Below are 56,612 nucleotides of genomic sequence, written 5' to 3' on the forward strand. Positions count from 1 at the left end.
CACTGGCCGAGGGGAAAGTCCGCTGATCCTCACTGCCGTATAGCTGTTTATTTATGAAAAACGGGCGCGGGAGCTTTATACTCCCGCGCCCGTTTTGCTCTTGAGGACTTAATCTCGTGTCCAATGTCGTTGCCGATCATCTTGTGTTGCTCGACCACCTGCGCAGTATCCTGGTCGCCGTAGGTGAGGCGGAACAAGTGCCCGAAGAAAGTCATGCCCTGTTCCTCGAGCGCTTCGACGAACTGCTGGCGTCCTTGCCGATCGATCCGATCGAAAGCCAATATCTGGGCCAGGACATCCTGACCCAAGTAATCAGCCGTTACCCGCAAATTGCCCACTTGATCCCGCGGGATCTGCTGTGGTTCTTCGCCGGCGACTGCCTGCATTACCTGTCCGATGAAGAAATCGACTTGTATCAGGCACTGGAAGAACGTCGTTACGAAGCTGAACAGAATGACGAACCGTTCGACTGGAATCAGGAAAAGCAGTTGCTGGCGATGTCTGCTCAGGACAGCAAGCACTGATTTAACATCAAAAGATCGCAGCCTTCGGCAGCTCCTACAGTGGAATTACCCAATCCCCTCCAGGAGCTGCCGCAGGCTGCGATCTTTTGCTTTGCGCTACAACAACCCCTCGCTATCAGGCAACTCATACGCCATCGCGGTGTTACTCGCATCACCCACCTTCCCCGGCTTGCTCAGGGTCGGCTCTTTCTCCAGGCACTCCACCAGAAAGTCGATAAGCACCCGCAACTTTGGAGGCAGATACCGCGTGGGCGAATGCAGCAACCACAGTCCACCGTGGTAAGACGCCAAGAACGTCCAGTCGGGCAACACCTGCACCACCAACTTCTGCTCCAACGCATAACGTGCAGTGAAGTACGGCAGGCTGCCAATGCCGATGTGCTGCAACACCGCGCCCAGTCGCACGCCGGTGTGATTGGCGGCATAGCGACCACGCACCCCAACCGTCACCGCTTTGCTGCCCTTCTTGAATTTCCAGCGCGCATCGCTCGGGTTTTCGCCCAGGTAAATACAGCTGTGATTGAGCAGGTCATGCGGATGTGTGGGTGTGCCGTGCTCGGCGAGGTATTGCGGCGTGGCGCAGAGCATATGGTCGATGGTCAGTAATTGACGTCCGACCAAACCGGCAGGAGGCCGATCGGTGATACGAATGGCCAGATCAACATGATCATCGATCAAGTCGACCTGCCGATCCTCCAGCAATAACTCGACATCGACCTTGGGATAGCGCCGCAGAAATTTCGGCATGTGCGGATGAATCACAAAGCGCCCCACCGCTTTCGGAACGCTGATGCGCACCAGCCCTTCCGCTTCGTGAGTGAACTGGCCGCTGATTTCCATCACTGACTTGGCCGCGCTGACCATCTCCTGACAGCGCTTGAACACTTCTTCGCCGCCATCGCTCAGGCGCAGTTTGCGCGTGGTGCGCTGCAACAACCGCGTGGCCAACGCTTTCTCCAGCCGCGAGATGCTGCGACTGACCGCCGAGGGCGAAGAGCCCAGTTGGCGAGCCGCTTCAGAGAAGCTGCCGGTCTCCACGACCTTGACGAAGATCGCCATTTCACCGAGCAGCGGGAGCGGCAGATTGATGCTCACAGCGCACAAGTCCTTTGATGTCTGGATGGATTATCACGTTATTGCACGATTCATATAATAAAAACAGAACTTTAAATAAGGTCTGAAACATGACGCTTCGCCTGTTTTTCCACAGTGATGACCTCAAGGCCAACGTGGAAGTCCTCGACTGCACACCCCACGAAAACGAATTTGCCGTGGTACTTCGCGCCACTCTGTTTCACCCGCAGGGTGGTGGTCAGCCTTGCGATACCGGCTGGATCGGCGAAAGCCAAGTGCAGCGCGTGGTGCAGGAGCCAGAGCGCATCGTGCATTTTGTCGACCGACTCGTACCGCTTGGCATGGCTTGTATCCGCGTCGACGAAGATCGCCGCCGCTTCAACACACGCATGCATTCGGCCGGGCACCTGATCGGGCATTTCGTTCAAGCCATGGGCTGGACACCGATCAAGGCGCATCACTGGCCGGACGAAGGCCGAGTGCAATTCAAGCCGAGCGATGTCGCGCAGGAGGTCGATGCCGAGACCGTTCAATACGGCGTCGGCCAGTGGATCGAACACGATCTGCCACGTCTCACCTCGCTGAGCGAAGGCGCGCGGGAAATCAGTTTCGGCGAGCTGCCAGCCTACGGCTGCGGCGGCACCCATGTACGTAGCCTGAAGGATCTGGGCACAGTCACGATCGCGCCCCTCTCGCAGAAGAAGGGCACGCTGTCCGTCCACTACAGCGTGGATTGAGCATTTCGGGCGCTGCCGCCACGCAGCGCCCGACGCCGTGGAACCGCACTCGCCGGTTCCGTTGACTATCGATAGATGGACCTAAAATAAAATGATGCTAGACGTCGAGCGTCTCGATGAGACGTGCTTAAAAAAACTGGCCAACGAAGAAGTCCTCGCCATCCGCGTCAAAGGCTTTTTGCCCGCGCCGTTGGCGATCGAAATTGGCGACAAGATCCTCGCCCCGGGCTATGAGGGCTACATCAACGCGCCGAGTATCGGCCGAATCGGCATGGCGTTTTACGAGGCGGAAAATCAGCCGATGTTGATCGAAGACTACTTCGAACTCGCCACCCGCAATATCGCCGAACTACGCCATCGCTGCGCGCCCTACTCGTCGCCGGTCGACACCCTGCGCTGCATGCTTGATGAATCCTGGCCGGCCGGCGCGCATCTGGAAAATCTCTACGGGCGCAAAATGTACGTCGGCCTGTCACGGGTGGTGAAGCCAGGTGTGTGCTTTCTTGCCCACCACGACATTTTCGCCAAGGACGCCCCGGACAGTTTTCAGGCGCGCAGCCTCGATGCGCAGTTCGCCTGCAACGTATACCTGAACATGCCCACCGAGGGCGGTGCATTACAGATGTGGGACGACGACATTACCCCGGATCAGTTCGACGAGATGCGCGGCGACAGTTACGGCATCGACCCGGCGCTGTTAGGCCACCCAGCCCTTGAAGTGCGTCCCGAACCCGGCGACTTCATCATGTTCAATTCGCGCTGCATGCACTCGGTGACTCCGGGCGTGGCCGATCCGCGTTTGAGTCTTTCGTTCTTTGTCGGCTATCGCGGCAATGCTTCACCCCTGACCTTCTGGAGCTGAGATGTATTCCACTTACCTGGGCGAGTTTCTCGCATTGGCGACCATTCACTTTCTCGCCGTGGTTGCACCCGGCCCGGACTTCGCTGTGACCATCCGGCAAAGCGTGCGCTTCGGTCGTCTCGTTGGCATCTGTACCGCGCTGGGCATCGGCGCGGGAATCTCCGTGCACGTTTTTTACACCCTGCTCGGCGTCGGCGCGCTGATGCACACCACGCCATGGCTGCTCACCTTGGCCAAGGTCATCGGCGGTGCTTACATTCTGTATCTGGGTATGAGCCTGATCCGCAGCAAACCGAAATCAACCCTCGAAGGCGAAAAACCGGCGGATGACGCGCCAGCGCAACAGTCGCCATTCAAGGCGTTCAGTACCGGTTTCCTGACCAATGCCACCAACCCCAAGGCAACGCTGTTCTTCCTGGCGATTTTCACCACGATCATCAGCGCCAGCACGCCCCTGCAGATTCAGGCGTTTTACGGTTTGTGGATGTGCATGGTCAACGCCTTGTGGTTCGTGATCGTCGCGCTGTTTTTCTCCAGCCATAAAGTGCGCGTGCTGTTTATGCGTCTGGGCCATTGGTTCGAACGCAGCATGGGGGTGATCCTGATCCTGTTTGCCGGGCGTTTGATGCTGTCGATGTAACTATCCTCGAAATCAAAGCCCGCCGACCCTCGGCGGGCTTGTGATTCCCGCAATGCGTCACGCGATGCGAAATTGGTCGAACTGCCACTGATCAACTGCTTCAGGCTCGCCACGCAGCAAATGCGTTGGATGGTCGGTGGGACGCCAATCGGTCTGGATGCCTGTAAGCGTCCCAAGATAGGGTCTGGCCAGTTGCAGGACCTCTTCGTGATCCATTTGCTCGGCCTCGACAATGCCTTCGTCAGGATGCCGAATCGCCCAGATGATGCCGGCCAGAACACCGGCAACGACTTGCAGGCTCGTCGCTGTATTGAAAGGTGCCACGGCCCGTGCTTCATCCACGCTCAATAGCGATCCGTACCAGTACGCATTTTGCGCATGCCCCATCAGCAACACACCCAGTGCATCGACGCCGCCCCGAGCGACCTCTTCACACATGATTCGTTGTTTGTTCTGCGGTTGCCAACCTTGCCCGATCAACTCATTGATCGACAGCAAAGCATCGTCGCAAGGGTGGTAGGCATAGTGCACCGTCGGGCGATAAATGAGCTTGCCCGCCTTTTTCACCGTCAGGAAGTCTGCTGTTGAAACGGTTTCGTGATGGGTGATCAGCAAGCCCAGACAGGCCCCGCCTTCGGGCGTCCAGGTTTTGACTTGTACGCTTGCACCTGGACGATCGAGATAAATGGCGTTACCTGATCCAAACAGATGCCGCTTGGCATCAACCGGCCATGTTTTTCTCGTGAGTGCCAAGTGAAAGCTCGGCAGCCTGGCGCCCCTCACTCAAAAAACCATCGACTGACCAGGTATTGACGAACTCATCCGGCTTTTTGATGCGTTGCGAGCACTGAGTATCCCTTTCAGCGACATGGATGACCTTCACATCCATCTGCATGGCAAGGGCTGCCCAATCCACACCTGCCCGCGTTTTGGGCACGGGCGTTTTCAGCTGTTTCGCCAAAGAGATCAATGCTTCCTTCAAAAGATGGGAGATCAAACCTGGATTGGCGCCATGAGCAATCACCGCCGTGGGGGGTTCGTCCAGCAACTCACGCAAGCGCAGCATTTGGTGACGCATTGCATAGTTTGTACGCTGGGACAAAGACAGTGCCGGGTCGTCATATCCGCCTTCCCAAGGCTCTACACAAGTGTCGAGATACAAGACTCCTGAAGCAGCGCAGTGCTTTACCAGATCGATCGAGCTGACATTCACCGACAGATTGACCAGAAAATCCCCGGCTTCCAACAGCTCATCAAGGATCTGCTTATAGTTTTGCTGCGTCAGGCCGCGCTGCACCCAAGTGATTCCCTGCGCTTCGAACCACTGTCTGCCCTCAAGCACCGGCGCTATTACGACAATCCTGTTGACGCTGATCTCGTGCTGTTTAATGAGTAATGGCAGTACCGCTTTCGTTATAGAGCCAAATCCGACGAACACGAACTTTCCAGTAAAGCGAAATTGACGGTCCATTGCCTGTCTCCCACGCATGCTTGCATTCGGCGATAGATCGCCCCGCTCCGGGGCTCAAAATCTGTATGCGCCCTCCATAAACAGCTGTCTACTGTCAACATTGACAGGTAGCGCCCGGGAGCTTTCTCACTTCATTGGAGACAGTCCCACGATTAGTTTTCATTTCTGCGCCTCTTTTAAGTTTCTGTGCGACAGATCCCGTTTGGCGTCTCCCACGGCAGACGCTTGCGGTGTTAGTTTGCAAAATGTTTCTGACGCATCCGACAGGAACGCTCTCATCAATTGTCTGCAAGGAATGCCTGCGTAATGGACTTTTCCCTCAAGCAACTGGCCGCCGCTACCCTGATGCTGGCCAGCCTCGCCTCTTTCACCACCGCCGCTCAAGCCAACCTCACCCCGGAGCAGAGCGCGGTTATTCTGAAATCCTTCGACGCCAAAACCGTCACTGATTTTCGCGAGTTTCTCGGTAGCCTGGCCCAAAGCGACATCGCCAAAAGCGAGAACCTCGGCCCGGCCATCAGTGCTTTCCTCGACAACAAAACCCTGAGCGCTGAACAGCAAAACGAGATCCATCGTCTGCTGGGCATTTACAGCCGTGTGAAGTACGGCAAAGCCGCGCTGGAAACTTTGCGTGAACTGGTCGAGATTCCGACCTTCCAGAAGGAAGGTGTGGCACAGCACGACAACCCGGAATTCATCAAGATCGCCGCCAAGATCAAAAGCCTGGCTGAGTCTTTCAACCTGAATTTCCGCAACATTGATAACCGCGTCTACGAAATTTCCCTCGAAGGCCAAGGCGAGGAAGTCGTCGGTATTCACGCCCACGCTGACGTGGTGCCGGTCACGCCGGAAAACTGGGTGCTCAAGGACGGCACCAAGCTGGATCCCTTCAAGGTCACTCTGATCGGCGACCGCATGTATGGCCGCGGCACCGAGGATGACAAGAACGGCATCGTCGTCGCGATGTACGCCATGAAGGTGATCAAGGAAGAGAAGCTGCCGCTGGCGCGCAACTTCAAATTGCTGGTCGACACCACCGAAGAAACCACCGGTGACGCGATTCCTTACTACTTTGAAAACAACCCGACGCCGGCCTACAACATGGCGCTGGATGGCGGTTACCCGGTGGTGATTGCCGAGAAAGGTTACGGCACCGTGATGGCCAATTTCCCCAAGCGCAAAGCTGAAGGCAAAGGCGCGGAAATCACTTCGATGACCGGCGGCCTGGCGACCAACCAGATTCCATCGGCGTCCGTCGTGACCCTGGTGACCGACAAACCTGCAGAACTGGCGGCAAGCCTGCAAAAGGCCGGCAGCGAGTTCGCCAAAAACAATGGCGGCAACTTCGAAGTGGCGGCCAAGGTTGACGGCAACGACGTCAAACTGACGGTGACCGGCGTCTCTGCGCACTCCTCCGAGCCGGAGTCCGGTGTGAACCCGGTGGCGCGCATGCTGGTGTTCATCAATAGCCTGAACGGCAAAGTCGCCCTCAAGCACAACCAGTTTACCGACGCGGCCCGCTACGCCGCCGACAACTGGGGCCTGGATTACTTGGGCAACACTTTGAAGGTCGGTTTCGCCGACAGCTTCATGGGCCCGCTGACCACTTCTTTGACCTACGTTGGTGAAAACGACAAAGCCTTCAAACTGGCAGTCAATCTGCGCGTGCCAAAGGGCAAATCGCCAGAAAAGCTCAAGGCTGAAATCGCCGACAAGCTGAGCGCGTGGACGAAGAAGACTCACGTCGCCGTAGCCTTCGATTACTCGATCGCCGATCCAATGTATCGCAACCCGGAAGGTGAATGGGTCAAGGCGCTGCTGGCGGTGTCCACGGAAAACCTCGGCATGAAACACGAGTTCGGCACTTCTGCCGGCGCGACGTCGGTGCATGAGTTGCCGAATGGCGTGCAATTTGGTCTGGCGCGTCCTGAGGTGAAATATACCGGACACACCGATGGCGAGTTCAAGACCGTTGACCAGTTCTTGCTGGATCTGCAGATCGTCACCGAAATGATGGGGCGCATCGGGCAACTGCCGAAGCTGTAACGGAAACGAAAAAAGGACCGTAATGGTCCTTTTTTATGGGCCGTAAAAAATCGCGCACAAACAAAAACGCCGATCATCACTGATCGGCGTTTTTGTTGAAAATGGAGCGGGAAACGAGACTCGAACTCGCGACCCCGACCTTGGCAAGGTCGTGCTCTACCAACTGAGCTATTCCCGCAATGGCGTCCCCTAGGGGACTCGAACCCCTGTTACCGCCGTGAAAGGGCGGTGTCCTAGGCCACTAGACGAAGGGGACACAGGCTACAACTTTCACTCAAATAAAAACGCCGCTCTCACTGAGCGGCGTTTTCATGAATTTGGAGCGGGAAACGAGACTCGAACTCGCGACCCCGACCTTGGCAAGGTCGTGCTCTACCAACTGAGCTATTCCCGCAAATGGCGTCCCCTAGGGGACTCGAACCCCTGTTACCGCCGTGAAAGGGCGGTGTCCTAGGCCACTAGACGAAGGGGACACGCTACCCGGAACACATGGTGTGTGTTTCGGTGTCCAGATCCGCATCCGAAGACTTGGTTCTGGTTTCACTCAGCACCGCCCGAAAGCACTGCTGTTTAAAATTGGAGCGGGAAACGAGACTCGAACTCGCGACCCCGACCTTGGCAAGGTCGTGCTCTACCAACTGAGCTATTCCCGCATTGGCGTCCCCTAGGGGACTCGAACCCCTGTTACCGCCGTGAAAGGGCGGTGTCCTAGGCCACTAGACGAAGGGGACACACTACAACATTCACTCCCTGCCGCGCTTCGCTGTGTGCTTTACGCTGCAAGTGGCGCGCATTCTATGGACGGATTGAAGGGTCGTCAACCCCCAGATATAAATTTATTTAAATCAATGACTTCGACCCGCTTTTCAGGAGCAATCGGACTTTTCCCACGCCCAGACCTTGACGCCTATATTCCGCCACTCGCCAAGACGCTATAGTCCACCCCACAGTGATGGCAATCTGCACATCAAGCGCCAGCATTCATATAAGCAGCACGCGGCCGATACAGATTGAACCAGCCGATCCAACGCGTCGAACGGCGCTAGGCGCACTAAAGCCCAGCCACTACACTCGCGTGCGAACCCTATCAAGAGGTCTTACCGGTGACACCACTCATGATCACCCTGCTCGTCGTAGCCGGGATCGCAATTCTGATCGCCATCGGCTACATGAACCATGTGGTGGAAAACAACAAACTGGAGAAGGCCCGCACCAAGGTCGAACTCAACGATCGCTTGCGGCGCTGCGGCGAACTGACCGAAACCTTTCCCGGCCAGTTCATGACACCTGCGCTCAAACTGCTGCTGACCCGTCTTGAGCTGAATGTCTGCCAGCGCCTGTTGAATCTCGAGAAAACCAGCGCCACCACCAAAGCCCGCATCACCGAACTGAGCGCGCTGGTGGCCCAAGGCGAATCGATCCCGGTCAACAACCCGCCGGCACCGATCCTGACCGAAGCCAAGGCCAAGGATGTGCGCTTCCTGCTGGAAGCCCTGCACGGTCAGATCACCCGCGCCGCGCACGATGGCTTCCTGGCGCCGAATGAAGCCAAACACTGGATTCGCGAAGTGCGCCACATCCTCGTGCTGCTGCACATCGAATTCTTCAACAACCTTGGCCAACAGTCCCTGCAACAAAACCAACCCGGCCAGGCCCGCCTCGCCTTCGAGCGCGGCGTGCAATACCTGCGCAAACAGCAAGACCCGCAGATCTACGCCGAACAACTGCAATACCTGGAAAAACTGCTGGCCCGCGCCAACGCCCAGGTTATGGACAAAATTGCCCCGGTTGAAGGCGAAGAAAACCAACTCACCGCCGGCCTCAAAGACGTCGAAGCGGATGCGGACTGGAAGAAAAAAGTCATCTACGACTGATCGCCGCCGTTGAAAGAAAAGCCACCCCAGAGGTGGCTTTTTTGTCGGTGACTGCTGGAGATTGAGTGAATGGAAGACCGCAATCGCGAGCAAGCTCCCCCCTACAATTGCGCGGGGTACATCTGATAGAGATCGTCGGTTGCGAGGCCGCAATCGCTAGCAGGGCTAGCTCCCACAGTGGGAATGCATGCAGCCTGCGAGCGATTGGTCGGCCCGCAGGGAAGCCACAAGGAAAGCAAACCACAGCAAACCGCATCCGCTTCTCACCACTCAACACAATGAGCGCAAGCTCGAGTGCAGCCCTTGATCTTGATCTCGGAGCCCGTCGGCAGGCTGAGTGCAGGGATTGATCAGGGCGTGGGAGCGCAGCGACCGTTCGACGAAGTCGAACACAGCGAGAGGAGGTGCAGCGCAGCAAACCGGAGGCGATGCGCCCGGATCGAACCCGGAGCGAAGGAACCCCGAGCCCCAGCGAGCGGGCCGAACGTCAGGGCAAAGCCTTTTGGTTCCTTTTTGGCGTCTGAAAAAGGGACTCGCCGTAAGGGCGAAACCGCCAGTCGCAACCCCCAAAAAAACGGATATAACCCCAACCCCCAAACAGCCTGGTCGGCCCAAAGGCCGCCAAAGCAACAAAAAAACCTCAAAGCCGAAAATGCCCAACCATCCCCCGCAACTCTCCCCCCAACTGCGCCAACTCAACACTCGAAGCCGCATTGCCACGCATGGCCAACGACGAATGATCCGCACTCGCGCGAATACTCGTCACACTGCGATTAATCTCCTCGGCCACCGAACTCTGCTCCTCAGCCGCCGCCGCAATCTGCTGATTCATCTGCTGAATCAACGAAACCGCCGCCGCAATACTGCCCAACGCACTCTCCGTCTGCAGCGCATCACTGACGGCGAGCTTCACCAAATCACCACTGCCCTGAATCTGCTGCACCGACGAATGCGCCGCCGCCCGCAACGCACTGACCAGCCGCTCGATTTCTTCGGTTGACTGCTGCGTGCGTCGCGCCAAAGCCCGCACCTCATCGGCAACAACGGCAAAACCACGCCCCTGCTCACCGGCCCGCGCCGCCTCGATCGCAGCGTTCAACGCCAACAGATTGGTCTGCTCCGCCACGCTTTTGATCACATCCAGCACCGCACCAATATTCTGGATCTGCGCACTGAGGCTTTCGATGCTTGAACTCGCCGATGTCGCCGAATCCGCCAGTTGTTCGATTCGCGCCATGCTCTGGCGCACCACCTGCTGGCCACTTTCGACCTTTTCGTCCGCGGTCTGCGCCGCCAGCGCCGCCTCTTCGGCATTACGCGCAACATCATGCACCGTGGCCGTCATCTGATTCATGGCCGTGGCGACCTGCTCGGTTTCTTCTTTTTGGCTGCTGACCTCAAGATTGGTCTGCTCGGTGACCGCCGACAGCGTCTGTGCCGAATTAGCCAGTTGCTCGATGCCGGCCTGCAACCCGCTGACAATTTTGCTAAGTCCTGCGCCCATCTGCTGCATCGCCAGCATCAACTGGCCAATCTCGTCACGCCGCGTCACCTCGACCGTCGCACTCAAATCACCGGCGGCAATCTGCTGCGCCACATGAATCACACTGCGCAATGGCGCGACGATCAGTCGAGTGATCACCCACGCAGCCATCAACCCGACCAATAGCGCCAGCGCCGAAGAGCCGAGAATCAACAACGAATTTTTCTTCAGTTCGGCCTGCATCGCTGCGTCTTCGGCAACATAGGCCTGGTCCACCCGCTCCACGACCTGACTCGCACGCTGATGCAATTGCTCGTAAACGGTTTTCTCCTGGGCCAGCAAACCGGTGTACTCGGCCAGCTTGTCGTTGAACCCGGCAATGTGTCCGGACACTTCATTGAGCACGGTCAGATAACCCTCGTCCTTGACCGTGGACTTCAGTTCCTCGGCTTGCGCCTGCGCCTGGGCGGCCTGCTCGATATTGCCCTTGTCGCCGCTGTCGGCATCGCCTTTGCGGCTCTGATCGAGACGAACCCGCGCCTCGTTCATGGCTTGCAGCATCAACCGCGAAACCTGACTGACCTGACTGGCCTGCTCGATGAACTGCGCGCCGTCCTTGCCCTCGCTGTCTTTCAAGGTATAGGCGCCATCGTCGGCAAGCCCGGCCTGCAACACATCAAGGTTGTTGGCCACACTCGAAACCGACCAACTGGCCATTTCCAGCGCCAGATCCTTGGCCTGCGTCAGCGAAACGAATTCATCGAAGGCTTTGCGGTAGGCTGCCAGCGATGACTGCACATCGCTCATCACCGCCACGTTCGCTGGGGTCTGCGCTTTGAGCTGATCGGCCAGGGCAATCAGGCCATCGACACCCTCACGCAAGGCATCGGCGGTTTTCGGATTGCCGTGCAGGGCGTAGTCCTGTTCCAGCAAGCGCACCCTGAGCAGGTCACTATTGAGCGAGGACATCTGTTTAAGCCCCTCGAACCGGTGACTGATGGTCTGCAGGGACCAGACGCCAATGGCCGCGACCAGCGCGGTCAGCAGCAGCACGAGCACGAAGCCGATACCCAGTTTTTTCGCCATACCGAGGTTGGCAAAACGTCCTTGCATGGCCGAAATCATTGCGCGTAGTCCCCTGCCATAGTCTGTAAGCGAAGATTCGCAACGGCCATCCAACTGCACAAGTCTCTGGCGTCGGAATAATGGCAAAAAGCTACGCCCCCGTCGTTTTCAGAACGCTTGAGGTCGATCCGCACGTGTGTTGCGAAAAAATTGCCGGGCCCGTGGATCGCAAGCGTAGGCGACGTTGATGCGCTGCCATTCGACGAGCTGACCGCCGGGACTGAAGGCGCTCGCCGGCGCCAGTTCCACACCGCTGCTTTGCGCGATCTTGTGCAGTCGCCCCGGATCGACCACTGGCGGTCGCGCCCAAATGAACAGACCGCCAACCGGTTTGCCGAACACTTCCCAGTCGGCATCTTCCAGCGCCTGCAAGGCAGCAGCACGATCGGTGTTCAAACGCTGGCGCTGGCGTTGCACCAGTTTGCGATAGGCACCGCTGGCCAACAGACTGGCCAGCACCGCTTCGGCAAACCGGCAAATACCCAGGCTGGTGACCGTTTTGACCTGGGCCAGACGCTCAATCAGCTCGTCATCAGCCAGCACGAAGCCGACCCGCAACGAACTGCTGAGCGTCTTGGAAAAACTGCCTACGTAGATCACTCGCGGATCCAGCGCGGCCAGTCGGGTGCCGTTGCCCTGGTGCATATCGGCGTAGACATCGTCTTCGATCAACCGTACGTCATGATCTGCACACAACTGCAGGATTCGATGCGCTACGGACTGCGTTAAACAGGTGCCGGTCGGGTTGTGATGATGGCTGTTGATGAACATCGCAACAGGCTGAAACTGATCCAGCAACGCCGCCAGCATGTCCGTGTCCGGCCCGCCGGGCGTTCGGCGCACCTCCAGCAGGTGGACGCCATGCATTCGCAACAGATCGAACAGCGGCGCGTAGCCCGGTGTTTCAACGACCACATGGTCCCCAGCCTTGAGCAGAACCCTGACCAGCAAATCCAGCGCATGGCTGGCGCCGTGGGTGGTCAGTACCTGATTCTCACACGCTGGGATTCCCACGAGCGCGAGGCGTTTGACTATCTGCTCACGCAAGGCCGGCAACCCCAACGGCGTGCTGTAATTGAACAGGCTGGCCATGTCGGCGCGAGCGACCTGGCCAATCGCATAATTGAGGTCATCAGACTCACGCCAGTTCTCGGGCAGGCCGCCGTCACCGAGTTTCAGCCATGCGCCAAACCCGCGATGGCCTTGATTGCCACCCCTCCCCGGCCAATGCGTATTGCCAGGCGCCAATGAGGGTGACGCAGCGACGATGAAACCGGCGCCGTGACACGAAGTCAGAACGCCTTGCGCCACCAGACGTTCGCACGCCTGCGCCACGCACGCCTGACTTAGCAGATTGGCGCGCGCGATCTGCCGCACGGGGGGTAGACGCGTCGTCGGCGCTACCGCATCGCGCGCGATCCACTCAATGACGCCGTCAACAATCTGCTGCACGACCGGCACCATTGCCTGTCGGTCAATTCTCAATTCCATGAGCACACAAACTCCTGTCCGTTTTGCTGGCGGCAGTAAATCACAGCCGCGCTCGACAGGCTGTGCGACAACGCCGTCAAAAGTGCTCGATCTAACTCTTTGATACACATTGTTTAGCCGAACACCCGAACTAAACGCCAGACACGAAAAAACCCGCACGAGAGCGGGTTCTTTCATTGCAGATTTTTCTCAGAACGCGGTCACGCCACCGTCCACCGTCAGCGAGTGGCCCGTGGTAAAAGCAGCGCCATCGCTGCACAGATACAGCACCGCACTGGCGATCTCCTCGACCTTGCCGATGCGCCCGACCGGATGCATGGCGTTGGCGAAGTCGGCTTTCTTGGGGTCCGCCTCATAGGCACGACGGAACATATCGGTGTCGATCACCGCCGGACACACGGCGTTGACGCGGATTTTCTTCTTCGCATATTCGATGGCCGCTGATTTGGTCAGGCCGATCACCGCATGTTTGGATGCCGCGTATATGCTCATCTTCGGCGCCGCGCCCAATCCCGCCACCGAAGCCGTGTTGACGATCGCCCCACCGCCCTGAGCCAGCAACAGCGGCAGCTGATACTTCATGCACAGCCACACGCCTTTGACGTTGACGCCGATGATCGCGTCGAACTCCTCCATCGAGCCCTCCGCCAGTTTGCCCTTCTCGATTTCAATGCCGGCATTGTTGAAGGCATAGTCGAGTCGGCCGTAGGTATTTATTACCTCGTCCATCAGATTTTTCACTTCGCTTTCGACGGTAACGTTGCAACGCACGAAGGTCGCTTCGCCGCCGGCTGTACGAATCAGCGCCACCGTCCCTTCGCCCCCTGCGGTATCGAGATCGGCCACCACCACTCTCAAACCCTCTGCAGCGAAAGCCTGGGCCGTCGCTCGGCCGATGCCATTGGCCGCTCCGGTGACCACTGCAACCTGACCGGAAAACGTCATGCTCATGCTTATGTCCTCGAACGCAAAGAAGCTGGGGATGTGAAGTTGCAGCATAGTCATGGGCAGGCATCGCGCGTCAGCACTATCCAGTGGCTGTCTGTTGGCCCATGCGCGGCAGTGATAAAACCCACCTGACGAACATCACCGGACTGGATCGAACTGCATTCGCCGCATCAGCCAACCTTGCAGCATTGCCATCGAAGGTCTATCAACAAGGCTTCATTCCGTTCGAGTGCCTGTCATGACCAACCAGACCAATCGCCAGTTCCTGCTCGCCAAACGCCCGGTGGGCGCTGCCAGCCGCGACACCTTTACCTATCAGGAAGTACCGGTCGGCGAACCTCAGGCAGGACAGATCCTGGTGAAAAACGAATACCTGTCCCTCGACCCGGCCATGCGCGGCTGGATGAACGAGGGCAAGTCCTACATTCCGCCAGTCGGTCTTGGTGAAGTCATGCGCGCTTTGGGCGTGGGAAAAGTCGTCGCTTCGAACAATCCAGGTTTTGCCGTCGGCGACTACGTCAACGGCGCCCTCGGTGTGCAGGATTACTTCCTCGGCGAGCCGCGAGGTTTCTACAAGGTCGATCCGAAGTTGGCGCCACTGCCGCGCTATTTGTCTGCGCTGGGCATGACCGGCATGACCGCCTACTTCGCCCTGCTCGATGTCGGCGCCCCGAAGGCCGGCGACACTGTTGTGTTGTCCGGTGCGGCGGGTGCCGTGGGCAGTGTTGCCGGGCAAATCGCCAAGATCAAAGGCTGCCGCGTCGTCGGCATTGCGGGCGGAGCCGACAAGTGCAAATTCCTCATCGACGAATTGGGCTTTGACGGCGCCATCAACTACAAGGCCGAAGACGTGGTGGCCGGACTCAAACGCGAATGTCCAAAGGGTGTGGACGTGTATTTCGATAACGTCGGCGGCGATATTCTCGACGCCGTGTTGAGCCGTTTGAACATGAAAGCGCGGGTGGTGATCTGCGGTGCGATCAGCCAGTACAACAATAAAGAGGCGGTCAAAGGCCCGGCCAATTATCTGTCGCTGCTGGTCAACCGGGCGCGGATGGAAGGTTTCGTAGTGATGGATTACGCCACGCAGTTTGCCAGCGCCGCGCAGGAGATGGCGGGCTGGATGGCCAACGGTCAGCTCAAGAGCAAGGAAGATGTGGTTGTAGGTTTGGAGACGTTTCCGGAAACGTTGATGAAACTGTTCAACGGCGAGAACTTTGGCAAGTTGGTGTTGAAGGTCTAAACCGCAAAATCAAAAAATCGCAGCGTGCCGCAGCTCCTACACGGTTATGCAGGAGCTGCCGAAGGCTGCGATCTTTCAGGCGATTTCGGCTACGACCGAAGCCAACGCCTGCGCAGGATCGGTCGCCTGGCTGATCGGGCGACCAATCACCAGATAATCGGAACCGGCATCCAGCGCCTGGCGCGGGGTCAGAATCCGCCGTTGATCGTCTTGTGCGCTGCCCGCCGGGCGAATACCCGGCGTCACCAATTGCAGGGACGGGTGCGCGGTTTTCAGTGCCGTCGCTTCCAGCGCCGAACAGACCAGACCGTCCATGCCGGCCTTTTCAGCCAGCGCTGCCAGACGCAACACTTGTTCTTGCGGTTCGATGTCCAGACCGATGCCCGCCAGATCCTCGCGCTCCATCGACGTCAGCACGGTCACGCCAATCAGCAAAGGCTGCGGGCCACTGCGCTTGTCCAGTTCTTCACGGCAAGCGGCCATCATGCGCAGACCGCCGGAGCAGTGCACGTTGACCATCCATACGCCCATCTCGGCAGCGGCTTTCACAGCCATCGCGGTGGTGTTGGGGATGTCGTGGAATTTCAGGTCGAGGAACACTTCAAAACCCTTGTCACGCAGGGTGCCGACGATTTCCGCGGCGCAACTGGTGAACAGTTCCTTGCCCACTTTGACCCGGCACAGCTTCGGGTCCAACTGGTCGGCCAGCTTCAGCGCGGCGTCACGGGTAGGGAAATCCAGGGCGACGATGATAGGAGTCTGGCAGGCGGACATGAATGGGCTCTCAGGCAGGTCGAAATCGGCGCGCATTGTAGCGGAACCGGCGGCAGCGCGGCACCCGATGATCGGTAAATCGTCACGCCAGCCGTGATCAGCATAGCGCCCGCTGCTATTGTGTCGACTCCGATACACAGCCGACACGCCGCCAACACGCGCCAGCGCTAGCCTCGCCAGCCGCAACACGTCCTTACATCAGCACTTCCCGCCTCCCGGTCGGACGCCTATGCTGAAACCACAACTTCGCAGCCCATCTTGGTGGTTGGCGGCCTACTGGCAGATGAACAGCCTCATGCAAAACATCCAAACGACCGCGAAAGATGAACCGAAAGACGACAAGCGCTGGAGCATCCGCGCGCTGATCGTCGATGACGACGTGCCGATCCGCGAGCTGATGATCGATTACCTCGCGCGCTTCAACATCCACGCCAGCGGCGTCACCGACGGCGCAGCGATGCGTCAGGCGATGCAGGCCGAACACTTCGACGTGGTCGTGCTTGATCTGATGCTGCCCGGTGAAGACGGGCTGTCGCTGTGCCGCTGGCTGCGCGCCGAATCGGACATTCCAATCCTGATGCTCACCGCCCGTTGTGAGCCGACCGACCGCATCATCGGCCTCGAACTGGGCGCCGATGACTACATGTCCAAACCGTTCGAACCTCGCGAACTGGTTGCCCGCATCCAGACCATCCTGCGTCGCGTGCGCGATGATCGTAGCGAGCAGCGAGCCAACATCCGTTTCGACAACTGGCGCCTGAACAGTGTCCTGCGGCAGCTGATCGCCGACGATGGTCTGGTGGTGCCGCTGTCCAACGCCGAATTCCGTTTGCTCTGGGTGTTCATCGAACGTCCACGCCGGGTGCTCAGCCGCGAACAGCTGCTCGACGCCGCCCGTGGACGCTCGATCGAAGCGTTCGACCGCAGCATCGATTTGCTGGTGTCACGCCTGCGGCAAAAACTCGGTGACGACCCGAAAGCCCCACACTTGATCAAAACCGTACGCGGTGAGGGTTACCTGTTCGACGCGCGGGACATCAGCTGATGCGAGCGCGCTTCGACACGCTGTTCGGTCGCCTGTTTGGCGTACTGTTTCTGGCGATCGTGCTTGCGCACCTGTTGGCGTTCAGCTGGTTCAAACTCTACGGGCCGCCCCCGCCACCTCCGGAGTTTGCCCAACGCGGCGCCGTGCAGCAGACGCCCGAAAACCCTCATTACCCGCCCCCGCGCCCCTGGTTCGGTGGCCCGGTGGTGCCGCTGACCTTTCAGTTCATCACCCTGATGATCGCCGCGTGGTACGGCGCCAAACTGCTCAGTCGGCCGATACAACGGCTCAGCGACGCCGCCGAGCGACTCAGCGAAGACCTCGACAGCGACCCGCTCGACGAATCCGGCCCGCGCGAAGCACGGCAGGCGGCCTATACCTTCAACCTGATGCAGCGGCGCATTCGCGAACAGGTTCAGCAACGCGCACGCATGCTCGGCGCCGTCTCCCACGATCTGCGAACGCCACTGTCACGGCTGAAACTGCGCCTGGAAAACATCAGCGATGAAAAGCTCCAAGGCCAGATGCGTCAGGACCTCGACGATATGATCGGCATGCTCGACGCGACCCTCACCTACCTGCACGAACAGCGCACCAGCGAAGCGCTGCAGATGATGGACGTGCAGGCACTGGTCGAATCGCTGTGCGAAAACGCCGAGGATCAAGGCGCTGACATACAAGTCAGCGGCCACTGCGCGCCGCTAGCGGTACAGCCAATGGCGTTGCGTTCGTGCATCAGCAACCTGATGGATAACGCCTTGCGCTATGCCGGACAGGCGCAAATCGAATTGCAGGATCAGCGCGAGCAATTGCTGATTCGTGTGATCGACCACGGCCCGGGGATCGCCGCCGACAAACGCGAAGCCGTGTTTGAACCGTTCTATCGCCTGGAAGGCTCGCGCAATCGCAATTCCGGCGGCGTCGGGCTGGGCATGACCATTGCCCGCGAGGCAGCGCAGCGTCTGGGCGGACAATTGAATCTGGAAGACACCCCGGGCGGCGGCCTCACGGCGGTCATTCTTCTGCCGCGCCTCTCATAGCTCCGCAGATCAATTGTGGGAGCGAGCCTGCTCGCGAAGGCCTCAGCTTGATCCAATATCTCTTTCGTATGTACTGGCCTCTTCGCGAGCAGGCTCGCTCCCACAGGGGTTCAGTGGTGTTCATTCCATCTGTGTCCCACCCGGTACAAACCCCACATACCCCCGACACCCTGCGCCCTGACGCTGCATAAGCCGGTACACCCACCGGTTTTCCAGTCCAAGGAGTGAGCCCGATGATCGGTAGCGTCAGCAACTACACGAGCTATACCAGCACCACCGCCACCCAGAACGCACGCAGCACGCAACTGCAAAAAGAACTGTTCGCCAAGCTCGACAGCAATGCCGACGGTGCGGTGGATCAGGACGAATTGAAAAGCGCCCTGTCGCAAAAATCCGACGACGGCTTGCTGGTCAGTCTGAGCAAACAGTTCGGCGATCTCGACAGCGACGCCAGCGGCAGCCTCAGCGCCGACGAAATGACCGCCATGGCGCCCCCTCCGCCACCGCCACAAGATCAAGCGCCGCACACGGAACTGGCCGACGCCTTAATCAGCGCCCTCGACAGCGACGGCGACGGCGCCATCAGCAGCGACGAACTGAGCAGCGGCTTGACCAGCGCCGGCAGCACCGCCGACAGCAATGAAATCTTCTCCGCCCTCGACAAGAACAAGGACGGCACCGTCAGCCAGGACGAACTCACCGCCAGCCTGACCCCGCCGCCACCACCGCCACCACCACACATCAGCAGCGACGAACTGTTCAGCCAACTCGATGCGGACGGCGACGGCAGCGTGACCGCGACCGAGTTCAGCGGCGCACTGCAAGCCAGCACCAGCGCCAGCGCCAGCACAACCTCAACCACCAGCACTGACACCAGCGCAGCATTACTCAAGGTTCTGGACAGCGACAGCAGCGGCGGCGTCAGCAGCGATGAACTGAAAGCGGCTTTGCAGGCGGGGCGTGAACAACCGGATGACGAGCAAACCGCCTCGACCCAGAGTACGACTGAAGCGCTGAACCGCATGATTGCCAACTTGAGCAAGCAGTACTCGCTGGAAAACACTGCGTCGGTGGGCAAGTATTTTAACGTCGCCACGTAAGTTGCACTCCTGTAGGGGCTTCTGAAGGCTCCTACAGGAGTGAAAGCAACCGATAGAGATTGGTTGGTTGGCTGGCAGGCAGCCATCGCCAGCAGGGCTGGCTCCCACAGGGGATTGCATGCAGTCAGCGAGAGATTGGTCGGCTTGCAATTCCGAACTGCGAACACCCATGCGGCGCAGCCGCCTCACTCAACACAATGAGCGCAAGCTCGAGTACCGCTTTTGATCTTAGAGCCCGTCGGCAGGCTGAGTGGAGGGATTGATCCGGGGGTGGGAGCGCAGCGACCGTTTGGCGCAGCCAAACACAGCGAGAGGAGGTGCAGCGAAGCAAACCGTAGGCGCTGCGTCCGGATCGATCCCGGAGCGAAGGAACCCCGAGCATTAGCGAGTGGGCCGAACGTCAGGGCAAAGCGTTTTGGTTACTTTTGGGCGTTTGCAAAAGTGACCCGCCGTAAGGGCGGAACCGTAATCAGCACCACCCACGGAAACGGATATTCACCCAAAACAATCTGCGCATGGTCGGCCCAAAGGCCGCCATGTCCTAAACCCGGGCCTGACTCTTACTCCAATCCGTCAACAAACTATAAGCCACCGCCAACAACGTAGGCCCAATAAACAACCCGATAAACCCGAAAGCAATCAACCCGCCAAACACCCCGAGCAACACAATCACCAACGGCAAATTCCCCCCGCGGCTGATCAGATACGGCTTGAGCACGTTGTCCACGCCACTGATGATGAACGTCCCCCAGATCCCCAGAAACACCGCCATCCCATACTCACCCTTCCACGCCAACCAGGCAGTGGCCGGCACCCACACCAACGGCGGCCCCATCGGAATCAGACTGAGCAGGAACGTCACAATCCCTAACACCAACGCGCCGGGCACCCCGGCAATCAGGAAACCGATCAACGCCAGAATCGCCTGCGCCGCCGCCGTACCGATCACCCCGTTGACCACCCGCTGCACCGTACCGGCCACCAGCTCGATGTAATAGCCGGCACGCTCGCCGATCAACCGCTCCAGCAAACTGTGCACAAACGCCGCCAGCCGCGGCCCGTCACGGTAGAAAAAGAACACGAAGACCAGGCTCAGCGTCAGCTCAAGAATGCCGCCACCAATCTGCGCACTGCGCGCCAGCAGCCAATTGCCGACCTGCCCCAGATAAGGTTTGACCGAGACCATCAACGCCGCGCCCTGCTGGTCGATGCTGTCCCACATCGCCACCAGCCGTTCACCGACAAAAGGCACACCGCCGAGCCAGGTCGGCGCTTCGGGCAAACCGTCGACCTGCACGTCCTTGATGAATGCCGTTGCATCGCGCACGTGATCGGCCAGATTGAAACCGAGCCACACCAGCGGCGCCGCCACCAGCAACATCCAGCCCAGCGTCAGGATCGCCGCGGCCAAAGATTCGCGACCATTGAGCGCGCGGGTCAACAGGCGCATCAGCGGCCAACTGGCAAACGCCAGTACCGCGCCCCAGAACAGCGCCGACCAGAACGGAGCCATCACCCACAGGCTGGCCCCAAACAATACCAGCAGCAGAATCTGCACCAGCAGGCGATCGTTATTGAGCATGGAAAATCCCGGCAGAGTCAGTCAGCGAAAGAGTAGGCGAACACGCAGCGCGCGCTCGCCCGGCACAGCTTATCGCAACAGGTCGATGCGCAGGCCAGAGCCTTCGACACTGCCGGTTTCCATCCGCGCTGCACGTACACCCTGATTGATCAGCGCCTGCCGCCACGCCTCGGCCTTGGGCCCGGACACGGTCACGCGCAATGTCGTGTCGAGGTTCAAGCCACGGGAAATCAGGCGCAACCAGGTCGCATCCGGCTCATCGACGCGATCCGGAAAATCCAGTTCACCGGTGCTTTTGAGCTGACGCAGCAAGGTCGCCGACGTCGGCAGCAACTCGCCCAGCGGCGCAGTCGCCTCGAATTGCTCGACGTGCAGGTAGGCTTTGCGATTGCCGCGAGTGATGCTGTACAGCGCCACCAGCGTGTTGTCCCGTGGCGGCGCCAATCTCAGCAACAGGTACGCTTGTTGTTCGTCCGCCCCATACAACTTGGCATTGCCGAAGACCTCGTTGGCCCACAGGCTGCTTTCGCCGCAATCCCGGGCCTGGCACCAGAACAGCAGCTCGGCGTCCTGCTTCTGCAGGGCTTCGCGGGCGGCGGTAAAGGCTTCGGTGGCGGAATGTTCGGGCGGTAGCTCATAGGTCACCGACGTCGTTTGCCCCCGTGCCGTGACCTGCCCGTCGAAGCGCAACTGGCCGCTGATCTTGCGGATCGAGCCCAACGGATAGATGCGTTCCAGCTCGGCAGCCGGCCGGTAATCGACGATTTGCGCATCGGCCAGGCGCGGCACGATTTGCAGATCATGACTGCCGGGCACATCGGCAGCGAACGAAAAGGCGCTGAAGCAGCACAGCGCCAACAGACTGAGTGACCGCATAGTCAGGCTCATCGGATCGGCAGGACTGTGTGGTTCGGGGGCGCAGCAGTATAAAGATCCATCGTGGTTGTCTCCCATTTCAACCCGTCCAGCCTCGACAGTTGCCCTCGGCAAGTCAAGGAATGGCGAAGAACCGATTGAAACAGTCTGCGACAAGAACCGCTCCGGCCTCATCGTTCAGGTGCAGATGATGACCACCCGGCAACTGTTCCCGGCTGAAGGGTAGCCGCTCCAACAGCTCGGGATGTTGCGCCAGCATGCCCTGCCCTGCGACCACCAGATGCGCTGGACAGCTGACCCGCAAGGCGAAAGCCATTGCCTGTTCCTGAGTCAGACGCAGCGGTGACGGCAGGGTCAGGCGATTGTCGGTGCGCCAGGTGTAACCGCCTGGCACCGGCATCAGACCGCGCTGAGCCAGTAATTCAGCGGCCTCGCGACTGACGGCCACCAAGCCTTTCATCCGCGCCTCGATAGCGCGGTCGAGGGTGTTGTAGACCGGTTTGCGTTTAACCCGCAGATCCAACTGCGCTTGCAGGGCCATGCCCATACGCTCGGCAGCGTTCTCGCATTTGTCTGTAGGAGGAATCACACCATCGATCAACGCCAGATGCGTGACGCGCTCCGGCAATGAACCGGCCAGCACCATCGAGACGATAGCGCCCATCGAGTGGCCGATCAGGCCGAAGCGCCGCCAGCCCAGTTGTTCGGCGACTTGCAGCACGTCGTGGGCGTAATCCCACAGCGCATAACCGGCGCCATTCGGTCGGTGCCCGGAGTGCCCGTGCCCGGCCATATCCAGCGCAATGATGCGCAAGCCTTTGAGCTTCGGCGCCAGGCGGGCAAAGCTGTTGGCGTTGTCGAGCCAACCGTGCAGCGCAATCACCGGCAAGCCGTCCTCGGGACCGAACAAGTGCGCAGCCAGCTCGATATGCGGCAGGCTCAGGCGCACTTCTTCGAAAGCCGGAGTCATGCGCAATCCTTGTTCTGGCGACTTTCCCAGCGCGCGAACAGCGTCTTCAGCAGCCGTGCGGTGTCTTGCGGGCGCTCCAGCGGAAACATGTGTCCGCCGGGCATGCTCAGCGCTTCGCCTTGCGCCAGGCGCGAAACGAAACGGCTGTGATGGCGCATGACCACGCGACTTTTGTGTCCACGCACCATGGCCAGCGGCACCTGCAATTGCCCGGTGCGGCCGGGGCTCGTGTGCGGCACGCCGCGATAGATGCTGATTTCGGTCGCCGGATCGAAGCGCAGACGCAGCTTGTCGCCGACCTGATGCAAACCGTGTTGCAGATAGGCGTCGAAGCATTCCGGGTCGAAGCCGCGAAACAGCGATTTGCCGGCGAAATAACTGCGCGCACTGTCGAGATCGGCGAACTCTTCGCGCCGCCCCAGCGTACGACCCGCCGGGGTCAGTCTGTCGATGAAGCCGAAGCGCTTGGCGGCGCGAATCACCCACTGATCGGCTCGGGTCAACACCGGCGAATCGAGCATGACCACGCCGCGATACAGCTCAGGGCAACGCAATGCCGCATGCAAGTGCAGCAAGCCGCCGAACGAATGGCCGACACCCCACACCGGTTGATCCTGTTCTTGCAGATGGTGGATCAATTCGTCGACGAGGTTGTGCCAGTTGTCGTCCGCCGGAAAACGCGGGTCATGGGCATGCTGCTCCAGATGCGCGACCCGGTATTCCGGCGCCAGCGCCGCAAACAACTTGCCATAAGTCCCCGAGGGGAAACCGTTGGCGTGGGCGAAAAAGATCGGTTGCGACATTCCGGTAAATCCATGAGCGGGAAACGTGGCGTTGATTGTCCGTAAGACCGCGCCCTGGAGCAATGACCGTAACTGCCAGGAATGATGACAGTCCGGTCAGCGTGATGGTATGTCAGGGAGATTGCTTCCCCCCTCACCCCAACCCTCCCGAAACGTCGGACCGCCCCCAAGGGGGCGAGGGGGAGGGAGGCACGAGTTTCAAAGCCTGAGTTCGGCTCGATAACTCAGGTCGGCGCAACTCGAACATCCAGCCCGGTCAGTCCCCTCTCCCTCTGGGAGAGGGTTAGGGTCAGGGGCTTTTTCGACATCAACGCAGCGGCGGCTGCTCACCCAACGGCACCACTGCCATGGTCAGCCGCGATACGCAACTGGCCTTGCCTTCATCGCTGGTCAGGCGGATATCCCAGACATGCGTGGTGCGGCCGATGTGGATCGGCCTGGCCACTGCGGTCACCCGCCCGCTGCGCAAGCCGCGCAAATGGTTGGCGTTGATCTCCAGCCCCACGCAGTAAAACTTGCTGGCATCAATGCACAAATAGCTGGCCATCGAGCCGACGCTTTCCGCCAGCACCACGGAGGCGCCGCCGTGCAGCAATCCATAGGGCTGATGCGTGCGCTGGTCGATGACCATGCTCGCGGTCAGCGAGTCTTCGTCGAAAGACTCGAAGCGAATGTCCAGCACTTCGCCAATGGTATTTTTCTGAATCGCATTCAACCGCTCGATGTCGGGAGTGGTACGCCACAAGCTCATCGCAGACTTCCTTTATTGTTTTAGTCGTCGCTCAATCCTGCCACAGCACCGCCTCACTGCGCTCGCTCCATTCCTCGAAGCGAGCGCCGTAAGTGTCTTCGATCACGTTGCGCTTGATTTTCAGGGTTGGCGTGAGGAAACCGTTTTCCACCGCCCAGCTGTCTTTGACCACCACCAACCGGCGCAAACGTTCATGCTTGTCGAGTGCCGCATTGACCTCTTCAAGGAGTTTTTCCAGGCTCGAATGCAGACTCGCCCGGCCCTCTTCCTGATTAACCGTGGACAGCACGCACAGCCCCAGCGGTGCACTCAAACCGTCGCCGACCACACAGACTTGCTCGATCCGCGAATGCACGGCCAAGCGGTTTTCGATCGGGGCCGGGGCGACGTATTTGCCCTTGCTGGTTTTGAAAATTTCCTTGAGTCGCCCGGTCAAACGCAAGCGCCCTTCGCCGTCCTGCTCGCCTTTGTCGCCGGTGCGCAGGAAGCCGTCCCCGGTGATGGTTTCGGCAGTTTTCTGCGGTTCCTTGAAATAGCCGAGCATGTTGGCCTGACTGCGAACCTGCACTTCCCCGGACTCATCGATACGCACCTCGACCTCTGGACAGGGTTGGCCGATCCAGCCTTGCTTGTACTGACCCGGCAGGCAAATGTGCGAATAACCGCAGCCCTCGGTCATGCCGTAGACCTCAAGTACATCGAGGCCGAGTTTCTGATACCAGGCGAGCAAGGTCTGCGGCACCGGTGCTGCGCCGGACAGCGCCACGCGCAACGCGTCCAGTCCAAGACCGGCGAGAACTTTGTGCCCGACCCTTTTGCCGATGAAGGGCAGGCCGAGGAGAAAATCCAGGCGCTTGGCGGCGATCTTGCTGTACACGCCCATCTGGAATTTGGTCCAGATGCGCGGCACGCCAAACATCGCCGTGGGCCGCGCACGCTGCAGATCGGCAATGAAGGTCTCGAGACTCTCGGCAAAAAACACGGTTTGTCCGGTGTAGATCGAGGCCAGCTCAACGAACATGCGTTCAGCGACATGACACAGCGGCAAGTACGACAGCAGCCGATCATTCTCGTTGAGGCCGAACAACTGTGTGCCGCGACTGGTGGCGAAACCGAGATTGGCAAAACTGTGCATCACCCCCTTCGGCAGGCCGGTGGTGCCAGAGGTGTAGATGATCGTTGCCAGTTGCTCGGCGCCAGGGCGCGGGTCGTCCTGAATCGGTGAGCTGTGTTGCAGGTCTGTCCAACTGAAATCGAATTCGCCGGGCGGATGCAGCGGCAGGCTGATGGTCGGCAGACCTGCCGGGATGCCTTTCGACATCGCCGGCCAGTCGTCGAGTTTGCCGATAAACGCCAGCACGCTTTCGGAATGCGTCAGCACCTGCGCCACGGAGTCGGCAGTGAGGTTGGGATACAGCGGCACCGAGACGTGCCCGGCCATCCAGATGGCGAGGTCGGCAATGATCCAGTGCGCGCAGTTTTTCGAGATCAGAGCGATGTGGCTGCCCTGCGGCAACTCCCGCGCGCGCAACCAGTGCGCCGCGCAGCGTGCCTGATGGCCGACGTCGGCCCAGCTTAGCGTCTCGACCTGACCGCCGCCGATAGGCTGCACGAGGAAGCGCTGGCGCGGGTGTCGGGCTTCACGTTCGTAGAACACGTCCAGCGGCAATCGGAATGCGGCAGACATGCGACTCGCTCCTGTGATTTTGGTCTGGAGCAAGCGTAGTCAACCAAGCAAGTGCTTGGTCGAATTTTTTACCAAAAGTAACAAGATCAACAGATCGTCCGATCGCGGCCCGAGCCTTCGGCAGCTCCTACATGGAATGCATTTCCCTGTAGGAGCTGCCGAAGGCTCGGGCCGCGATCGGACGATCTTTGCTTTTAAGGGTGCTTGAGGCTATTGAGCTTCATCGAACCAATCAGCAGCTCGCTGTGCTCTAGCTCCGCCAGCCCCGCCGTGCTCACCCGCTCCGGCGGATACCCGGCGCCGTGCTGCAAATAGCTCAGCAGATTGCCCACCAACGGATTATGGCTGACCAGCAGCACATTGCTGACCGCCACCAGTTGCTCGGCAACCTTGTCCGGATCGCTCTCCGGGGTCAGCCATTCGACCGTGCGAATCTCCGGCTCGAAACCCAGCGCTTCGCGAACAATTTGCGCGGTTTGCTGGGCGCGGACGTAAGGGCTGGCGTAGATCGCGGTCAATGGCTGCCCGATCAAATGGGCGGCACTGCTCAATACTTCCTTACGCCCGTGTTCGGTCAATTCGCGCTCGGGATCGATCTTCGAACCGTGCGGCACCGCCTCACCGTGACGCAATATCCAGAGTTTCATAGCTTGGGCTCCTCATCACGCACCGGATGCGGTGCAGGGGCGACGGCGTGTGGCGCTTCGCCTTCCGGGGCCCGCGGTGCTGGCCAGTCGGCGAACGGCCAAGGCTTCTGGTCGCTGTGGAATGTGCCGAAGCGACCGATCTGCGCGAGAAACTGGCTCAGGCTGTCGCCGAAATTCATCAAACTGGCGCTTGGTGCGCTATAGATCAGGCGGTAGATCAGTTGCACCAGCACCACCGCGCCGAGAATGAACTGCGCCACTTGCCAGACCAGCAGGTAAACGATCATCCACAACACCCGCAGGAGAATGGATTCGTACTGGCTTTCGGTTTTCGGATCGTTCATGGCTTGCTTCCTGTTCCTATAACAGCTGAATCAGTTGAAACCGCTGGTGGAAATAAAATCGACGTCGGTTTTCGGCTCGGCGCGCATCAGTAGACCGATCACCTGCTCCAGCGTGCGTCCTTCGAACAGGATCGCGTGCAAACCGGCGACCAGCGGCATGTACACGCCGACTTCCTGAGACTTGGCCTTTAGCACTTTCAGGGTGTTGACCCCTTCGGCGACTTCACCGAGGCGCGAAACTGCTTCGTCGAGACTCAAGCCCTGGCCGAGGGCGAAGCCCACCTGATAGTTGCGGCTCTTGGATGACGAACAGGTCACGATCAGATCGCCGACCCCGGCCAGACCGAGGAATGTCATCGGGTTCGCCCCTTGATTTACCGCAAACCGGGTCATTTCGGCCAAGGCGCGGGTGATCAGCATGCTCTTGGTGTTCTCGCCCATCTCCAGCGCCACCGCCATGCCGGCAATGATCGCGTAGACGTTTTTCAAGGCGCCGCCCAGTTCGACACCAAAACGGTCAGCGCTGGCATAAACGCGAAAGGTGCGGCCGTGCAGCGCGGCTTGCACCTGCTTGCACAATTCTTCGTCCTCGCTGGCGACCACCGTGGCGGTCAGCGCATGCTCGGCAATTTCCCGCGCCAGATTCGGCCCGGACAACACGCCGATGCGTGCCTGCGGGGCGATTTCTTCGAGAATCTGGCTCATCAGTTTGAAGGTCTGGGCTTCGATGCCTTTGGTCAGGCTGACCAGCATCTTGCCGCTCAATCGCTCGGCGTGAGCGGCGAGCACCGTGCGCAATGCGCTGGATGGCAGCGCGACAAAACACAAATCGCAGGCGTCAAGCGTTGCCTGCAGGTCGGTGACGGCCGTCACGCCGGGCAAGATCTTGATGCCTTTGAGGTAACGCGGGTTTTCGCGATTGACCCGGATGGCCTCGGCCTGCTCGGGATCACGCATCCACTGCCGGACTTGATGGCCGTTTTCGGCCAGCAGGTTGGCCACGGCGGTACCAAAACTTCCGCCTCCCAGGACCGCAATCGGGCGCTGTTCAGTCATATGCAATCCGTTAATCCATACCAGTGGCGATGCCGGCATTATACGGGGCGCCCCGGTCGCGGCCAGCCCCCGCAACAATTACCGACACTTGTAGGAACAAGACCAATAAAAGCTAGGAAAATGCCTACAACGTGACTGGAAAAGTCTCTGCCCTCGGTTACCATGCGCGCCACTTGTTCTCTCTATAGGCTGCGTCGTGTTTCTTGGCCCTCCTCCACCGCGTTCGTCGCTCGTGCTGGCGCTGTTATTCAGCCCGGCGTTGCTGGCGGACGATCTGTTTGTCGACAGCGAGCCGCTGCCGCAGGTGCTGACGGCCACGCGTCTGAAACAAACGCCAGCCGAAGTGCCGGGGAGCATGACTGTCCTCGACAGCGATTTGATCAGCGCCAGCGGCGCCCGCGACATCAGCGAATTGCTGCGACTGGTGCCGGGGATGATGGTCGGCAACATCAACGGCAATCAGCCGGCGGTGAATTACCACGGCACCAACGCCAGCGAAGCGCGACGCATGCAGGTGCTGATCGACGGCCGTTCGGTCTATCGTGCGGGTCTGGCAACGGTGGACTGGAGCGATATTCCAGTGGCCATCGAAGACATCGCGCGCATCGAAGTCTTCCGCGGGCCGAACACCGTCAGCTACGGCGCCAACGCGCTGATGGCGGTGATCAACATCATCACTCTTCATCCCGCGGACAGCCACGGCACACGGTTGAAATACACGCGCGGCCAACGCGGCATCAACGACTTTTATGCCAGCCAGGGCAGCGCCTTCGAGGGCGGCGATCTGCGCTTGTCGCTGTCGGGTCAGGAAGACAATGGTTTTGACAGCGATCGCAACGGCGCCGATTACCGCGACAGCCGACGCCTGACCCGTTTCAATCTCGCCGTCAGCCACAGCCTCAACGACGATCAAAGTCTCGACTGGCAACTCAACGCTAAGGACGGCAGCAATCAGCGGCCCTACACCTATCGCCCGGTGTTCGCGGGGATTACTGACGCCGGTAATAATTCCGACGTGGTGGCCAAGGATTACGCCGGTTCGGTGCGCTGGAATCTCGATATCAATCCCGATCACAGTCTATATGTTCAAGGCTCGGCCCAGCATTGGGATCGCCAGCAGGTCTGGCGCGCCTGTGATGCCGAGGTGTCATTCAGCCCCGAGCTGACGCAACTGTGGCAGCTCAACGCGAATTACACCGAACGGCTGGCGCGCAACATCACCCGGTTCACCGGCCCCGGTGCCGCGCCGGGCACGCCGCAGGAAATGGCCCTGGCGAATCAGGTGCTCGAGCAATGGCGCAACGGCGCCAGTCGCACCTTGTGCGGCGACATTGACCAAAGCGCCCGGGAATCGCGTTACGACCTCGAATTGCAAGATACCCTCAGCCTCTCCGACAGCCTGCGGCTGGTCAGCGGCTTGAACTACCGCTACGACCGCGCCGACTCCGAAACCTATTTCAACGGCACGCTGGACGACACCACCTGGCGAGCCTTCGGCCAACTGGAGTGGCGCGCCACTGAACACTGGTTGTTGCAGGGCGGGGCGATGTTCGAAGACACGCAATTGATCGGCAGTTCGCTGACTCCGCGTTTTGCCGTCAACTACCTGATCAACCCGCGCCACGGCCTGCGCGCGGTTTATTCGGAGGCGATCCGCTCGCCGGACATGTTCGAGAACAACGTCAACTGGAGCTATCAGGTCAGCAATCTGCGGCCGTCTGCCTACGGCCAGTCTTCGGCGCGCTACTTCGTCAAGACCCGTGGCCCGGGCGATCTCGATCAGGAGCACATGCGCTCGCGGGAATTGGGCTACAACGGTTATTTCGCCGAACTCGGTCTGGCGGTGGATGTGAAGCTGTTCTATGACGAAATCAGCGCGATGATCAGTGAGCCGCTGCGCAACAATCAATACATCGCCAGCAATGCCAACAGCTCGCGCTTTCGCGGCACCGAAACGCAACTCGACTGGCGCCTGAGCCTGGCCGACCGTTTACGCTTCACCTACGCGTTCGTCGATGCCGAGGCGAGCAATCCGCTGGATCAGCAATTCACCGCGCGCAACAGCGGTTCGGCCGGCTGGCTGCGTGATTGGGGGCACGGCTGGAACAGCGCCCTCTTCTATTACGGTGACAACGCCCTCAACGGCTATCGCTTCGAACGTGTCGACACGCGCATCGCCAAACGCATCGCGCTGGGCAAGGCGCAGTTGCAACTGGCCGGCGTGCTGCAACAGCGTCTCGACCACGAGCCGACCACCTTCGTCGATAACAATCATGACGAACGTCGGGTGATGTACTTCAGCGCCGAGCTGGAGTTCTAGGATGCGCATCGGCCGGTCACGGAAGACGCCGACCTTCGGCCACTGGCTGGCCGGGGTCTGCCTGTTTCTGACAGCTTGGCTGCACGGGGTCGGCGTGCAGGCGGCTGACATTCTGTTGACCGGCGCCGAGGAAAGCCCTGGCGTCCAGGCCTTCGTTCAAGCCTTGAGTGAACTGCGCCCGACCGATAACGTACGTTTCCAGCCACTGGCCAGTCTGCCGGCGCCGGGCCTGCTGCCGGCGAGCCTGCGCCTGATTCTCCTGGACGTGCCGGCGCTCGACTGGCGCGTGCAGGATGCCCAAGGCCCGGCCACCCTGGTGCTGCGCATCAGTCGTCTGCAGGCGCGCCAGCGTTTCGGTGCGGTACACCCGGCGCGGCTTAGCCTGCTGTGGAGCGATCCGCCGCTGAGCCGGCAGTTGCAATTGATCCGGCGGATTCTGCCCCACGCCCGTCGCGTCGGCGTGTTGTTCGATCAGCACAGTGAGTTTCTCCTCAAAGAACTGCACCGGGCGGCGCTACCGCTGCATCTGGACATCGTCGCTCAGCGCTGGGACGACACTCAGGACAGCCGCCCCTTGCAAGCCGTGCTGAAAAACAGCGACGTGCTGTTGGGCCTCGATGATCCCGACGTGTACAACCCGAAAACCGCGAAGAACCTGTTGCTCAGCAGCTACTCGCGGCAAGTGGCGCTGGTCGGCCCCACCGTGTCATTCGTGCGCGCCGGCAGCCTCGCCAGCACCTACAGCGACCAGAACGACTGGCTGACGATTCTCGATCAATTGCTCGACCAGCCACCCGCGACCTGGCCACGAACGCTCTACCCCGCACACTTTAAAGTTTCAAGTAACGCCCAGGTCGCTCGTTCATTAGGCATCGAACCGTTGAATGAAGCCTCTGTCGCCAGTGCGCTGGCCGAAGGAGAACGCCGTCCATGAATTTCCGTCGCCGTTGGGACATCAATACCCGCACGCAGCTGATCAGCCTCGGACCGGCATTGTTGCTGACGTTGTTGCTGATCAGTTTCTTCACCTTCGTGCGGATCCAGGATTTGCGCCAGGAGCTGACCCACACCGGCCAATTGATCGCCAACCAACTGGCGCCGGCCACCGAGTACGGGGTGATTTCCGGCAACAACGAGGTGCTGGAGAGCTTGCTCAAAGCCACGCTGGCCACGCCCAATGTGCGCTTTCTCGAAGTGCAGGACAGCGCCAATCGTATTCTGATCTATGTCGAACAACCGGCCGCCAGCCACGATCGTCCGCATCAGGTTGAAGTCTTTCAGGCACCGGTACGGCTGCAGCGAATCGCCCTGCACAATGATTTTTTCCAGGACGGCAAAGGCAACAATGTCGGAGCCAGTGAGGATTATCTGGGGCGGGTTATCGTCGGTCTGTCCAACGATGCCTTCAGTCAGCGCCAGCAGGAGATTCTGTTCAAGGCCGGGATTCTTGCGCTGTTCGCGCTGCTCTTTACCTTCGTGCTGGCGCGGCGTCTGGCGGGCAGCCTGTCGCAACCGATTCGCGATATCGGCGATGCGGTCAAGGCGATCCAGGAAGGCGATTATAAAACCCCGTTGCCGATCGTCGATGACACCGAACTGGGCGCTCTGTCGCAGCACATCAACAACCTTGCGCAAGCGCTGGAACAGGCCAGCCGCGAACAGCATCAGGCGATGGCGCAGTTGATCCAGACGCGCGAGGAGGCAGAAAAGGCCAACAATGCCAAATCCGATTTCCTCGCAATGATGAGCCATGAACTGCGCACGCCCATGAACGGCGTGCTGGGCATGCTGCAATTGCTGGAGACCACCGAGATGACCGCGGAGCAGGTCGAGTACGCGGCGCTCGCGTCGGAATCAACCGAGCACCTGTTGAAAGTCATCAACGACATTCTCGATTTCTCGCGGATCGAGCGTTCGGAGCTGGAGCTGGAACACATTCCGTTCAACCTCGCCGAACTGATCGGCGCCTGCGCGCAGTCGTTCCAGCACAGCGCCGTGCAGCGTGGCTTGGCGTTGAACCTGCGGATTCCTGACGACATGCGCGGCTTGCAAGTACAGGGCGATCCGACGCGGATTCGGCAGATTCTGGTCAATCTGGTCGGCAATGCACTGAAATTTACCGAACAGGGACGGGTCAGCATCGAGGCGCAATGGCAATCGCTGGACCACGAGCTGCTGTGGTTTACCTGCTCGGTGCGCGACAGCGGCATCGGTATTTCGTCCGAGAGCCTGGAGCTGATGTTCAACGCATTCCAGCAGGCTGACAGTTCGATTTCGCGGCGATACGGCGGAACCGGTCTCGGCCTGCCGATCGCCCGCACCCTCGCCGAACGCATGGGCGGCACCTTGCGCGCGCAAAGCGAAGAAGGTCGCGGCTCGGTGTTCACCCTGGAAATTCCCTTGGCGCTGTCGAGGCAGGCTTTGCCGCCGCTGCCGACACCCCGTGCGCCGAGCGCCGACAGTCAGGGGGCGGGACGCAATGTGTTGCTGGTCGAAGACAATCCGGTCAATCAGACGGTGATCGAGGCGATGCTGCGCAGCCTGGGCTTTACTGTCAGTGTTGCCACCGATGGCGCCCAGGCCGTGAGCTGCGCCGAGGGCGGCGAATTCGAAGCGATTTTGATGGATTGCCGCCTGCCGATCATCGACGGCTACGAAGCGACCCGGCAGATCCGCCGCTTGCCTGGCCGCGACGGTGTGCCGATTATCGCCCTGACCGCCAACGCCTTGCAGGGTGACCGCGAGACCTGTCTGGCAGCCGGGATGAACGATTATCTGGCCAAGCCGTTCAAACGCAATGACCTACAGCAGATTCTGCAGCGCTGGGTGCAGTAGTGACGGCTTTTCGACCATCTGCGACTGGCGTGAAAAGCGAAAGTGCGGCAGTCTTAGGCACCCGAACGAGCCCCAAAAGGGGCTTGATTTAAAATTTCAGTGCACAAGTGTACATTCATGTCCTTGGCGCTGTGACTTTCACCACAACGCAATAGTCTATGAGTAGGCTGCCGGTTCGAGGCATGAACGCTTCGAACGGTCGGGAAGATTTGCCCCACCTGCCGCATGGGATTATTGAGGAGCTCGCATGACCAAACAAAACGCCTTTACTCGGGAAGATCTGCTGCGCTGCAGTCGCGGTGAGCTGTTCGGCCCAGGTAACGCGCAACTGCCCGCCCCGAACATGCTGATGGTCGATCGCATCACCCTGATCAAAGAAGAGGGTGGCAAGTACGGCAAGGGTGAATTGGTCGCCGAGCTGGATATCACTCCGGACCTGTGGTTCTTCGCCTGCCACTTCGAAGGTGATCCGGTAATGCCGGGCTGCCTGGGCCTCGACGCCATGTGGCAACTGGTCGGCTTCTTCCTTGGCTGGCAAGGTCAGCCAGGCCGCGGTCGTGCACTCGGATCAGGCGAAGTGAAGTTTTTTGGTCAGGTTCTGCCGACCGCTAAAAAAGTTACGTATAACATTCATATCAAGCGTGTTCTCAAAGGCAAGCTGAGCATGGCATACGCCGACGGTACAGTTTCTGTCGACGGTAAAGAAATCTACTCCGCCCAAGGCCTCAAGGTCGGCGTTTTCACCTCCACTGACAACTTCTAAGGGTTATTCGCATGCGCCGCGTCGTTATCACTGGTCTGGGCATCGTTTCGTGCCTGGGCAATGACAAAGAGACCGTCTCCGCTAACCTGCGTGCAAGCCGCCCGGGCATCCGGTTCAACCCGGAATATGCTGAAATGGGTCTGCGTAGCCAGGTTTCCGGCTCCATCGACCTCAACCTTGAAGAGCTGATCGATCGCAAGATCTATCGCTTCGTCGGCCACGCAGCGGCATACGCCTACCTGGCCATGAAAGACGCGATCACTGACTCCGGCCTGACCGAAGAGCAAGTGTCCAACCCGCGCACCGGCCTGATCGCCGGCTCCGGCGGCGCGTCCACGCTGAACCAGATGGAAGCGCTGGACATTCTGCGCGAGAAAGGCGTGAAACGCGTCGGCCCGTACCGTGTAACGCGGACCATGAGCAGCACCGTTTCCGCTTGCCTGGCCACGCCATTCAAGATCAAGGGCCTGAACTACTCCATCGCTTCTGCCTGCGCCACCAGTGCTCACTGCATCGGTACTGCCATGGAACAGATCCAGATGGGCAAACAGGACATCGTCTTCGCCGGTGGCGGTGAAGAAGAGCACTGGAGCCAGTCGTTCCTGTTCGACGCCATGGGCGCTCTGTCCAGCAAGCGTAACGACAGCCCTGAACAAGCTTCGCGCGCCTACGACAAGGATCGCGACGGTTTCGTCATCGCTGGCGGTGGCGGCATGGTGGTGGTCGAAGAGCTGGAACACGCTCTGGCCCGCGGCGCAAAAATCTACGCGGAAATCGTTGGCTACGGCGCCACGTCCGACGGCTACGATATGGTTGCCCCGAGCGGCGAAGGCGCGATCCGCTGCATGCAGCAGGCGCTGTCCACCGTCGACACCCCGATCGACTACCTGAACACCCACGGCACATCGACTCCGGTCGGTGACGTCGCGGAAATGAAAGGTGTACGTGAAGTGTTCGGCGACAAGGCTCCGGCGATCAGTTCGACCAAGAGCCTGTCCGGTCACTCCCTGGGCGCCGCCGGCGTTCACGAAGCGATCTACTGCATGCTGATGATGGAAGGCAACTTCATTGCCGGCTCCGCCAACATCGACGAGCTGGACCCTGAAGTGGCCGATCTGCCGGTGCTGACCAAGACCCGCGAGAACGCCACGATCAACACCGTGATGAGCAACAGCTTCGGCTTCGGCGGCACCAACGCCACGCTGGTACTGAAGCGCTGGGAAGGCAAGTAATTCCCTGCTGTTGAGCCACACCTGAAAACGCCCCGACTGGTTCGGGGCGTTTTTTTTTAACTACAGAAAACTTTAGCGCACGACTGATCGTTACTGATCGTTCCCACGCTCTGCGTGGGAATGCCTCAGGGGACGCTCCGCGTCACTGGACGCGGAGCGTCCCCTGAGGCATTCCGATCAAAAATGACTCAACACACATCCGTGTAGGAGCTGCCGAAGGCTGCGATCTTTTGACTTTGATTTTTAAAAGACAAGATCAAAAGATCGCAGCCTTCGGCAGCTCCTACACAAGGGTTCGCATTGGTCTGGAGATGAAACTTCTGTCATGAAACTTCGCCCGCTGCGACCGAATGTCGCGGTTTGCGCGGGCTGCAGCACTGTTGCGAAATACGCAACAACACCTTGCGCCAATTGGCGGTTTACTTAGCTGGCTAACAAATCCTATAACAGAGTCCTGCACACGCCTTGCTGCAGATAACTTGAGATTTGGAGCTAGCAGATGACTGTAAAAGTAACTGAACGCGACGATTCACACATGTCCCACGAAGGCGTAGCCGCCGGTATTCGCATCTGGGATGTGCATCAACAAGACCTGCTGGTCGGCATGTTCCACAACGAGATCGACGCCCACAACTACAAGGCCGAGCTGGAAGTGCAGGAACAGCAAAGAGATCTGAAATCTGCCTGAAGCAAACACAGCATTGAAAACGACGAACCCCGCCAAGAGCGGGGTTCGTCGTTTTCCAGCCTCAGTGGCTTACCACATCAGATCGTCAGGGATCTGATAGGCCGCGTACGGATCATCCTCGGCGCTGACTTCTTCGGTCTGCACGTTGAGCTGAACGATGCGCTGCGGATCACGCTCCTGGATCTTCAGGGCGGCCTCGCGGGGGATCACTTCGTAGCCGCCGGCATGGTGCACGATCGCCAGCGCGCCACTGCTGAGCTTGTTGCGCATCAGCGTATTGACGCAGAGGCGCTTGACCTTCTTGTCGTCGACGAAGTTGTAGTAGTCCTCGGTATTGAGCTTTGGCAGGCGCGTGACCTCGATCAATTGCTTGACCTGTGCCGCGCGGGCCTTGGCCTCGGCTTTCTCCTGCTGCTGGCGATTCAGCTCCTGGTCACGCTTGACCTTCTCGGCCATGGCTTCCTGAGCCGCGCGCTGCTGCGAATCATCCAGCTCGATCTGGCCTTTGTGGGCCAGACGCTGCTGCTTCTGCTTGTCTTTGCTGACCTGCTTGGCCTGCTTTTGGTTGACCAGGCCTGCTTTGAGCAACTGGTCGCGAAGGGAAAGGCTCATTAATGCTTACTCACTTGGGCAACGGCTCAGCCGCAGCTGGGCAGATTCTTTTCCTGGCGTTTGGCTTCGCCCCACAGGGCGTCCAACTCTTCGAGGGTGCAATCTTCCATGGGACGGTGGGTATCGCGCAATGCCTGTTCGATAAAACGGAAACGTCTTTCAAACTTGCCATTGGCGCCACGCAATGCGGTTTCCGGGTCGACCTTGAGATGTCGTGCGAGATTGACCACGGAAAACAACAGGTCGCCGATCTCGTCAGCCACGGCCACGGGATCGTTTTCGGACATGGCTTCGAGCACTTCATCGAGTTCTTCACGCACCTTGTCGAGCACCGGCAAAGCGTCCGGCCAATCGAACCCGACCTGCCCGGCGCGCTTCTGCAATTTGGCCGAGCGCGACAATGCCGGCAGCGTGGCCGGCACGTCGTCGAGCAAGGACAACTGCTCGGGCGCCGAAGCTTTCTCGGCGCGCTCTTCAGCCTTGATCTCTTCCCAGCGCTGCTTGACCTGCTCTTCGCTCAAGCGCGGTACATCGAGCGGCGCGTAGAGATCGCCTGTGGGGAATACGTGGGGATGACGACGAATCAGCTTGCGCGTAATGCTGTCGATCACCCCGGCGAACTCGAAGCGCCCTTCTTCCCTGGCCAGTTGGCTGTAATAAACCACCTGAAACAGCAGATCGCCCAACTCGCCCTGCAAGTGATCGAAGTCACCGCGCTCGATGGCGTCGGCCACTTCGTAGGCTTCTTCGAGGGTGTGCGGGACGATCGTCGCGTAGGTTTGCTTGATGTCCCACGGGCAACCGAACTGCGGATCGCGCAGGCGGCTCATCAGGTGGAGCAGGTCTTCAAGGCTGTACATAAAAATCTCACTCAACCCTGTAGGAGCTGCCGAAGGCTGCGATCTGTTGATGTTGTCTTTTAAAAACAAATCAAAAGATCGCAGCCTTCGGCAGCTCCTACAGGGGATGCGTTACGGGGTACGGTTACGCCGCGTTTCGATGATGTTCGGCAGTTGGGATATGCGTCCCAGCAGCCGCCCCAGCGCATCCAGGCCGGGGATCTCGATGGTCAGCGACATCAGCGCGGTGTTGTCTTCCTTGTTCGAACGGGTATTGACCGCCAGCACGTTGATGCGCTCGTTGAGCAGCACTTGCGAGACGTCACGCAGCAGGCCGGAACGATCGTAGGCACGGATGATGATGTCCACCGGATAGGTGAGCACCGGCACTGGCCCCCAGCTGACCTGAATGATCCGCTCCGGCTCGCGCCCGCCCAGTTGCAGCACCGATGCGCAGTCCTGTCGGTGAATGCTCACGCCACGCCCCTGAGTGATGTAGCCGACGATCGCATCGCCCGGCAGCGGCTGACAGCAGCCGGCCATCTGCGTCATCAGGTTGCCGACGCCCTGGATCTGGATATCGCCACGCTTGCCCGGTTTGTAACCGGTGGCTTTGCGCGGAATCAGTTCCAGCTGTTCGTTGCCGCGCTCCGGCTCGACCAGTTGCTGCGCAAGATTGACCAGTTGCGCCAGACGCAGATCGCCCGCACCGAGGGCGGCGAACATGTCTTCGGCGGTTTTCATGTTGGCTTTTTCAGCCAGTTTGTCGAAATCCACCGCAGGCAGGCCGAGGCGCGTCAGTTCGCGCTCGATCAGGGTTTTACCGGCCGCGACGTTCTGATCGCGCGCCTGCAATTTGAACCAGTGAACGATTTTCGCCCGCGCCCGTGAGGTGGTGACGTAACCGAGGTTGGAGTTCAGCCAGTCGCGACTCGGCGTGCCATGTTTGCTGGTGATGATCTCGACCTGTTCACCGGTTTGCAGGCTGTAGTTCAGCGGGACGATACGCCCGTTGATCTTCGCGCCACGGCAGTTGTGGCCGATTTCGGTGTGCACGCGGTACGCAAAGTCCAGCGGCGTCGCGCCTTTGGGCAAGTCGATGGCGTGACCATCCGGGGTGAAGATGTAGACCCGATCCGGCTCGATATCGACACGCAGCTGTTCCGCCAGACCGCCGATGTCGCCCAGCTCTTCATGCCATTCGAGCACCTGACGCAGCCAGGAGATTTTCTCTTCGTAGTGGTTCGAGCCGGATTTGACGTCGGTGCCTTTGTAGCGCCAGTGCGCACAGACGCCGAGTTCGGCTTCTTCATGCATCGAATGGGTGCGGATCTGCACCTCGAGCACTTTGCCTTCCGGGCCGATCACAGCAGTGTGCAGCGAGCGGTAGCCGTTCTCTTTCGGGTTGGCGATGTAGTCGTCGAATTCTTTCGGGATGTGCCGCCACAAAGTGTGGACGATACCCAGCGCGGTGTAGCAGTCGCGCATTTCCGGCACCAGCACACGCACGGCGCGCACGTCGTAGATCTGGCTGAATTCCAGACCCTTGCGCTGCATTTTGCGCCAGATCGAATAGATGTGTTTGGCCCGCCCGCTGATGTCGGCATCAACGCCGGTGGCCTGCAATTCGTCCTTGAGCTGGGTCATCACGTCGCTGATGAAACGCTCGCGGTCGAGCCGTCGCTCGTGCAGCAACTTGGCGATCTGCTTGTATTGATCAGGCTCCAGGTAACGGAAGGACAAGTCCTCCAGCTCCCATTTGATATGACCGATGCCGAGGCGGTGCGCCAGCGGTGCGTAGATGTCGAAGACTTCGCGGGCGACCCGGTTGCGCTTTTCATCGTCGGCGGTTTTTACCGCGCGGATGGCGCAGGTACGCTCGGCCAGTTTGATCAGCGCGACACGCACGTCGTCGACCATGGCCACGAGCATCTTGCGCAGGTTTTCCACCTGTCCTTGGGTGCCCATGACCATCGATTGACGCGGACTGAGGCTGGCGCTGATGGCCGCCATGCGCTGCACGCCGTCGATCAGCTTGGCGACCACCGGACCGAAGCGCTGGCCGACCGCCGCGAGTTCGATCTGCCCTTCGCGTACGCCGCGATACAACACTGCAGCGACAAGCGAATCCTGGTCAAGCTTGAGGTCGGCGAGGATCTCGGCGATTTCCAGACCTGTGCTGAAACTGCCGGAGCCTTCGGCCCACAGATTCTTCTTGGCATTGGACTGCTGCTCGGCCTCGCGAGCGAACTCGCAGGCTTCTTTCAAGGCTTCGCGATCCAGTGCCAGATCGACACTGACCGCGTGATCGAGCCAAGCCTCGAGATTGATACTGCCGTCAGTGTTGATCGGCTGGTGTGCTCTCACCTGTACCATGCTGCTTTACCTTCCCTACGACGCAGATTCAATGCGTCAAATCGCTGATCCTCAATGCCCGTTCGCGCTCGCGGGGCTCCGGCGAGCGCTGTGCGGACAGATCAGACGGATTCAGACGAGCCGTCCTGGCTCGCTTCAAATAACGCCATGGCCTCGACATGTGCCGTCTGAGGAAACATATCGAGAATCCCGGCACGTTTTAACCGGTAGCCCTGCTTGATCAATTCCACCGTGTCGCGCGCCAGCGTCGCCGGGTTGCAGGACACGTACACCAACCGCTTGGCACCCAGGGTCGCCAGCTTGCGTACCACCTCGAAAGCACCATCACGTGGTGGGTCCAAGAGTACCGCAGAAAAGCCGTTTCCGATCCACTGGGCATCGGTCAAAGGCTGGGATAAATCGGCTTGAAAAAACTTTGTGTTATGCAAATTGTTACTGGCAGCATTGGCTTCGGCGCGATCAACCATGGTTTGCACGCCCTCCACCGCCACCACTTCACGCACGCGCCTGGCGAGCGGCAAAGCGAAGTTGCCCAGACCGCAGAACAGGTCGAGGACACGTTCGTCGGCGCACGGATTCAGCCAGTCCAGCGCCTGCGCCACCATCGCTTCGTTCACGCCGGCGTTAACCTGAATGAAATCACCCGGGCGGTACGCCAGATCCAGATCCCACTGCGCGAGCCGATAGCCCAGCGATTGTGCGGCATCGACCGGTTGCGGCTCGCCTTCGCCATGCAGCCACAATTGCGCTCCATGGAATTGACAGAAGTCCTTGAGAATCGTCAGATCCGCTTCGGACAACGGCGCCATATGCCGCAGCAATACTGCCAGCGACGAACCACTGAACAGTTCGACATGCCCCAACGCTTGCGGTTTGCTCAAACGGCGGAGCATCTCCGGCAAACGGGTCATGATCGGCTGCAAGGGCTGTACCAGCACCGGACATTCGCTGATCGCGACAATGTCCTGACTGCCAGCCGCGCGGAAACCGACTTCAAGTTTTTTCGCCTTCATGTCCCAGCGCACCGCGATCCGCGCTCGACGGCGATAGCCAAACTCCGGGCCGGTCAGCGGCGGCGCCCACTCTTGAGGTTCGACAGCAGCGACGCGCAACAATTGCTCGGCGAGCATGCGCTGTTTCAGGGCGAGTTGTTCGTCGTGCGGCAGATGCTGAACGCTGCAGCCGCCGCACCGACCGAAGTGCGGACATGCTGCCGGGCGACGCAATTCGCTGGCCTTGAACACGCGTTCGGTGCGCGCTTCGACCACTTTGCCGTGGGCGCCGAGCACGCGCGCTTCGACCTCTTCACCGGCAAGGGCACCGAGGACGAACCAGGTGCGCCCTTCGAAAAACGCGATACCGCGACCGTCATTGGCCAGACGCTCGATGCTCAAGCGCTGCTTTTTGCCGGTAGGAATTTGCGGGGCCTTGCTGCCGCCCGTGGGCTGGAAGCGCAGGCCTCTTTCGTGCTTGGCCATCAGTTGGGCGCGTCGAAAATGCCGGTCGACAGGTAACGGTCGCCACGGTCGCAGATGATCGCGACGATCACCGCGTTTTCAACTTCGCGGGACAGGCGCAGCATCGCTGCCACCGCACCGCCCGAGGATACGCCACAGAAAATGCCTTCTTCGCGGGCCAGACGCCGGGTCACGTCTTCGGCTTCGCTCTGCGCCATGTCGACGATGCGATCGACGCGGTCGGCCTGATAGATCTTCGGCAGGTATTCCTGCGGCCAGCGGCGGATCCCGGGAATCGCCGAGCCTTCCATCGGTTGCAGGCCGACGATCTGCACGCTGTCGCTCTGTTCTTTCAGATAGCGCGAAACGCCCATGATGGTACCGGTGGTGCCCATCGAACTGACGAAATGGGTAATGGAGCCCTGGGTCTGACGCCAGATTTCCGGGCCGGTGCTGGTGTAGTGCGCCTCGGGATTGTCGCCGTTGGCGAACTGATCGAGCACCTTGCCGCGGCCTTCGGCTTCCATGCGCTGCGCCAGATCGCGCGCACCTTCCATGCCTTCTTCCTGGCTGACCAGGATCAGTTCGGCACCGTAAGCGGTCATCGCCGCTTTGCGCTCAGCGCTGGAGTTGTCGGGCATGATCAGGATCATCTTGTAACCCTTGATCGCCGCGGCCATGGCCAGCGCGATACCGGTGTTACCTGAAGTCGCTTCGATCAGCGTGTCGCCGGCTTGGATCTGCCCGCGCAACTCGGCACGGGTGATCATCGACAGCGCCGGACGGTCCTTGACCGAACCCGCCGGGTTATTCCCTTCGAGCTTGAGCAGCAGGGTGTTGCTGGTGGCGCCGGGCAGGCGCTGCAAACGCACCAGCGGCGTGTTGCCGACGCAATCGGCGATAGTTGGGTACTGCAAGGTCATGGCGTATTCGCAATCCAGACGTGCGGGGGCGCCTATCATACCGGCAAACCCGCGCAGCCCATATCACGCAAAGTGCGGTGCTTATGGTTTATGGGAATAAGCGCACGCTAGTCAGTGTTTTCTATGTGGGCGGTATCCAGTGCGTAGAACTCGTGCAACTTGGCTTGCAGCAACTGCTTATCCGGCAAACAGGTTTGATATTGCGCAATCAGCGCAGGCGAGAGGCTACGATTGAGAGCGTACTCGACCACCTCATCTTCCTTGCTCGCACAAAGCAGAACTCCGATCGCAGGGTTTTCGTGAGGCTTGCGCACATTGCGATCCAGCGCCTCCAGATAGAAATCCAGCTTGCCGAGATACTCCGGTTCGAAACGCCCAACCTTCAGTTCTATAGCAACGAGGCAATTGAGCCCTCGGTGGAAAAACAAAAGGTCCAGCGCAAAATCCCGACCACCGACCTGCAGCGGATATTCGGAACCGACAAAGCAGAAGTCGCGACCAAGCTCGATCAGGAATTCCTTCAGGCGAGATAGCAGTCCGTGGTGCAGATCGGTTTCAGAATGAACGCTGGGCAGATCGAGAAATTCGACCATGTAGGAATCACGGAATATCTCGAGAGCTTCTGGGTGGGATTGCTGCAATGCCGCGGAGGCTTTAGCCGGGTCGGTGGCGCTTCGCTCAAACAAAGCGGACTTGAATTGGCGTTCCAGTTCGCGCTTCGACCACTGCTCCTGAACGGCCATTCGCAGGTAGAACCCACGCTCCTCCGGGTGTTTGCTTTGGCTCAAAATGATCATGTTATGAGTCCACGGCAATTGTCTGACCAGTGGTGAGACAATTGGATCGTGCCGATATGTTTCATAAAACTGGCGCATGCGGAACAGATTTGGTCGTGTGAGCCCACGCAAGCCCGGTTGGGTATGCGCCAGATGAGCGGCCAGTTGGGTAATGACCGAATCGCCCCACTCCGCCCGCTCAATCTTGCGACTGATGTGCGCCCCCCACCTGCCAATAAAGCTCAATCAGCTGTGTATTGACCGCTTGCATGGCCTTATGTCTGGAACTGTGAATCAGCGCGAGCACTTCGTTGAAAGGTTCGCCATCCGGGCTGCCAGTAAGGTTGGATACAGTCATGCGCAATTCCTTGAAGATCAGTGGGAAGCACGAGCCTAACCCCTTCAGGAAGCTTGAAATGACCGCCGATGCAGCTTGGGAAATGTCGTACAAAAAAAGCAGAGCGCTCCCGCAAAACCGGAGGATTGGCCACCCTAATGGACTACATCGCGAGCAGGCTCACTCCGACACGGAACGCGCGTTATTCACACAACCTGCGCCGAACCCAGCTCCATTGTGGGAGCGAGCCTGCTCGCGAAGGCGTCAGAACTGGCAACACCATCATCGGCCAACAACCGCAAATTCAACCGCAACCCCGCCCCGGCATTCTCGGCCCAGAGCGACCCGCCCTGCCGCTGCACCGCATTGCGCGCAATGCTCAAGCCCAAACCGAACCCGCCATCCCCGGGCCGCGAGCCGTCGAGTCGAATGAACGGTGAAAAGATCCGTTCCAGATCCGCCTCAGCCACGCCGCCGCCCTGGTCTTCCAGCCACAAATGCCAATAAGCGCCATCACGCCGGCCAGCGAGCCGCACGATCCCACCTTCGGGCGAATGACGAATGGCGTTACGCAAAATATTCTCCAGCGCTTGCGCCAACGTATTGAGATTGCCGCGCACCCAACACGATGAGTGCACCGCACATTGCAATTGCAGACTCGGCCAGCCGCTTTCATAGCAAGCGTTGTCAGTGAGCATTTCCCACAGCGCCTGAATCTGAATTGCCTCATCGGGCAAGGGCGTGCGGTCGGTGTCGAGCCAAGCGAGCTGCAGCGTGTCTTCGACCAACCGTTGCATGCCGTCGACTTCACGGCCGATGCGTTCGCGCAATTGCACCAGCCCCTGCTCGCTTTCACTGGCTACGCGCAGTCGGCTCAGCGGCGTACGCAATTCATGGGACAGATCACGCAGCAGTTGCTGCTGCAGACCGACCGTCGATTGCAGGCGCTCGGACATCGAATCGAACGCCCGCGCCAGTTCGCCAAGTTCATCCGCACGCTGGGTCACTCCGCTCGACAGCCGCACATTCAACTGATCGGCGCGCCAGGCATTGGCCTGTTCGCGCAGATTGTTGAGAGGTACCACCAGCAAGCGGTACAGGCCGACGCACAACAACAAAGTGAACAGCCCGGGAATCACGCCATTGGTAATGACGCGCCAGAACACCCGGTACGTGCCCGGGATAAAACGCTCGGGCAATTCGATCACGAGGATGCCGGCGGACGGATCTTGCGGAAACGGCACGCGCAACCACGGCCGTCCCTTCTTGTGAATTGGCCAATCGAGCCCGCGCAGGAAAGTCAGGTGTTGCACTTCCGCTTCGTTCAGCGGCTCGCTGCTCAAGGACTGCAAGTGCGCGCCGATCACCCCGACCCAACTGGCCTCGCGCAATTCCATACTCTGCAACCAGTCATCGACGCCATTACGGCCGCCGCGCTGCCACGCCTGCTCTGCCTGCGCGGCATAGCGACCAAGCGTGCGGCGTGCCTCGTCGGAAAGAAACTGATTGCGCTCCTCCATGTAGCGGCCCCAGGACCAGCTCAGCCAGATCATCAGCAGACAGAACGCAACCAGCAGACACGCCAGTTTCCAGAACAGCGAATGCCGCCCCGGCAGCTCAGACATTTTCATCGGCGGCGCTCAACACATAGCCCTTGCCCCACACCGTGCGCACTTCGCGCTCGGTGTAACCGATGGCCTTGAGTTTGCGGCGAATCTGGCTGATGTGCATGTCGAGGCTGCGGTCGTGGGCGGCGTAACCCCGCTGCAGGACGTGCTGATAAAGAAAAGCTTTGCTCAACACTTCTTCATCGTTGCGGTTGAGGGTTTCCAGCAGGCGGAACTCGCTGCGGGTAAGCCCCGCTGCTTGCTCGCGGAAGAACACGTCGCATTGCTCGTCATCAAAATGCAGCGTGCCGCTGGCCACTGGCACGACCGCAGCGGGCGGTCGCCGATCCAGTGCCACCCGGCGCAGAATCGCCTCGATGCGCACACGCAGTTCGGCCATGCTGAACGGCTTGGGCAGGTAATCATCAGCGCCGAGACGGAAGCCACTGATACGGTCGGCTTCCGCGCCCAGAGCCGACATCAGCAACACCGGCGTCGAATGGCTCTGGCGCAGTTGAGTCAGCACATTCAAACCGTCCATCCCCGGCAGCAGAATATCCATCAGTACCACGTCGAACGGTTGGCGCTGGGCGATGCTGAGGCCTTCCTGGCCGTTCTGGCACCAGGTCACCTGAAAGCCGCTGCGGCCCAGATGTTCGTGGACATAAGCGCCGAGGACCGGATCGTCCTCGATGGAAAGAATGCGTGGCTGGCCGGCGGAAACAGGAGTCATGAGTATCTGCAAGTAATTCTCAGTTGAGCGCGATTATTCAAGATTGTCGGACAGCGGGCAACTGATGGTTGCCCCATCGGACCAACGCACAACCGCGCCCGGACCTATGCGGTCAATATTTTTCCGGAGATTGCCCGCGAGCAAATCGCTACACTGCGCCCATGTCGCGTGCCGGATGCACGCATGAGTCAACAGATCAGCGGGATGCAGGAGAGAGGCGTGCTCAAGAAACTGGGAATCAAAGGTCGTGTGTTGTTGCTGACCTTGTTGCCGACCAGCCTGATGGCGCTGGTGCTGGGTGGCTATTTCACCTGGACGCAGCAGTCCGACCTGCAGAGCCAACTGATGCAGCGCGGCGAAATGATCGCCGAGCAACTGGCGCCGCTGGTTGCCCCCGCCATGGGCCATGGCGACGGTGACCTGCTGGAGCGCATCGCCACGCAATCCCTCGAACAGCCGGACGTACGCGCGGTCACGTTCCTCGCGCCGGATCGCTCGCCACTCGCCCACGCCGGCCCGACCATGCTCAATCAGGCACCGAGCGGTGACAGCGCGCTGCTGCAACGGCGCAGCGGCAATGACGCGACGCGTTACCTGATGCCGGTGTTCGGCAAGCATCGCAACCTCGCCGGCGAATTGATCCCGGAAGAGTCCAACCGCCTGCTCGGCTGGGTCGAGCTGGAGCTGTCGCACAACGGCATGTTGCTGCGCGGTTATCGCAGCCTGTTTGCCAGTCTGCTGCTGATCGCCGCCGGTCTGGCTGGCGCAGCGCTGCTGGCATTGCGCATGGGCCGCACAATCAATCGGCCGCTGAGCCAGATCAAGCAAGCCGTCGCGCAGCTCAAGGACGGCCACCTGGAAACCCGTTTGCCGCCGCTCGGCAGTCAGGAACTGGATGAACTGGCGTCCGGCATCAACCGCATGGCCGGCACGCTGCAAAACGCTCGCGAAGAACTGCAGCACAGCGTCGATCAAGCCACCGAAGACGTCCGGCAAAATCTGGAAACCATCGAGATCCAGAACATCGAACTGGATCTGGCGCGCAAAGAGGCGCTGGAAGCCAGCCGGATCAAGTCCGAATTCCTTGCCAACATGAGCCACGAGATCCGCACCCCGCTCAACGGCATCCTCGGCTTCACGCACCTGTTGCAAAAAAGCGAGCTGACCCCGCGCCAGCTCGATTACTTGGGCACCATCGAAAAATCCGCCGACAGCCTGTTGGGGATCATCAACGAGATCCTCGACTTCTCGAAAATCGAGGCCGGCAAACTGGTCCTCGACCATATTCCGTTCAATCTGCGCGACTTGTTGCAGGACACCCTGACCATTCTCGCCCCCGCTGCGCACGCCAAGCAGCTTGAACTGGTCAGTCTGGTCTATCGCGACACGCCGCTGTCGCTGGTCGGCGATCCGCTGCGACTCAAGCAGATTCTCACCAATCTGGTCAGCAACGCGATCAAGTTCACCCGCGAAGGCACCATCGTTGCCCGGGCGATGCTCGAGGAAGAGCATGACGATAGCGTGCAACTGCGCATCAGCATTCAGGACACCGGTATCGGTCTGTCGAGTCAGGACGTACGCGCGCTGTTTCAGGCCTTCAGTCAGGCCGACAATTCGCTGTCGCGCCAACCCGGCGGCACCGGTCTGGGGCTGGTCATTTCCAAGCGCCTGATCGAACAGATGGGCGGGGAGATCGGCGTCGACAGCACGCCGGGCGAAGGCTCGGAATTCTGGATCAGCCTCAGCCTGCCGAAAACCCGCGACGACGCTGAAGACCTGCCAGCGGCGCCGTTGCTCGGGCGCCGCGTAGCGGTGCTGGAGAATCACGAACTGGCCCGTCAGGCGTTGCAGCATCAGCTCGAAGACTGCGGCCTCGACGTGACCACCTTCAATACCCTGGAAAGCCTGACCAATGGCGTGACCGGTGCGCATCAGACTGACCAGGCGATTGATCTCGCAGTGCTTGGCATCACCAGCAATGACATGCTCCCCGAGCGATTGAATCAGCACATCTGGGACCTCGAACATCTCGGCTGCAAAGTGCTGGTGTTGTGCCCGACCACTGAACAGACGCTGTTCCATCTGTCCGTGCCCAACCCGCACAGCCAGTTGCAGGCGAAACCGGCCTGCACGCGCAAACTGCGTCGCGCACTCTCGGACCTGGCCAATCCACGCCAGATGCGCAACGAGCCGGGCGAGCCGCTGGCGAGTCGCGCGCCGCGAGTGCTCTGCGTCGACGACAACCCGGCAAATCTGTTGCTGGTGCAAACCCTGCTCGAAGACATGGGCGCCAAGGTGCTGGCCGTGGAAAGCGGTTACGCCGCCGTCAAAGCGGTGCAGAGCGAGTCCTTCGACCTGGTGCTGATGGATGTGCAAATGCCGGGCATGGACGGTCGCCAAAGCACCGAAACCATTCGCCAGTGGGAAAGCGAGCGGCATTGCACGCCGCTGCCGATCGTCGCCCTCACCGCCCATGCCATGGCCAACGAGAAACGTGCCCTGCTGCAAAGCGGCATGGATGATTATTTGACCAAACCGATCAGCGAACGGCAGTTGGCCCAAGTGGTGTTGAAATGGACCGGGCTGGCTTTGCGTAATCAGGGGCCGGAACGCAACAACGAGCACGCCGGTGCCAGCAGTGAGTTGCCGGTTCTCGATCACGAAGAAGGTTTGCGTCTGGCCGCTGGCAAGGCAGATCTGGCTGCGGACATGCTGGCAATGCTGCTCGCTTCGCTGGAAGCCGATCGCGAAGCCATTCGTGCCGCCCGTGACAACCATGATCAGAATGCGTTGATCGAACGGGTCCATCGCTTGCACGGCGCGACTCGTTACTGCGGCGTGCCACAGTTGCGCTCAGCCTGTCAGCGCAGCGAAACCCTGCTGAAACAGAATGACCCCAAAGCGCTGGTGGCCCTCGACGATCTGGAGCGAGCGATCAATCGTCTGGCTGCGCAGGCAAGGATCAACGCCTGATCCACGGCAATGCCGATTACGCGCAACACCGCTAAGGTTGTCGTGGATCATTTGCGCCCACGTTGCCGTTCCAGGAGGAATTCATGCGTACGATCATCTTCAGCAGCCAGACTTACGACCGCGACAGTTTTCTCGGCGCCGCTTGCCCGGCCGGGATCGAACTGCACTTTCAGCCGGCGCGGTTAAGTCTCGACACGGCGCCGCTGGCCGACGGGCACGAGGTGGTGTGTGCGTTTATCAATGATGATCTCAGCGCTGCCGTGCTGGAACGACTGGCTGCCGGCGGCACACGCCTGATCGCCCTGCGTTCCGCCGGCTACAACCATGTCGATCTGGCCGTAGCGAAACGCCTGGGCATGGCCGTGGTGCGTGTCCCGGCCTACTCGCCCCATGCGGTGGCCGAACATGCGGTGGCGCTGATCCTCGCGCTGAATCGGCGCCTGCACCGCGCTTATAACCGCACCCGCGAAGGCGATTTCAGCCTGCATGGCCTGACCGGTTTCGATCTGGTCGGCAAAACGGTGGGTATCGTCGGCACCGGGCAGATCGGCGTAACGTTCGCGAAAATCATGCACGGTTTCGGCTGCGAATTGCTGGCTTATGATCCCTGCCCGAACCCTCAAGTACTGGCGCTGGGCGCGCGCTATCTCAGCTTGCCGCAATTGCTCGCGCAATCGCGCATCATCAGCCTGCATTGCCCGCTCAACGAACAGAGCCGACATTTGATCAACCGCGACTCGCTGGCACACATGCAGCCGGGCGCCATGTTGATCAATACCGGACGCGGCGGGCTGGTCGATACGCCGGCGCTGATCGATGCGTTAAAGGAGGGACAATTGGGCTATCTGGGGCTGGACGTTTACGAAGAAGAGGCACAGATCTTTTTCGAGGATCGTTCCGACCTGCCGTTGCAGGACGATGTACTGGCGCGTTTGTTGACCTTTCCCAACGTGATCATCACCGCTCATCAGGCCTTTCTGACCCAAGAAGCGCTGGGCGCGATTGCCGCGACCACGCTGCACAATATTGCAACCTGGGCGGCCGGGGCGCCGCAAAACCAGGTCGAAGGTTGACGCTTATTTGGGTGAGAGCGACGAGGCCAGAATCAGTAGCGCGAGCCAGCCGAAACCGAAAAAGCGCTGCTTCAGCGAATGGCCTCTGCGCAGCAGGAACCAGACAAAAACCATCGGCAACAGAAACGCCATGATCTTCAGCCAACCTTCCACCGGGCGACTGCCGTCCGCATTGCTCGGCGCTTGAACAGCCGGTTCGCTTTGCTGCTGCCGGCGTCGACGCCCCGCCGCTGCCGGCATGACTTTCGGCAGCGGTTCAGACAGCGGCGGCAACGTGATCGCCTCTGGCACCGCTTTGTTACGCGGCAGGCTGCCGAATGAAATCGTAGACGCTGGCGCCGCTGCGTGCGGCGCCTGAATATGAGCCGGTCGCTCGGCCATCGGCGCTCCGCAATGAATGCATGCCGTGGCTTCGGAGCTGACGCTCCGCTTGCATTCATAACATTCGATCAGCGCCATGTTCCGTTCCTTCAGATTCGAGGGCGGCAGTGTGCCATGAGCGCCTGTCGATTTGAACCGGATCGAAGGTCGCAAGCGCGCAGCATGCTGCAATCGAGCCCGTGCTAGCATATCGCGCATATTTGGAGGACCCATGGTCGAACACGATTTCCGCTACAACCTGATGAACCCGCAACACACCCTCACCGAATGCCGCGCTCTCGTTCCGGGCCGCTATCAGGTCACCGGCAACGGTGGTTCGATCCGCAACGGTGATGTCCTGTTGGTCACGCTCAAAGGCAGCAAGGATTTGTCCATGCGCCTGACCGTCGACACCGTCCGCCACCTGATCAACCCGCCGGGCCAATGGACCGCGATGACCACCGGCCCGGTTTTCGGCGAACTGGCGATCCACACCTGGCAGGTCAACTGCGATAGCTGCGGCAAAGAATCGAGCATCGAATTCGCAGTGGACGCGAAACTCGGTAAAGCCGCCGAAAAACCGGCCGCCACCGCGCGCATCGCCGAGCTGGGCTGGAAAGCCGTTGGCGATAAGCACCTGTGCCCGAAATGCCAGGAGCCGGCATGATGAAACGCCTTGCTTTGGCCGCACTGGTGGGTGTTGGTCTCGCCGGTTGCGCCGCGCAGCCCGTGCAATTGCAGCAGAACCGCAGCTACATTCTGGAGTGGATCGGCGAACGCCCGTTGATGGATTACAGCCATCTGACCATTACGCTGGGCGATGATGGCCGTGCCTATGGCAATGGCGGCTGTAACCATTGGTTCGCGCCGTACACCCTCGAAGGTGACAAGATCAGCTTCGGCAAGATCGGCAAGACCCGCAAACTTTGCCCGCCAGCATTGATGGAGCAGGAACAACGGTTTTTGCAGGCGCTGGAGCATGTCGAGCGCTGGGATATTTCGCCGATCGAGCAGATGCGTCTGTGGCCGGCCGAAGGCAAGCCGTTGCGCTGGTGGCTGGAAGAGGGTTGATCGTTCAGCCGCAAAAAAGATCGCGGCCTTCGGCAGCTCCTACATGATTGCGCGTGTAGGAGCTGCCGAAGGCTGCGATCTTCTTTTTTGGTTGATGACTTAATTGCTGGACTGTAACGCCTCGATTTTCGCCATCACCCCCGCCGCCGTCTGCTCACCCAGCAGCTGCTCACGCACTTTGCCCTTGTCGTCGATGATGTACGTCACCGGCAATGCCTCACTGCGCGGCAATTCGAACAGCTCCGCCGGATCCTGCGCCAGCACGGTGAACTTGATGCCGAGTTTTTCGCTGGCTTCTTTCAGTTCCGCACCTTGCACGTTGTCGAAGTTGACCCCGAACACCCCGACATTCCTGCTTTTGAGCTCATCAGCCAGATGGTTGAGTTCAGGGATTTCTGTGCGACACGGGCCGCACCATTCAGCCCAGTAATTGACGATCAGCCAATGCTTGTCCAGTCGCTCGGAAGCGACCTTCTGACCATTCTGGTCGATCCCGTAATCATTGCCGCAGCCCCCCAGCATCAACGCCCCGATTACCGTCAATGCCGCTGCCAATCGCCGTGTCATGTGTGGTTCCTTGTGAAAATCCGAATACGCCTGCGGCCCAATGCCTCTGAAGGTTCTGGATTGCGCGCTGCACAGTTAGAATAGCCGCCACTTTACGCCAGAAGCGACCCGCCATGACCGATCTGACGCTTTATCACAATCCGCGCTGCTCGAAATCCCGCGGCGCGCTGGAACTGCTCGAAGCCCGCGGCCTGACGCCGACCGTGGTGCGCTATCTCGAAACCCCGCTGAACGCGGGGCAAATCAAGGCACTGCTCGGCAAGCTTGGCATCAGCGCACGCCAGTTGCTGCGCACTGGTGAAGATGAATACAAAATGCTTCAACTGGCTGATGACAACCTCAGCGAAGCGCAATTGATCGATGCCATCGCCGCCCATCCAAAACTGATGGAGCGGCCGATTCTCGAAGCCGGCGACAAAGCCGTCATCGGCCGCCCTCCGGAAAATCTGCTGGAGTTGTTGCCATGAGCACGCCGTACATTCTGGTGCTGTATTACAGCCGCAACGGCGCGACCAACGAAATGGCCCGGCAGATTGCCCGCGGTGTCGAGCAGGCCGGTCTTGAAGCGCGCCTGCGCACCGTGCCGGCGATCTCCAGCGAATGCGAAGCGGTGGCGCCGGACATTCCCGCTGATGGCGCGCTCTACGCCACCCTCGATGACCTGAAAAACTGCGCCGGCCTGGCCCTTGGCAGTCCGACGCGATTCGGCAACATGGCGGCGCCGCTTAAATACTTCCTTGATGGCACCAGCAACCTCTGGCTGACCGGCGCGCTCGTCGGCAAACCGGCCGGCGTGTTCACCTCGACCGCGAGTCTGCACGGCGGCCAGGAAACCACGCTACTGTCTATGATGCTGCCGTTGTTGCACCACGGCATGCTGATCACCGGCCTGCCGTACAGCGAATCGGCGCTGCTGGAAACCCAGGGTGGCGGCACGCCGTACGGCGCCAGTCATCACGCCGGTGCGGACGGCAAAAGCGCGCTGGATCAGCACGAAATCGCACTGTGTCGTGCGCTCGGTCTGCGCCTGGCCAAGACCGCGCAGAAACTGGAGCGCTGACGGTGGCGAAGAAGCCGAAGATCCTGCACGCCGTCGAATGGCTGCAGCCGCGCGTCAAAGCGATGCGCGTCATCAGTCTGCTGAGCTTTTTCGCCCTGGCCGGATTGCTTGGCGCCTACTATCTGATCTTCGCCGACCTGCATGGCGCGCGGCCTTGGGTGATTCTGCTGGTCGAGCTGATCCCCTGGATCATTCTCGCACCGGCAATGATCATGGGCAGCGCGCGCGGGCATTCATGGATGTGTTTTGTGGTGAACCTGTATTTCATCAAAGGCGCACTGGCGGCGTATGACCCGAACCGGCAATTGTTTGGTGTGCTGGAGATGGTCGCGAGCCTGGCGGTGTTCTGCTCGGCGCTGTTGTATGTGCGCTGGCGGTATCAGTTGAATCGCAAATTGGCGGGTGAAGGCGAAATTTCCGTCGCCTGACAGACCGCCATCGCTAGCAGGGCTAGCTCCCACAGGGGTTCTGTGAACGACACACAACCAATGTGGGAGCTAGCCCTGCTAGCGATTGGCGCAACTCGGTCTCAATGATTGACGGTGTACGAGAGCATCATCGAGATCTGGCTCATCGGCCGGCCGCCACTTTGTTCGTGCCACTGATTGAACGCATTCTGCACCGTCGCCAGATCACGCTGGCTGGTTGGCACCTTGTCGACGATCTTCTGTGCATTCAGCGCGGCGACTACGTCATAGCTCGGCACAAACGTGTCCTTGCCGACCATGCGCAGAAACCGTGGCGCCGACAGTCCGCCAAGTTGATGTCCGTGCTTTTTCAGGTACGTCCACAAACCGACGATGTCGGTCACCGGCCAGTCGGCGATCAACGTACCGAAACTGCCCTTGTCCTTTTCCACATCGAGTATGAACTGCGCATTGCGCGGCACGCTTTTGAGCTTGCCCAAGTGCCGGATGATCCGCGCGTCCTGCATCAGCCGTTCAAGATGTTCGGCACTCATCAGGACGACTTTTTCCGGGTCGAACTTGAAAAACACTTCCTCGAATGCCGGCCATTTCGCGTCGACCAGACTGTGCTTGAGCCCGGCGCGAAACACCCGCAGGGCCATGGTCGAAAGGTAGCGGTCGTCGCGGATCTTGCGCAGTTGTGCGGCAGTTTTGGGAACGGGCAGATGGGCTTCCAGTTCAGCCGCTGAACCGAAACGATTCAGACAGTATTCGTGCAGCCACTTGTAATCGCGCATGCCCTCTCCTATTGAATGAAACAAGAAACCTGTGTGGGAGCGAGCCTGCTCGCGAAAGCGGTGTGTCATTCAACTGATATGTTGACTGATACGCCCTCTTCGCGAGCAGGCTCGCTCCCACATTTGAAATGGTTTTACAGATTGACGACGTTGACGAAGCGCGAAGCCGCGGTCTCGTCGATCTTCAGGCTGGTGAAGTCGAACAGGTTGCGGTCGGCCAGTTGCGAGGGGATCACGTTCTGCAAACTGCGGAAAATCGACTCGGTGCGGCCCGGGGTTTTGCGCTCCCAGTCCTGCAGCATCTCCTTGACCACCTGACGCTGCAGGTTTTCCTGCGAGCCGCAGAGATTGCACGGGATGATCGGAAATTCCTTGAGATCCGAATAGGCCTGAATGTCTTTCTCGTTGCAGTAGGCCAGCGGGCGGATCACCACGTTGCGGCCGTCGTCGGCGCGCAGTTTTGGCGGCATCGCTTTGAGGCTGCCGTTGAAGAACATGTTGAGGAAGAAGGTCTCGACGATGTCGTCACGGTGATGACCGAGGGCCATTTTGGTCGCGCCAATTTCATCGGCGAAGGTGTACAGCGTGCCGCGACGCAGACGCGAGCACAGCGAGCAAGTGGTCTTGCCTTCCGGAATTAGTTCCTTGACCACCGAGTAGGTATCTTTCTCGACGATGTGGTACTCGACGCCCAGCTCTTTCAGATAGGCCGGCAGCACGTGCTCGGGGAAACCCGGTTGCTTCTGGTCCATGTTCACTGCAACGATTTCGAATTTGATCGGCGCAACCTTCTGCAGATGCAGCAACACGTCGAGCATGGTGTAACTGTCTTTGCCTCCGGACAGGCAGACCATGACCTTGTCGCCGTCTTCGATCATGTTGAAATCGGCGACCGCTTCGCCCGCCAGGCGGCGCAGGCGCTTTTGCAGTTTGTTCTGGTTGACCGTAAGAGTGCCCATGACGCGAAATCCGTGAGGTGTGACGAAAGGCGGGCATTTTAGCATCCCGACAGTCACCTCCTTCAACACGCATTCCGTGCAGGAGCTGCCGAAGGCTGCGATCTTTTGAGGGTGAAAAGCCAGATCAAAAGATCGCAGCCTTCGGCAGCTCCTACAGAGGAGAATGCGATTACCCCTCGCGTTTACAGCGCGATTTGCTCTAAGCCCCCAATACCTGTGCGGTTAAGTCCTTCCTATACTGCGTCATAAGGTCGCACACACCCAATGACCTGTATTTGCTCGGCCACTTGGCCCGTAAGCGCTCCGTTTGGGGGGCGATGGCAATAACAAGAGGAGTGACTGGCATGATCCATCACGTAGTGGGACTGTTTACCCACCCTGATCAGGAATGGAAGGAGATCCGTGGCGACCAAGAAGAAAGCATCAGCCACATGTACCTGACGCACACGCTGATTCTGGCGGCTATCCCGGCGGTCTCGGCGTTCATCGGCACTACTCAGGTGGGCTGGGTGATCGGCAACCGCCCGCCGGTGATGCTGACGGTTGAAAGCGCGATCTGGATGACCGTCATGTCTTACCTGGCGATGCTCGGCGGCGTCGCGGTCATGGGCGCGTTCGTACACTGGATGGCGCGCACCTATGATGCCAATCCGAGCCTGGCGCGTTGCGTGGCGTTCGCTACCTACACCGCGACGCCGTTGTTCGTCGGCGGGCTGGCGGCGCTGTATCCGCATATGTGGCTGGGGATGATCGTCGGCACAGCGGCCATCTGTTACACGGTCTATCTGTTGTATGTAGGCCTGCCAACGTTCATGAACATTCCGTCGGACGAGGGATTCCTGTTTTCCAGCTCGGTGCTGGCGGTGGGGCTGGTAGTGCTGGTCGCCATCATGGCGTTCACTGTTATCGTCTGGGGCCTGGGCGTCGGGCCTGTCTACACCAATTAGCCAACTCGTGGTGGATGAGGCCGCCGCAAGGCGGCCTTGTCGTTTGCACAACGACCATTCGGCAGCTCGGCGATTCGCAAGTCGGTGGCGTTGCGGCATACTCGACGTCTCTGGAGATCCATCAAGCATGCCCGAGCAACTCAATACCCGCGTCGAAGATTGTTACCAACTCGCAGAATCCTTTTTCAAACGTACCTTCAAACGCCCCGTGGTCAGCCTCAAGCTGCGCGGGCAGAAAGCCGGCGTCGCGCATCTGCACGAGAACCTGCTGCGTTTCAACCCGCAGCTGTACCGGGAAAACACCGAACATTTCCTCAAGCAGACCGTGGCCCACGAAGTCGCGCACCTGATCGCCCATCAGTTGTTCGGCGAGCGCATCCAGCCCCATGGCGAAGAATGGCAATTGATCATGCGCGGCGTTTACGAACTGCCGCCTGATCGCTGCCATACCTATGAAATCAAGCGGCGCAGCGTGACTCGCTATATCTACAAGTGCCCATGCCCTGAAAGCGATTTTCCGTTTACCGCGCAGCGCCATGGTCTGGTCCGGCAGGGGCGACGGTATTTATGTCGCCGCTGCCGCAACACTTTGACGTTCAGTGGTGAGACGCGGGTGGAATAGTTGGTTCCTGCGGCGCCCTGGCTGGCCCCATCGCTGGCAAGCCTGCTTCCACAGGTTTTGTGAACACCTCGGAAACTGTGGGAGC

The 56,612-nt window shown here is 59.8% G+C and carries 53 protein-coding genes, 6 tRNA genes and 2 pseudogenes (1 of these 61 only partly in view); 26 read left to right on the forward strand and 35 right to left on the reverse strand.

Annotated elements, in window-relative coordinates:
• Positions 1–26, forward strand: partial view of an acyl-CoA dehydrogenase gene (locus EL257_RS19760; RefSeq protein ID WP_126365458.1) — the 3' portion only. Its footprint begins 2,422 nt before the window's first position; 26 of the gene's 2,448 nt are visible here — the last part of the coding sequence; its start codon lies off the left edge, out of view; it ends in the stop codon at positions 24–26.
• A 90-nt stretch (positions 27–116) separates the two neighbouring features.
• Positions 117–524: a PA2817 family protein gene (locus EL257_RS19765; protein ID WP_039760212.1), complete on the forward strand. Its 408-nt coding sequence runs from the start codon at positions 117–119 to the stop codon at positions 522–524.
• Positions 525–620: 96 nt separating this feature from the next.
• Here the strand turns inward: EL257_RS19765 and EL257_RS19770 are convergent, their stop codons facing one another.
• Entirely contained in the window at positions 621–1,619 is a 999-nt protein-coding gene (locus EL257_RS19770) for a LysR family transcriptional regulator (protein WP_126365460.1), read from the reverse strand.
• 89 nt (positions 1,620–1,708) lie between these two features.
• Here EL257_RS19770 and EL257_RS19775 point away from each other — a divergent pair, with 89 nt between their 5' ends.
• From EL257_RS19775 to EL257_RS19785, 3 genes are all read left to right on the forward strand, one after another.
• The gene (locus tag EL257_RS19775; RefSeq protein ID WP_126365462.1) at positions 1,709–2,335 is read left to right on the forward strand and encodes an alanyl-tRNA editing protein; all 627 of its coding nucleotides are present in this window, start codon (positions 1,709–1,711) and stop codon (positions 2,333–2,335) included.
• Positions 2,336–2,426: 91 nt separating this feature from the next.
• Positions 2,427–3,197 carry a 2OG-Fe(II) oxygenase gene (locus tag EL257_RS19780; RefSeq protein ID WP_126365464.1) on the forward strand — a complete coding sequence of 257 codons (771 nt, stop codon included), beginning with the start codon at positions 2,427–2,429 and terminating at the stop codon, positions 3,195–3,197.
• A 1-nt stretch (position 3,198) separates the two neighbouring features.
• Entirely contained in the window at positions 3,199–3,837 is a 639-nt protein-coding gene (locus tag EL257_RS19785; protein ID WP_126365466.1) for a LysE family translocator, read from the forward strand.
• A 57-nt stretch (positions 3,838–3,894) separates the two neighbouring features.
• On the opposite strand, the gene EL257_RS19790 is transcribed toward EL257_RS19785, so the two are convergent.
• On the reverse strand, positions 3,895–4,590 hold the full coding sequence (locus EL257_RS19790; RefSeq protein ID WP_172604505.1) for a saccharopine dehydrogenase C-terminal domain-containing protein: 696 nt from the start codon (positions 4,588–4,590) through the stop codon (positions 3,895–3,897).
• Positions 4,559–5,308 carry a saccharopine dehydrogenase NADP-binding domain-containing protein gene (locus tag EL257_RS19795; protein WP_172604506.1) on the reverse strand — a complete coding sequence of 250 codons (750 nt, stop codon included), beginning with the start codon at positions 5,306–5,308 and terminating at the stop codon, positions 4,559–4,561. Before EL257_RS19795 ends, EL257_RS19790 begins: the two co-directional genes overlap by 32 nt.
• Positions 5,309–5,614: 306 nt before the next feature.
• Between EL257_RS19795 and EL257_RS19800 the strand changes: the two genes are divergently transcribed.
• Positions 5,615–7,354: a dipeptidase gene (locus EL257_RS19800; RefSeq protein ID WP_126365472.1), complete on the forward strand. Its 1,740-nt coding sequence runs from the start codon at positions 5,615–5,617 to the stop codon at positions 7,352–7,354.
• Positions 7,355–7,456: 102 nt separating this feature from the next.
• Here EL257_RS19800 and EL257_RS19805 read toward each other — a convergent pair.
• From EL257_RS19805 to EL257_RS19830, 6 genes are all read right to left on the reverse strand, one after another.
• Positions 7,457–7,532, reverse strand: a tRNA-Gly gene (locus EL257_RS19805).
• A 2-nt stretch (positions 7,533–7,534) separates the two neighbouring features.
• Positions 7,535–7,610: transfer RNA gene (locus EL257_RS19810), tRNA-Glu, on the reverse strand.
• Between the two features lie 62 nt (positions 7,611–7,672).
• Positions 7,673–7,748: transfer RNA gene (locus EL257_RS19815), tRNA-Gly, on the reverse strand.
• Between the two features lie 3 nt (positions 7,749–7,751).
• Positions 7,752–7,827: transfer RNA gene (locus EL257_RS19820), tRNA-Glu, on the reverse strand.
• 104 nt (positions 7,828–7,931) lie between these two features.
• A tRNA-Gly gene (locus EL257_RS19825) sits at positions 7,932–8,007 on the reverse strand.
• 2 nt (positions 8,008–8,009) lie between these two features.
• Positions 8,010–8,085 (reverse strand) — tRNA-Glu (locus EL257_RS19830).
• Between the two features lie 384 nt (positions 8,086–8,469).
• On the opposite strand from EL257_RS19830, the gene EL257_RS19835 reads away from it, so the two are divergent.
• Positions 8,470–9,228: a hypothetical protein gene (locus EL257_RS19835; RefSeq protein WP_172604507.1), complete on the forward strand. Its 759-nt coding sequence runs from the start codon at positions 8,470–8,472 to the stop codon at positions 9,226–9,228.
• A gap of 640 nt (positions 9,229–9,868) precedes the next feature.
• Here the strand turns inward: EL257_RS19835 and EL257_RS28495 are convergent.
• The 4 genes and pseudogenes from EL257_RS28495 to EL257_RS19850 form a co-directional block, all read right to left on the reverse strand.
• Positions 9,869–10,750 (reverse strand): methyl-accepting chemotaxis protein, encoded by an 882-nt coding sequence (locus EL257_RS28495; protein WP_419866632.1) that lies wholly within the window; start codon positions 10,748–10,750, stop codon positions 9,869–9,871.
• 27 nt (positions 10,751–10,777) lie between these two features.
• Positions 10,778–11,836: pseudogene (locus EL257_RS28500) on the reverse strand (methyl-accepting chemotaxis protein); the annotation flags it as partial.
• A gap of 108 nt (positions 11,837–11,944) precedes the next feature.
• Positions 11,945–13,327, reverse strand: coding sequence for a PLP-dependent aminotransferase family protein (locus EL257_RS19845; protein WP_126365478.1), 1,383 nt, complete (start codon positions 13,325–13,327; stop codon positions 11,945–11,947).
• Positions 13,328–13,516: 189 nt separating this feature from the next.
• A complete protein-coding gene (locus EL257_RS19850; RefSeq protein ID WP_126365480.1) occupies positions 13,517–14,278 on the reverse strand; it encodes an SDR family oxidoreductase in 762 nt (253 codons plus the stop codon).
• A 235-nt stretch (positions 14,279–14,513) separates the two neighbouring features.
• Between EL257_RS19850 and EL257_RS19855 the strand changes: the two genes are divergently transcribed.
• Positions 14,514–15,518 (forward strand): NADP-dependent oxidoreductase, encoded by a 1,005-nt coding sequence (locus EL257_RS19855; protein WP_126365482.1) that lies wholly within the window; start codon positions 14,514–14,516, stop codon positions 15,516–15,518.
• 75 nt (positions 15,519–15,593) lie between these two features.
• On the opposite strand, the gene pyrF is transcribed toward EL257_RS19855, so the two are convergent.
• Complete coding sequence (gene pyrF / locus EL257_RS19860; RefSeq protein ID WP_172604508.1) at positions 15,594–16,292, reverse strand: orotidine-5'-phosphate decarboxylase; 699 nt, start codon at positions 16,290–16,292, stop codon at positions 15,594–15,596.
• A 283-nt stretch (positions 16,293–16,575) separates the two neighbouring features.
• Here pyrF and EL257_RS19865 point away from each other — a divergent pair, with 283 nt between their 5' ends.
• The 3 genes from EL257_RS19865 to xopAW all read left to right on the forward strand — a co-directional run bounded on the left by EL257_RS19865 (position 16,576) and on the right by xopAW (position 19,477).
• The gene (locus EL257_RS19865) at positions 16,576–17,337 is read left to right on the forward strand and encodes a response regulator (protein WP_419866586.1); all 762 of its coding nucleotides are present in this window, start codon (positions 16,576–16,578) and stop codon (positions 17,335–17,337) included.
• Positions 17,337–18,377 (forward strand): sensor histidine kinase, encoded by a 1,041-nt coding sequence (locus tag EL257_RS19870; RefSeq protein ID WP_126365487.1) that lies wholly within the window; start codon positions 17,337–17,339, stop codon positions 18,375–18,377. Before EL257_RS19865 ends, EL257_RS19870 begins: the two co-directional genes overlap by 1 nt.
• Positions 18,378–18,610: 233 nt before the next feature.
• Positions 18,611–19,477, forward strand: coding sequence for an EF-hand domain-containing protein (gene xopAW, locus EL257_RS19875; protein ID WP_126365489.1), 867 nt, complete (start codon positions 18,611–18,613; stop codon positions 19,475–19,477).
• 541 nt (positions 19,478–20,018) lie between these two features.
• Here the strand turns inward: xopAW and EL257_RS19880 are convergent.
• From EL257_RS19880 to EL257_RS19920, 9 genes are all read right to left on the reverse strand, one after another.
• Complete coding sequence (locus EL257_RS19880; RefSeq protein WP_126365491.1) at positions 20,019–21,059, reverse strand: AI-2E family transporter; 1,041 nt, start codon at positions 21,057–21,059, stop codon at positions 20,019–20,021.
• Positions 21,060–21,128: 69 nt separating this feature from the next.
• Positions 21,129–21,935, reverse strand: a complete 807-nt coding sequence (locus tag EL257_RS19885) for a DUF4892 domain-containing protein (RefSeq protein WP_126365493.1) — start codon at positions 21,933–21,935, stop codon at positions 21,129–21,131.
• Positions 21,936–22,050: 115 nt separating this feature from the next.
• Positions 22,051–22,905, reverse strand: coding sequence for an alpha/beta hydrolase (locus tag EL257_RS19890; protein WP_126365495.1), 855 nt, complete (start codon positions 22,903–22,905; stop codon positions 22,051–22,053).
• Positions 22,902–23,708, reverse strand: coding sequence for an alpha/beta fold hydrolase (locus EL257_RS19895; RefSeq protein ID WP_126365497.1), 807 nt, complete (start codon positions 23,706–23,708; stop codon positions 22,902–22,904). The genes EL257_RS19890 and EL257_RS19895 overlap by 4 nt, the downstream gene beginning before the upstream one ends.
• A gap of 307 nt (positions 23,709–24,015) precedes the next feature.
• Entirely contained in the window at positions 24,016–24,459 is a 444-nt protein-coding gene (locus EL257_RS19900) for a hotdog fold thioesterase (RefSeq protein WP_126365499.1), read from the reverse strand.
• A gap of 31 nt (positions 24,460–24,490) precedes the next feature.
• The gene (locus EL257_RS19905; protein ID WP_126365501.1) at positions 24,491–26,146 is read right to left on the reverse strand and encodes an AMP-binding protein; all 1,656 of its coding nucleotides are present in this window, start codon (positions 26,144–26,146) and stop codon (positions 24,491–24,493) included.
• A 194-nt stretch (positions 26,147–26,340) separates the two neighbouring features.
• Positions 26,341–26,793 (reverse strand): phosphohistidine phosphatase SixA, encoded by a 453-nt coding sequence (gene sixA, locus EL257_RS19910; RefSeq protein ID WP_126365503.1) that lies wholly within the window; start codon positions 26,791–26,793, stop codon positions 26,341–26,343.
• Positions 26,790–27,137, reverse strand: a complete 348-nt coding sequence (locus EL257_RS19915) for a DUF4389 domain-containing protein (protein ID WP_126365505.1) — start codon at positions 27,135–27,137, stop codon at positions 26,790–26,792. The genes sixA and EL257_RS19915 overlap by 4 nt, the downstream gene beginning before the upstream one ends.
• A gap of 30 nt (positions 27,138–27,167) precedes the next feature.
• The gene (locus tag EL257_RS19920) at positions 27,168–28,193 is read right to left on the reverse strand and encodes an NAD(P)H-dependent glycerol-3-phosphate dehydrogenase (RefSeq protein ID WP_126365507.1); all 1,026 of its coding nucleotides are present in this window, start codon (positions 28,191–28,193) and stop codon (positions 27,168–27,170) included.
• Between the two features lie 196 nt (positions 28,194–28,389).
• On the opposite strand from EL257_RS19920, the gene EL257_RS19925 reads away from it, so the two are divergent.
• From EL257_RS19925 to EL257_RS19950, 6 genes are all read left to right on the forward strand, one after another.
• Positions 28,390–30,513, forward strand: a complete 2,124-nt coding sequence (locus EL257_RS19925) for a TonB-dependent receptor plug domain-containing protein (protein WP_126365509.1) — start codon at positions 28,390–28,392, stop codon at positions 30,511–30,513.
• 1 nt (position 30,514) lies between these two features.
• Positions 30,515–31,447, forward strand: a complete 933-nt coding sequence (locus EL257_RS19930) for an ABC transporter substrate-binding protein (protein WP_126365511.1) — start codon at positions 30,515–30,517, stop codon at positions 31,445–31,447.
• Positions 31,444–33,348 (forward strand): ATP-binding protein, encoded by a 1,905-nt coding sequence (locus tag EL257_RS19935; protein ID WP_126365513.1) that lies wholly within the window; start codon positions 31,444–31,446, stop codon positions 33,346–33,348. The genes EL257_RS19930 and EL257_RS19935 overlap by 4 nt, the downstream gene beginning before the upstream one ends.
• 247 nt (positions 33,349–33,595) lie before the next feature.
• Complete coding sequence (gene fabA / locus EL257_RS19940) at positions 33,596–34,111, forward strand: 3-hydroxyacyl-[acyl-carrier-protein] dehydratase FabA (protein WP_126365515.1); 516 nt, start codon at positions 33,596–33,598, stop codon at positions 34,109–34,111.
• A gap of 11 nt (positions 34,112–34,122) precedes the next feature.
• Complete coding sequence (gene fabB / locus EL257_RS19945; protein ID WP_126365517.1) at positions 34,123–35,343, forward strand: beta-ketoacyl-ACP synthase I; 1,221 nt, start codon at positions 34,123–34,125, stop codon at positions 35,341–35,343.
• Between the two features lie 499 nt (positions 35,344–35,842).
• Positions 35,843–36,031, forward strand: a complete 189-nt coding sequence (locus EL257_RS19950) for a hypothetical protein (protein ID WP_007917473.1) — start codon at positions 35,843–35,845, stop codon at positions 36,029–36,031.
• A gap of 69 nt (positions 36,032–36,100) precedes the next feature.
• Here the strand turns inward: EL257_RS19950 and EL257_RS19955 are convergent, their stop codons facing one another.
• The 8 genes and pseudogenes from EL257_RS19955 to EL257_RS19990 form a co-directional block, all read right to left on the reverse strand.
• The gene (locus tag EL257_RS19955; protein ID WP_126365519.1) at positions 36,101–36,643 is read right to left on the reverse strand and encodes a DUF2058 domain-containing protein; all 543 of its coding nucleotides are present in this window, start codon (positions 36,641–36,643) and stop codon (positions 36,101–36,103) included.
• 26 nt (positions 36,644–36,669) lie between these two features.
• Positions 36,670–37,503 carry a nucleoside triphosphate pyrophosphohydrolase gene (gene mazG, locus EL257_RS19960; RefSeq protein WP_126365521.1) on the reverse strand — a complete coding sequence of 278 codons (834 nt, stop codon included), beginning with the start codon at positions 37,501–37,503 and terminating at the stop codon, positions 36,670–36,672.
• 111 nt (positions 37,504–37,614) lie between these two features.
• Complete coding sequence (gene relA / locus EL257_RS19965) at positions 37,615–39,858, reverse strand: GTP diphosphokinase (RefSeq protein ID WP_126365523.1); 2,244 nt, start codon at positions 39,856–39,858, stop codon at positions 37,615–37,617.
• Between the two features lie 101 nt (positions 39,859–39,959).
• On the reverse strand, positions 39,960–41,336 hold the full coding sequence (gene rlmD, locus EL257_RS19970; protein ID WP_126365525.1) for a 23S rRNA (uracil(1939)-C(5))-methyltransferase RlmD: 1,377 nt from the start codon (positions 41,334–41,336) through the stop codon (positions 39,960–39,962).
• Complete coding sequence (gene cysM / locus EL257_RS19975; protein WP_172604564.1) at positions 41,336–42,238, reverse strand: cysteine synthase CysM; 903 nt, start codon at positions 42,236–42,238, stop codon at positions 41,336–41,338. Before cysM ends, rlmD begins: the two co-directional genes overlap by 1 nt.
• Before the next feature lie 107 nt (positions 42,239–42,345).
• A pseudogene (locus EL257_RS19980) lies at positions 42,346–43,372 on the reverse strand (PDDEXK nuclease domain-containing protein).
• Between the two features lie 185 nt (positions 43,373–43,557).
• A complete protein-coding gene (locus tag EL257_RS19985) occupies positions 43,558–44,982 on the reverse strand; it encodes a sensor histidine kinase (RefSeq protein WP_126365529.1) in 1,425 nt (474 codons plus the stop codon).
• A complete protein-coding gene (locus EL257_RS19990) occupies positions 44,969–45,691 on the reverse strand; it encodes a response regulator transcription factor (protein WP_126365531.1) in 723 nt (240 codons plus the stop codon). The genes EL257_RS19985 and EL257_RS19990 overlap by 14 nt, the downstream gene beginning before the upstream one ends.
• Positions 45,692–45,910: 219 nt before the next feature.
• Between EL257_RS19990 and EL257_RS19995 the strand changes: the two genes are divergently transcribed.
• Positions 45,911–48,664 carry a response regulator gene (locus EL257_RS19995; protein ID WP_126368202.1) on the forward strand — a complete coding sequence of 918 codons (2,754 nt, stop codon included), beginning with the start codon at positions 45,911–45,913 and terminating at the stop codon, positions 48,662–48,664.
• A gap of 83 nt (positions 48,665–48,747) precedes the next feature.
• On the forward strand, positions 48,748–49,737 hold the full coding sequence (locus EL257_RS20000) for a 2-hydroxyacid dehydrogenase (protein ID WP_126365533.1): 990 nt from the start codon (positions 48,748–48,750) through the stop codon (positions 49,735–49,737).
• Between the two features lie 3 nt (positions 49,738–49,740).
• Here the strand turns inward: EL257_RS20000 and EL257_RS20005 are convergent, their stop codons facing one another.
• Entirely contained in the window at positions 49,741–50,196 is a 456-nt protein-coding gene (locus EL257_RS20005; protein ID WP_126365535.1) for a hypothetical protein, read from the reverse strand.
• 133 nt (positions 50,197–50,329) lie between these two features.
• On the opposite strand from EL257_RS20005, the gene EL257_RS20010 reads away from it, so the two are divergent.
• Together EL257_RS20010 and EL257_RS20015 are read left to right on the forward strand one after the other, a co-directional pair.
• Positions 50,330–50,764: a hypothetical protein gene (locus EL257_RS20010; RefSeq protein WP_126365537.1), complete on the forward strand. Its 435-nt coding sequence runs from the start codon at positions 50,330–50,332 to the stop codon at positions 50,762–50,764.
• Positions 50,764–51,168, forward strand: a complete 405-nt coding sequence (locus EL257_RS20015; RefSeq protein WP_126368204.1) for an META domain-containing protein — start codon at positions 50,764–50,766, stop codon at positions 51,166–51,168. Before EL257_RS20010 ends, EL257_RS20015 begins: the two co-directional genes overlap by 1 nt.
• A gap of 99 nt (positions 51,169–51,267) precedes the next feature.
• On the opposite strand, the gene EL257_RS20020 is transcribed toward EL257_RS20015, so the two are convergent.
• On the reverse strand, positions 51,268–51,735 hold the full coding sequence (locus EL257_RS20020; protein WP_126365539.1) for a TlpA disulfide reductase family protein: 468 nt from the start codon (positions 51,733–51,735) through the stop codon (positions 51,268–51,270).
• Between the two features lie 113 nt (positions 51,736–51,848).
• On the opposite strand from EL257_RS20020, the gene arsC reads away from it, so the two are divergent.
• Genes arsC through EL257_RS20035 form a run of 3 tightly spaced genes read left to right on the forward strand, consistent with a single transcriptional unit; the run spans position 51,849 to position 53,223 of the window.
• Positions 51,849–52,202 carry an arsenate reductase (glutaredoxin) gene (arsC, locus tag EL257_RS20025; protein WP_126365541.1) on the forward strand — a complete coding sequence of 118 codons (354 nt, stop codon included), beginning with the start codon at positions 51,849–51,851 and terminating at the stop codon, positions 52,200–52,202.
• On the forward strand, positions 52,199–52,795 hold the full coding sequence (gene wrbA, locus EL257_RS20030) for an NAD(P)H:quinone oxidoreductase (protein ID WP_126365543.1): 597 nt from the start codon (positions 52,199–52,201) through the stop codon (positions 52,793–52,795). Before arsC ends, wrbA begins: the two co-directional genes overlap by 4 nt.
• A gap of 2 nt (positions 52,796–52,797) precedes the next feature.
• Complete coding sequence (locus tag EL257_RS20035; protein WP_126365546.1) at positions 52,798–53,223, forward strand: DUF2069 domain-containing protein; 426 nt, start codon at positions 52,798–52,800, stop codon at positions 53,221–53,223.
• A gap of 101 nt (positions 53,224–53,324) precedes the next feature.
• Here EL257_RS20035 and EL257_RS20040 read toward each other — a convergent pair whose 3' ends face one another.
• Together EL257_RS20040 and ttcA are read right to left on the reverse strand one after the other, a co-directional pair.
• Positions 53,325–53,999, reverse strand: a complete 675-nt coding sequence (locus tag EL257_RS20040; protein ID WP_126365548.1) for a DNA-3-methyladenine glycosylase I — start codon at positions 53,997–53,999, stop codon at positions 53,325–53,327.
• Positions 54,000–54,133: 134 nt separating this feature from the next.
• Positions 54,134–54,958, reverse strand: a complete 825-nt coding sequence (gene ttcA, locus EL257_RS20050) for a tRNA 2-thiocytidine(32) synthetase TtcA (protein WP_007917513.1) — start codon at positions 54,956–54,958, stop codon at positions 54,134–54,136.
• 344 nt (positions 54,959–55,302) lie between these two features.
• Here ttcA and EL257_RS20055 point away from each other — a divergent pair, with 344 nt between their 5' ends.
• Complete coding sequence (locus EL257_RS20055) at positions 55,303–55,905, forward strand: Yip1 family protein (protein ID WP_126365550.1); 603 nt, start codon at positions 55,303–55,305, stop codon at positions 55,903–55,905.
• 127 nt (positions 55,906–56,032) lie between these two features.
• On the forward strand, positions 56,033–56,527 hold the full coding sequence (locus EL257_RS20060; protein ID WP_126365552.1) for a SprT family zinc-dependent metalloprotease: 495 nt from the start codon (positions 56,033–56,035) through the stop codon (positions 56,525–56,527).
• Positions 56,528–56,612 lie beyond the last annotated feature (85 nt).

It is taken from the genome of Pseudomonas fluorescens (assembly GCF_900636825.1).
GTDB lineage: Bacteria > Pseudomonadota > Gammaproteobacteria > Pseudomonadales > Pseudomonadaceae > Aquipseudomonas > Aquipseudomonas fluorescens_BG.

Coding starts and splice junctions, on each gene's coding strand:
- EL257_RS19775 (WP_126365462.1), top strand. CDS start 1,709: ATGACGCTTCGCCTGTTTTTCCACAGTGATGACCTCAAGGCCAACGTG.
- EL257_RS19780 (WP_126365464.1), top strand. CDS start 2,427: ATGATGCTAGACGTCGAGCGTCTCGATGAGACGTGCTTAAAAAAACTG.
- EL257_RS19785 (WP_126365466.1), top strand. CDS start 3,199: ATGTATTCCACTTACCTGGGCGAGTTTCTCGCATTGGCGACCATTCAC.
- EL257_RS19795 (WP_172604506.1), bottom strand. CDS start 5,308: ATGGACCGTCAATTTCGCTTTACTGGAAAGTTCGTGTTCGTCGGATTT.
- EL257_RS19800 (WP_126365472.1), top strand. CDS start 5,615: ATGGACTTTTCCCTCAAGCAACTGGCCGCCGCTACCCTGATGCTGGCC.
- EL257_RS19835 (WP_172604507.1), top strand. CDS start 8,470: ATGATCACCCTGCTCGTCGTAGCCGGGATCGCAATTCTGATCGCCATC.
- EL257_RS28495 (WP_419866632.1), bottom strand. CDS start 10,750: ATGCTGGCGATGCAGCAGATGGGCGCAGGACTTAGCAAAATTGTCAGC.
- EL257_RS19845 (WP_126365478.1), bottom strand. CDS start 13,327: ATGGAATTGAGAATTGACCGACAGGCAATGGTGCCGGTCGTGCAGCAG.
- EL257_RS19850 (WP_126365480.1), bottom strand. CDS start 14,278: ATGAGCATGACGTTTTCCGGTCAGGTTGCAGTGGTCACCGGAGCGGCC.
- EL257_RS19855 (WP_126365482.1), top strand. CDS start 14,514: ATGACCAACCAGACCAATCGCCAGTTCCTGCTCGCCAAACGCCCGGTG.
- pyrF (WP_172604508.1), bottom strand. CDS start 16,292: ATGTCCGCCTGCCAGACTCCTATCATCGTCGCCCTGGATTTCCCTACC.
- EL257_RS19865 (WP_419866586.1), top strand. CDS start 16,576: ATGAACAGCCTCATGCAAAACATCCAAACGACCGCGAAAGATGAACCG.
- EL257_RS19870 (WP_126365487.1), top strand. CDS start 17,337: ATGCGAGCGCGCTTCGACACGCTGTTCGGTCGCCTGTTTGGCGTACTG.
- xopAW (WP_126365489.1), top strand. CDS start 18,611: ATGATCGGTAGCGTCAGCAACTACACGAGCTATACCAGCACCACCGCC.
- EL257_RS19880 (WP_126365491.1), bottom strand. CDS start 21,059: ATGCTCAATAACGATCGCCTGCTGGTGCAGATTCTGCTGCTGGTATTG.
- EL257_RS19885 (WP_126365493.1), bottom strand. CDS start 21,935: ATGCGGTCACTCAGTCTGTTGGCGCTGTGCTGCTTCAGCGCCTTTTCG.
- EL257_RS19890 (WP_126365495.1), bottom strand. CDS start 22,905: ATGACTCCGGCTTTCGAAGAAGTGCGCCTGAGCCTGCCGCATATCGAG.
- EL257_RS19895 (WP_126365497.1), bottom strand. CDS start 23,708: ATGTCGCAACCGATCTTTTTCGCCCACGCCAACGGTTTCCCCTCGGGG.
- EL257_RS19900 (WP_126365499.1), bottom strand. CDS start 24,459: ATGAGCTTGTGGCGTACCACTCCCGACATCGAGCGGTTGAATGCGATT.
- EL257_RS19905 (WP_126365501.1), bottom strand. CDS start 26,146: ATGTCTGCCGCATTCCGATTGCCGCTGGACGTGTTCTACGAACGTGAA.
- sixA (WP_126365503.1), bottom strand. CDS start 26,793: ATGAAACTCTGGATATTGCGTCACGGTGAGGCGGTGCCGCACGGTTCG.
- EL257_RS19915 (WP_126365505.1), bottom strand. CDS start 27,137: ATGAACGATCCGAAAACCGAAAGCCAGTACGAATCCATTCTCCTGCGG.
- EL257_RS19920 (WP_126365507.1), bottom strand. CDS start 28,193: ATGACTGAACAGCGCCCGATTGCGGTCCTGGGAGGCGGAAGTTTTGGT.
- EL257_RS19930 (WP_126365511.1), top strand. CDS start 30,515: ATGCGCATCGGCCGGTCACGGAAGACGCCGACCTTCGGCCACTGGCTG.
- EL257_RS19935 (WP_126365513.1), top strand. CDS start 31,444: ATGAATTTCCGTCGCCGTTGGGACATCAATACCCGCACGCAGCTGATC.
- fabA (WP_126365515.1), top strand. CDS start 33,596: ATGACCAAACAAAACGCCTTTACTCGGGAAGATCTGCTGCGCTGCAGT.
- fabB (WP_126365517.1), top strand. CDS start 34,123: ATGCGCCGCGTCGTTATCACTGGTCTGGGCATCGTTTCGTGCCTGGGC.
- EL257_RS19950 (WP_007917473.1), top strand. CDS start 35,843: ATGACTGTAAAAGTAACTGAACGCGACGATTCACACATGTCCCACGAA.
- EL257_RS19955 (WP_126365519.1), bottom strand. CDS start 36,643: ATGAGCCTTTCCCTTCGCGACCAGTTGCTCAAAGCAGGCCTGGTCAAC.
- mazG (WP_126365521.1), bottom strand. CDS start 37,503: ATGTACAGCCTTGAAGACCTGCTCCACCTGATGAGCCGCCTGCGCGAT.
- relA (WP_126365523.1), bottom strand. CDS start 39,858: ATGGTACAGGTGAGAGCACACCAGCCGATCAACACTGACGGCAGTATC.
- rlmD (WP_126365525.1), bottom strand. CDS start 41,336: ATGGCCAAGCACGAAAGAGGCCTGCGCTTCCAGCCCACGGGCGGCAGC.
- cysM (WP_172604564.1), bottom strand. CDS start 42,238: ATGACCTTGCAGTACCCAACTATCGCCGATTGCGTCGGCAACACGCCG.
- EL257_RS19985 (WP_126365529.1), bottom strand. CDS start 44,982: ATGAAAATGTCTGAGCTGCCGGGGCGGCATTCGCTGTTCTGGAAACTG.
- EL257_RS19990 (WP_126365531.1), bottom strand. CDS start 45,691: ATGACTCCTGTTTCCGCCGGCCAGCCACGCATTCTTTCCATCGAGGAC.
- EL257_RS20000 (WP_126365533.1), top strand. CDS start 48,748: ATGCGTACGATCATCTTCAGCAGCCAGACTTACGACCGCGACAGTTTT.
- EL257_RS20005 (WP_126365535.1), bottom strand. CDS start 50,196: ATGGCGCTGATCGAATGTTATGAATGCAAGCGGAGCGTCAGCTCCGAA.
- EL257_RS20010 (WP_126365537.1), top strand. CDS start 50,330: ATGGTCGAACACGATTTCCGCTACAACCTGATGAACCCGCAACACACC.
- EL257_RS20015 (WP_126368204.1), top strand. CDS start 50,764: ATGAAACGCCTTGCTTTGGCCGCACTGGTGGGTGTTGGTCTCGCCGGT.
- EL257_RS20020 (WP_126365539.1), bottom strand. CDS start 51,735: ATGACACGGCGATTGGCAGCGGCATTGACGGTAATCGGGGCGTTGATG.
- arsC (WP_126365541.1), top strand. CDS start 51,849: ATGACCGATCTGACGCTTTATCACAATCCGCGCTGCTCGAAATCCCGC.
- wrbA (WP_126365543.1), top strand. CDS start 52,199: ATGAGCACGCCGTACATTCTGGTGCTGTATTACAGCCGCAACGGCGCG.
- EL257_RS20040 (WP_126365548.1), bottom strand. CDS start 53,999: ATGCGCGATTACAAGTGGCTGCACGAATACTGTCTGAATCGTTTCGGT.
- ttcA (WP_007917513.1), bottom strand. CDS start 54,958: ATGGGCACTCTTACGGTCAACCAGAACAAACTGCAAAAGCGCCTGCGC.
- EL257_RS20055 (WP_126365550.1), top strand. CDS start 55,303: ATGATCCATCACGTAGTGGGACTGTTTACCCACCCTGATCAGGAATGG.
- EL257_RS20060 (WP_126365552.1), top strand. CDS start 56,033: ATGCCCGAGCAACTCAATACCCGCGTCGAAGATTGTTACCAACTCGCA.